The organism is Pseudomonas sp. P1_C12, from assembly GCF_056406435.1.
Genome location: NZ_JBFUAE010000004.1, coordinates 57,672 through 115,342 on the forward strand (window position 1 = coordinate 57,672; position 57,671 = coordinate 115,342).

General features: G+C 59.8%; 47 protein-coding genes and 1 tRNA gene (2 of these 48 cut by a window edge). 28 read left to right on the plus strand and 20 right to left on the minus strand.

Going from position 1 to position 57,671, the window contains the following annotated elements; translation table 11 throughout:
- The 3 genes from AC1D19_RS07595 to AC1D19_RS07605 all read left to right on the plus strand — a co-directional run.
- Positions 1–2,987: the 3' portion of a bifunctional diguanylate cyclase/phosphodiesterase gene (locus tag AC1D19_RS07595; RefSeq protein WP_477759785.1), read on the plus strand. Its footprint begins 760 nt before the window's first position; the window shows 2,987 of its 3,747 coding nt (coding positions 761–3,747); the start codon falls outside the window, past its left edge; it ends in the stop codon at positions 2,985–2,987.
- A gap of 15 nt (positions 2,988–3,002) precedes the next feature.
- A tRNA-Ile gene (locus AC1D19_RS07600) sits at positions 3,003–3,079 on the plus strand.
- A gap of 403 nt (positions 3,080–3,482) precedes the next feature.
- Complete coding sequence (locus AC1D19_RS07605; protein ID WP_477762847.1) at positions 3,483–3,791, plus strand: DUF3077 domain-containing protein; 309 nt, start codon at positions 3,483–3,485, stop codon at positions 3,789–3,791.
- A gap of 88 nt (positions 3,792–3,879) precedes the next feature.
- Here AC1D19_RS07605 and AC1D19_RS07610 read toward each other — a convergent pair whose 3' ends face one another.
- Complete coding sequence (locus AC1D19_RS07610) at positions 3,880–4,560, minus strand: zinc metalloprotease (RefSeq protein WP_477762848.1); 681 nt, start codon at positions 4,558–4,560, stop codon at positions 3,880–3,882.
- A gap of 128 nt (positions 4,561–4,688) precedes the next feature.
- On the opposite strand from AC1D19_RS07610, the gene AC1D19_RS07615 reads away from it, so the two are divergent.
- The 10 genes from AC1D19_RS07615 to AC1D19_RS07660 all read left to right on the plus strand — a co-directional run bounded on the left by AC1D19_RS07615 (position 4,689) and on the right by AC1D19_RS07660 (position 15,664).
- Positions 4,689–5,150: an Lrp/AsnC family transcriptional regulator gene (locus AC1D19_RS07615; RefSeq protein WP_007980298.1), complete on the plus strand. Its 462-nt coding sequence runs from the start codon at positions 4,689–4,691 to the stop codon at positions 5,148–5,150.
- A gap of 222 nt (positions 5,151–5,372) precedes the next feature.
- Positions 5,373–7,055: a flavin monoamine oxidase family protein gene (locus tag AC1D19_RS07620; RefSeq protein WP_477755089.1), complete on the plus strand. Its 1,683-nt coding sequence runs from the start codon at positions 5,373–5,375 to the stop codon at positions 7,053–7,055.
- A 12-nt stretch (positions 7,056–7,067) separates the two neighbouring features.
- Positions 7,068–7,862 carry a carbon-nitrogen hydrolase family protein gene (locus AC1D19_RS07625; protein ID WP_477762849.1) on the plus strand — a complete coding sequence of 265 codons (795 nt, stop codon included), beginning with the start codon at positions 7,068–7,070 and terminating at the stop codon, positions 7,860–7,862.
- Between the two features lie 48 nt (positions 7,863–7,910).
- Positions 7,911–10,340, plus strand: coding sequence for a pyrroloquinoline quinone biosynthesis protein PqqF (pqqF, locus tag AC1D19_RS07630; RefSeq protein WP_477762850.1), 2,430 nt, complete (start codon positions 7,911–7,913; stop codon positions 10,338–10,340).
- Positions 10,341–10,498: 158 nt separating this feature from the next.
- Positions 10,499–10,573, plus strand: coding sequence for a pyrroloquinoline quinone precursor peptide PqqA (gene pqqA / locus AC1D19_RS07635; protein WP_003444522.1), 75 nt, complete (start codon positions 10,499–10,501; stop codon positions 10,571–10,573).
- 78 nt (positions 10,574–10,651) lie between these two features.
- Positions 10,652–11,563 (plus strand): pyrroloquinoline quinone biosynthesis protein PqqB, encoded by a 912-nt coding sequence (gene pqqB, locus AC1D19_RS07640; protein ID WP_477762851.1) that lies wholly within the window; start codon positions 10,652–10,654, stop codon positions 11,561–11,563.
- Positions 11,564–11,703: 140 nt separating this feature from the next.
- A complete protein-coding gene (gene pqqC, locus AC1D19_RS07645) occupies positions 11,704–12,456 on the plus strand; it encodes a pyrroloquinoline-quinone synthase PqqC (RefSeq protein WP_007993179.1) in 753 nt (250 codons plus the stop codon).
- Positions 12,453–12,728: a pyrroloquinoline quinone biosynthesis peptide chaperone PqqD gene (gene pqqD, locus AC1D19_RS07650; RefSeq protein WP_008051583.1), complete on the plus strand. Its 276-nt coding sequence runs from the start codon at positions 12,453–12,455 to the stop codon at positions 12,726–12,728. Before pqqC ends, pqqD begins: the two co-directional genes overlap by 4 nt.
- Entirely contained in the window at positions 12,700–13,872 is a 1,173-nt protein-coding gene (pqqE, locus tag AC1D19_RS07655; protein ID WP_477762852.1) for a pyrroloquinoline quinone biosynthesis protein PqqE, read from the plus strand. Before pqqD ends, pqqE begins: the two co-directional genes overlap by 29 nt.
- On the plus strand, positions 13,838–15,664 hold the full coding sequence (locus tag AC1D19_RS07660) for a S9 family peptidase (protein WP_477762853.1): 1,827 nt from the start codon (positions 13,838–13,840) through the stop codon (positions 15,662–15,664). Before pqqE ends, AC1D19_RS07660 begins: the two co-directional genes overlap by 35 nt.
- 104 nt (positions 15,665–15,768) lie before the next feature.
- On the opposite strand, the gene AC1D19_RS07665 is transcribed toward AC1D19_RS07660, so the two are convergent.
- From AC1D19_RS07665 to AC1D19_RS07680, 4 genes are all read right to left on the minus strand, one after another.
- Positions 15,769–15,927: a YqaE/Pmp3 family membrane protein gene (locus tag AC1D19_RS07665; protein ID WP_003228885.1), complete on the minus strand. Its 159-nt coding sequence runs from the start codon at positions 15,925–15,927 to the stop codon at positions 15,769–15,771.
- Positions 15,928–16,010: 83 nt separating this feature from the next.
- On the minus strand, positions 16,011–16,331 hold the full coding sequence (locus AC1D19_RS07670; protein ID WP_477762854.1) for a helix-turn-helix domain-containing protein: 321 nt from the start codon (positions 16,329–16,331) through the stop codon (positions 16,011–16,013).
- On the minus strand, positions 16,324–16,680 hold the full coding sequence (locus AC1D19_RS07675; RefSeq protein WP_095944832.1) for a type II toxin-antitoxin system RelE/ParE family toxin: 357 nt from the start codon (positions 16,678–16,680) through the stop codon (positions 16,324–16,326). The genes AC1D19_RS07670 and AC1D19_RS07675 overlap by 8 nt, the downstream gene beginning before the upstream one ends.
- A gap of 251 nt (positions 16,681–16,931) precedes the next feature.
- Positions 16,932–18,215 carry an aspartate aminotransferase family protein gene (locus AC1D19_RS07680; protein ID WP_477762855.1) on the minus strand — a complete coding sequence of 428 codons (1,284 nt, stop codon included), beginning with the start codon at positions 18,213–18,215 and terminating at the stop codon, positions 16,932–16,934.
- A 169-nt stretch (positions 18,216–18,384) separates the two neighbouring features.
- On the opposite strand from AC1D19_RS07680, the gene AC1D19_RS07685 reads away from it, so the two are divergent.
- The gene (locus tag AC1D19_RS07685) at positions 18,385–19,314 is read left to right on the plus strand and encodes a LysR family transcriptional regulator (RefSeq protein WP_477762856.1); all 930 of its coding nucleotides are present in this window, start codon (positions 18,385–18,387) and stop codon (positions 19,312–19,314) included.
- Positions 19,315–19,541: 227 nt separating this feature from the next.
- Here AC1D19_RS07685 and AC1D19_RS07690 read toward each other — a convergent pair whose 3' ends face one another.
- The 4 genes from AC1D19_RS07690 to AC1D19_RS07705 form a co-directional block, all read right to left on the minus strand.
- Positions 19,542–21,320 (minus strand): acyl-CoA dehydrogenase C-terminal domain-containing protein, encoded by a 1,779-nt coding sequence (locus AC1D19_RS07690; protein WP_477762857.1) that lies wholly within the window; start codon positions 21,318–21,320, stop codon positions 19,542–19,544.
- A 175-nt stretch (positions 21,321–21,495) separates the two neighbouring features.
- Positions 21,496–23,292, minus strand: coding sequence for an acyl-CoA dehydrogenase C-terminal domain-containing protein (locus AC1D19_RS07695; protein ID WP_477762858.1), 1,797 nt, complete (start codon positions 23,290–23,292; stop codon positions 21,496–21,498).
- 85 nt (positions 23,293–23,377) lie between these two features.
- The gene (locus AC1D19_RS07700) at positions 23,378–24,652 is read right to left on the minus strand and encodes a GGDEF domain-containing protein (RefSeq protein WP_477763140.1); all 1,275 of its coding nucleotides are present in this window, start codon (positions 24,650–24,652) and stop codon (positions 23,378–23,380) included.
- Positions 24,653–24,822: 170 nt separating this feature from the next.
- Positions 24,823–26,949 carry a cytochrome-c peroxidase gene (locus AC1D19_RS07705; RefSeq protein ID WP_477762859.1) on the minus strand — a complete coding sequence of 709 codons (2,127 nt, stop codon included), beginning with the start codon at positions 26,947–26,949 and terminating at the stop codon, positions 24,823–24,825.
- Between the two features lie 1,108 nt (positions 26,950–28,057).
- Here AC1D19_RS07705 and AC1D19_RS07710 point away from each other — a divergent pair.
- Complete coding sequence (locus AC1D19_RS07710) at positions 28,058–29,845, plus strand: hypothetical protein (RefSeq protein WP_477753015.1); 1,788 nt, start codon at positions 28,058–28,060, stop codon at positions 29,843–29,845.
- A 79-nt stretch (positions 29,846–29,924) separates the two neighbouring features.
- On the opposite strand, the gene AC1D19_RS07715 is transcribed toward AC1D19_RS07710, so the two are convergent.
- The 7 genes from AC1D19_RS07715 to bioB all read right to left on the minus strand — a co-directional run bounded on the left by AC1D19_RS07715 (position 29,925) and on the right by bioB (position 37,044).
- Complete coding sequence (locus tag AC1D19_RS07715) at positions 29,925–31,730, minus strand: phenylacyl-CoA dehydrogenase (RefSeq protein ID WP_008051571.1); 1,806 nt, start codon at positions 31,728–31,730, stop codon at positions 29,925–29,927.
- 278 nt (positions 31,731–32,008) lie between these two features.
- Complete coding sequence (locus AC1D19_RS07720) at positions 32,009–32,305, minus strand: pyrroloquinoline quinone biosynthesis protein PqqE (RefSeq protein ID WP_477762860.1); 297 nt, start codon at positions 32,303–32,305, stop codon at positions 32,009–32,011.
- Positions 32,306–32,428: 123 nt separating this feature from the next.
- Complete coding sequence (gene bioD / locus AC1D19_RS07725) at positions 32,429–33,109, minus strand: dethiobiotin synthase (protein WP_007982063.1); 681 nt, start codon at positions 33,107–33,109, stop codon at positions 32,429–32,431.
- Complete coding sequence (bioC, locus tag AC1D19_RS07730) at positions 33,106–33,918, minus strand: malonyl-ACP O-methyltransferase BioC (RefSeq protein ID WP_477762861.1); 813 nt, start codon at positions 33,916–33,918, stop codon at positions 33,106–33,108. The genes bioD and bioC overlap by 4 nt, the downstream gene beginning before the upstream one ends.
- Positions 33,911–34,642: an alpha/beta fold hydrolase gene (locus tag AC1D19_RS07735; RefSeq protein ID WP_477762862.1), complete on the minus strand. Its 732-nt coding sequence runs from the start codon at positions 34,640–34,642 to the stop codon at positions 33,911–33,913. The genes bioC and AC1D19_RS07735 overlap by 8 nt, the downstream gene beginning before the upstream one ends.
- Positions 34,635–35,813, minus strand: a complete 1,179-nt coding sequence (bioF, locus tag AC1D19_RS07740; protein ID WP_477762863.1) for an 8-amino-7-oxononanoate synthase — start codon at positions 35,811–35,813, stop codon at positions 34,635–34,637. The genes AC1D19_RS07735 and bioF overlap by 8 nt, the downstream gene beginning before the upstream one ends.
- A 175-nt stretch (positions 35,814–35,988) precedes the next feature.
- Entirely contained in the window at positions 35,989–37,044 is a 1,056-nt protein-coding gene (gene bioB / locus AC1D19_RS07745) for a biotin synthase BioB (protein WP_007981424.1), read from the minus strand.
- Between the two features lie 93 nt (positions 37,045–37,137).
- Between bioB and AC1D19_RS07750 the strand changes: the two genes are divergently transcribed.
- The 5 genes from AC1D19_RS07750 to rarD all read left to right on the plus strand — a co-directional run bounded on the left by AC1D19_RS07750 (position 37,138) and on the right by rarD (position 42,962).
- The gene (locus tag AC1D19_RS07750; RefSeq protein WP_477762864.1) at positions 37,138–37,878 is read left to right on the plus strand and encodes a double zinc ribbon domain-containing protein; all 741 of its coding nucleotides are present in this window, start codon (positions 37,138–37,140) and stop codon (positions 37,876–37,878) included.
- A 63-nt stretch (positions 37,879–37,941) separates the two neighbouring features.
- A complete protein-coding gene (locus AC1D19_RS07755) occupies positions 37,942–38,706 on the plus strand; it encodes a TOBE domain-containing protein (protein ID WP_477762865.1) in 765 nt (254 codons plus the stop codon).
- A gap of 67 nt (positions 38,707–38,773) precedes the next feature.
- A complete protein-coding gene (locus AC1D19_RS07760) occupies positions 38,774–40,675 on the plus strand; it encodes a PhoX family protein (RefSeq protein ID WP_477762866.1) in 1,902 nt (633 codons plus the stop codon).
- A gap of 194 nt (positions 40,676–40,869) precedes the next feature.
- Entirely contained in the window at positions 40,870–41,844 is a 975-nt protein-coding gene (locus AC1D19_RS07765; RefSeq protein WP_095944920.1) for a serine/threonine protein kinase, read from the plus strand.
- A 230-nt stretch (positions 41,845–42,074) separates the two neighbouring features.
- Complete coding sequence (gene rarD / locus AC1D19_RS07770; RefSeq protein WP_477753024.1) at positions 42,075–42,962, plus strand: EamA family transporter RarD; 888 nt, start codon at positions 42,075–42,077, stop codon at positions 42,960–42,962.
- Between the two features lie 215 nt (positions 42,963–43,177).
- Here rarD and AC1D19_RS07775 read toward each other — a convergent pair whose 3' ends face one another.
- Positions 43,178–43,696: a glycine cleavage system transcriptional repressor gene (locus AC1D19_RS07775; protein WP_223460390.1), complete on the minus strand. Its 519-nt coding sequence runs from the start codon at positions 43,694–43,696 to the stop codon at positions 43,178–43,180.
- Positions 43,697–44,242: 546 nt separating this feature from the next.
- Between AC1D19_RS07775 and AC1D19_RS07780 the strand changes: the two genes are divergently transcribed.
- Entirely contained in the window at positions 44,243–46,432 is a 2,190-nt protein-coding gene (locus AC1D19_RS07780) for a malate synthase G (protein WP_477762867.1), read from the plus strand.
- A 74-nt stretch (positions 46,433–46,506) separates the two neighbouring features.
- On the opposite strand, the gene AC1D19_RS07785 is transcribed toward AC1D19_RS07780, so the two are convergent.
- A complete protein-coding gene (locus AC1D19_RS07785; RefSeq protein WP_477762868.1) occupies positions 46,507–47,418 on the minus strand; it encodes an EamA family transporter in 912 nt (303 codons plus the stop codon).
- A gap of 360 nt (positions 47,419–47,778) precedes the next feature.
- The gene (locus tag AC1D19_RS07790; protein ID WP_477753027.1) at positions 47,779–48,237 is read right to left on the minus strand and encodes a response regulator; all 459 of its coding nucleotides are present in this window, start codon (positions 48,235–48,237) and stop codon (positions 47,779–47,781) included.
- A 253-nt stretch (positions 48,238–48,490) separates the two neighbouring features.
- On the opposite strand from AC1D19_RS07790, the gene AC1D19_RS07795 reads away from it, so the two are divergent.
- From AC1D19_RS07795 to AC1D19_RS07825, 7 genes are all read left to right on the plus strand, one after another.
- The gene (locus AC1D19_RS07795; protein WP_477762869.1) at positions 48,491–50,431 is read left to right on the plus strand and encodes a putative nucleotidyltransferase substrate binding domain-containing protein; all 1,941 of its coding nucleotides are present in this window, start codon (positions 48,491–48,493) and stop codon (positions 50,429–50,431) included.
- Entirely contained in the window at positions 50,428–51,135 is a 708-nt protein-coding gene (locus AC1D19_RS07800) for a 3'-5' exonuclease (RefSeq protein WP_477753029.1), read from the plus strand. The genes AC1D19_RS07795 and AC1D19_RS07800 overlap by 4 nt, the downstream gene beginning before the upstream one ends.
- A 225-nt stretch (positions 51,136–51,360) precedes the next feature.
- A complete protein-coding gene (locus AC1D19_RS07805) occupies positions 51,361–51,879 on the plus strand; it encodes an RNA polymerase sigma factor (protein ID WP_477753030.1) in 519 nt (172 codons plus the stop codon).
- Positions 51,876–52,850: a FecR domain-containing protein gene (locus AC1D19_RS07810; protein ID WP_477762870.1), complete on the plus strand. Its 975-nt coding sequence runs from the start codon at positions 51,876–51,878 to the stop codon at positions 52,848–52,850. Before AC1D19_RS07805 ends, AC1D19_RS07810 begins: the two co-directional genes overlap by 4 nt.
- A 240-nt stretch (positions 52,851–53,090) precedes the next feature.
- Positions 53,091–55,535 (plus strand): TonB-dependent siderophore receptor, encoded by a 2,445-nt coding sequence (locus AC1D19_RS07815; RefSeq protein ID WP_477762871.1) that lies wholly within the window; start codon positions 53,091–53,093, stop codon positions 55,533–55,535.
- A 72-nt stretch (positions 55,536–55,607) separates the two neighbouring features.
- Positions 55,608–56,738 carry a PepSY-associated TM helix domain-containing protein gene (locus tag AC1D19_RS07820; protein ID WP_477759792.1) on the plus strand — a complete coding sequence of 377 codons (1,131 nt, stop codon included), beginning with the start codon at positions 55,608–55,610 and terminating at the stop codon, positions 56,736–56,738.
- Positions 56,739–56,992: 254 nt separating this feature from the next.
- A complete protein-coding gene (locus tag AC1D19_RS07825) occupies positions 56,993–57,622 on the plus strand; it encodes a glutathione S-transferase (RefSeq protein ID WP_477753035.1) in 630 nt (209 codons plus the stop codon).
- Positions 57,623–57,634: 12 nt separating this feature from the next.
- Here the strand turns inward: AC1D19_RS07825 and rloA2 are convergent, their stop codons facing one another.
- Positions 57,635–57,671, minus strand: the 3' end of a protein-coding gene (gene rloA2 / locus AC1D19_RS07830; RefSeq protein ID WP_477762872.1) for a retropepsin-like aspartic peptidase RloA2. The gene runs 470 nt beyond the window's last position; the window shows 37 of its 507 coding nt (coding positions 471–507); the start codon falls outside the window, past its right edge; its stop codon occupies positions 57,635–57,637.

Below are 57,671 nucleotides of genomic sequence, written 5' to 3' on the forward strand. Positions count from 1 at the left end.
GGGTCGGCAACGTCCTCGATCATCGAACGTTCTGGAATGACCTGCTGGTGTATGGCCTGCCCGGATTGCTGCTGCTGACTACCGTGCTGGCGGTGGTTATCCGCATCAACCGCCGCTTGAGCTCGGAAATCGCCCGCCGGGTCAACCTTGAACAGGAACTGCGCAGCAGCGAATACCACTACCGCGGCCTGGTGGAGAGCCTGTCGGCCATCGCCTGGGAAGCAAAAGTCACCGACTTCACCTACAGCTATGTATCGCCCCACGCCGAAGACCTTCTCGGTTATCCCCTGTCCCATTGGCTGATTCCGGGTTTCTGGCGCAACATCATTCACCCCGCCGACCTGACCCGCGCCCAGACCTTCTGCGATCACGAAGTGCTGGCCGGGCGCGATCACCGCCTCGATTACCGGGTGATCACCGCCGACGGCCGCTGCCTGTGGGTGCGCGATATCGTCAGCCTGATCGAACACGGGCATGAGCCGGTGCTGCGCGGGTTGATGATCGATATCACCGACGCCAAGCGCACCGAGGAAGCGCTACGCCTGTCGGAGCAGAAATTCGCTTCCGTGTTCCAGCAATGCCCGGACATGCTGGTGATCGCGCGCCTGAGCGACGGCTGCCTGCTGGAAGTCAACGAAGCGTTCGAAGAACAGATCGGCCTCAAGGCCGAGGACGTCATTGGCCAGACCGCCACCAACCTGAACATCTGGGGGATTCCCGGTGTTGGGCCAGGCCTGTTGCAACGCTTGCAGGCCGGCAGCATCCGCAACCTGGAGATGCCCTTTCGTCGCAGCAACGGCCAGGTGTTTACCGGCCTGATCTCCGCCGAACCGTTCAACCTCGACATGACACCGGCGCTGGTGGTCGTAGTGCGGGACATCACCCAGCTCAAGGAAACCCAGCAACAGCTGCAAACTTCCGAAGAAAAATTCGCCAAGGCCTTCCACGCCTCTCCCGACGGTTTGCTGCTGTCTCGGCAAAGTGATGGCTTGCTGCTGGAGGTCAACGATGGTTTTAGCCGCATCACCGGGTTCAACAGCGCCATGTCGGTGGATCGTTCGGCGCTGGACCTGGGAATCTGGGTCAACCTCAATGAACGCAAGCAAATGCTCGACCTGCTGCACCGCGACGGCTTTGTCCGCGACTTCAGCTGCCATATCCGCCGCAGCGACGGGCAGATCCGCCTCTGTGAAGTGTCCAGCCGTCCGCTGCCGATTGGCGATGAAGACTGCATGCTGACCATCGCCCGGGACATCACCGAGCGGCACCTGATGCAGGAAAAACTGCAACAGGCCGCCACCGTGTTCGAAAGCACTGCCGAAGGCGTGTTGATCACCGATACCCAACAGCACATCAGCGCGGTCAACCGTGCGTTCACCGAAATCACCGGTTACAGCGAAAACGAAGCCCTGGGCCACACGCCACGCCTGCTCGCCTCAGGCCTGCATGACAGCGCGTTCTACGCGGCCATGTGGCATCAATTGACCGCCGAAGGTCATTGGCAGGGCGAGATTTCCAATCGGCGCAAGAATGGCGAGCTGTACCCGAGCTGGCTGACCATCAGCGCCGTGCGCAACCGCGACAAGTTCATCACCCACTTTGTCGCGGTGTTCGCCGACATTTCCAGTCTCAAACATGCCCAGGCCAAACTCGACTACCAGGCGCACCACGACCCACTGACCGGCCTGCCGAACCGCACGCTGTTCGAAAGCCGCCTGCTGACGGCGCTCAACAACCAACAGGAAAACGGCGGCCAGGGCGCCGTGCTGTTCCTCGACCTTGACCGCTTCAAGCACATCAACGACAGCCTCGGCCACCCGGTCGGCGACCTGCTGCTCAAGGGCATTGCCGTACGTCTCAAGGAGCAGTTGCGTGACATCGACACCGTGGCGCGCCTGGGTGGTGACGAATTCATCATTCTATTACCGGGCCTGCAACAATCCAGCGATGCCGACCACATCGCCACCAAATTGCTCAATTGTTTCGCCGCGCCGTTCCAGGCCGGCGAACACGAGTTTTTCATCAGCGCCAGTATCGGCACCAGCCTCTATCCGAAGGATGGCTGCGACGTTGCCACACTGATCAAGAACGCCGACGCCGCGATGTACCGCTCCAAGGCCAAGGGCCGCAACCGCGTCGAAAGCTACACCCGCGACCTCACCGCCCAGGCCAGCGAACGCGTGGCGCTGGAACACGAACTGCGCCGCGCCATCGAACGCAACGAGTTGCACCTGTGCTACCAACCGAAAATCAGCCTCGCGGACTACAGCCTGGTCGGTGCCGAAGCCCTGATCCGTTGGCGCCATCCGACCTTTGGCGACGTGCCGCGGGAACACTTCATCCCGCTGGCGGAAGAAAACGGCATGATCCTGCAAATCGGCGACTGGGTCCTGGAAACCGCCTGCCGGCAGATGGCCGAATGGCACCGGCTGTACGACAGTCCCGGCCCGCTGTCGGTCAACCTTGCCGGCGCCCAATTGCGTCAACCCAATCTGCTGGGCCGTATCGAACAGTTGCTCAAGGACAACGGCCTCAACCCCGGTTTCCTGCAACTGGAAATCACCGAAAACTTCATCATGAGCCAGGCCGAAGAAGCGCTGGCGGTGCTGCATCAACTCAAAAAACTGGGCGTGCAACTGGCCATCGATGACTTCGGTACCGGTTACTCGTCCCTGAGCTACCTCAAGCGCCTGCCACTGGACATCCTCAAGATCGACCAGTCCTTCGTCCGCGGCCTGCCGGACGATCCCCACGATGCGGCGATCGTACGCGCCATCATCGCGCTCGGACGCAGCATGCCATTCACCGTGATTGCCGAAGGGGTCGAGACACTGGCGCAACAGCAATTCCTCGCTGCCGAGGGCTGTGAACAAATCCAGGGCTACATCGTCAGCCTACCCCTGCCCCCCGACGAATTTGCCGCGACATTTCTTCGTACAAACGTAATGGCTTTTTCAGATGGCACAGCCGCGAAACCGTCGTTATAATCCGCGGCCTACTGAGGGCCTATAGCTCAGTTGGTTAGAGCAGAGGACTCATAATCCTTTGGTCCACGGTTCAAGTCCGTGTGGGCCCACCAAACAAGAAAGCCGCGCAATGCGCGGTTTTTTCGTGTCTGACGTTTAGTTTTGTTTACTTATGGTCTCGCTTTATCGGATGACGCCCGCAGACCTTGTAGGCAAACTCCGAATCTTGCTTTTGGGCACTTTGATGCCTTGTTGCGCTTTTCTTCGACGGGATAGTCTCTGGACGTCGCTGACCATTCAGCGATCGGGCTTGGAAACCCGTCGGATCAAAGCGCAGCAGTATCTACCACTACTCCAGTCGTTTTTTACGACTGCGAAACTGTGTTATGGCAGCTGTGCGTGGGACGCTTTCGGGCGTGCCGGTTTCCTTGATCCCCGGTTTTCCAACCTGCGTACAGCTGCCACCCATTCGCTTGGAAACGAAAATGGCCGCTCCTTGGATTAAGGAGTTACATCATGAGCAAACCCATTTCGTCCGATCCTTCACAACTGAAAACCGTCGGCTTCGCCCCCTTCCTCTATTTCTCGGACCAACCCCTGTTCCACGTCTGCCGCAACGTCCCCATCGCCGACGCTCTGACCCAAGCCTCTGACCTGCTGTTCCTCGCCAAGTCCCTCACCGTGGACGCCGCCTACGCCCAAGACTCCGACCGCCACGCCAGGGCCGCGCACTATCTAACGACGATGAGCAAAGCGGTGATTGATGATGTGGTGAAGGTGCTGACGCGAAGGCCTGTTCAATCGAGAACGGATGCAGATCAATAGAACACTGTTCACAGGACCGGAAAATTCCCAAAAAAGGACCGAGAATTCCCTTTTGGGGACTGATAGAGCCAGCCTCTTCGGGCTTTCGTTATTTCCAGTGCTGAACGACATCACTGCAACTGTCAGTCCAAACACGCAGCGAAGGGATAGCCTGGACTGCCCGCAGCCGCTCCAGCATCTGCCCCGTCAACACGACCTCATACGTATCCGCCGCCCGCCCCCACTGCTCCACGATGACCATGCCGTCCACCAGCGCCCCCGCCAATTCGGCAATCGTCTCGGCCTGATCCTCTATGATTTTTTGCGTCCGATCCCACACCCGATCAGTCATCGCTTTGAGCTGCGCCGTTATGCGTTCAGACGACGCTGGATCGGTATCGGGACAGGCGATGTTGCGCAGCAGATGCTGAAGCTCCCTGATTTTTGCGTAATCCTGTTCCGCCCCCTGCTCGCCTTTGAGGATGGCGGCGGCTTTGGGCTTATCGACGCGTTTTGCGGCTGAAGGTTTTGATGGCAGGGTCTGCGCCATTGCGCCAGCCAGGAGCACCATCATCCGGGCTTCCAGATGTTCCTTCATGGCTTCCATCGACGAAATTGGGCGCACCAAGGTAATGGAGGCCCCTCCCTGGTGCCGCAAATCCTTGGTCACTGTCAGCGTCACGCTGCCCGTTTCAAATCCCAGGGCGCGGGCCACCACGTAGTGCCCCATTTCGTGATGGGCGATCTGCAATGCACGGTCCCGTACAGCAGCAGGTAGCTTTGTTGTCATGTCCTTGGCCTCTCGCCCTCGACTGCATCAATCTTAGTCGATTGCCCACTCTCTTTCGGCCACAAGCGTCGCGTCGAACGAGCCTGTAACATGCTGGACCATTGATTCACGCCTCTGGAGCCACGCCGTTGCCCGACACTCGCCCCCCTGTTCTCGATGAAATCGACCGCCAATTGATTGCCGCCCTACAGATCAACGCCCGCGAGAGCGTGGCCATGCTTGCCCGGCAACTGGGCATCGCCCGTACCACGGTCACTTCGCGCCTGGCGCGGCTGGAAAAGGCCAAAGTGATCACCGGCTACGGTGTGCGCCTCGGTCAGCGGGTGGTGGATGGCGGGTTGCAGGCGTATGTCGGGATCACTGTGCAACCGCGTTCCGGCAAGGAGGTGTTGCGACGCCTGAGCGCGATGGCGCAGGTGCAGCAGTTGTGTGCGGTGAGTGGTGAATTTGATTATGTGGCGTGGTTGCGCACCGATTCACCGGAGCAGCTGGATCAATTGCTGGATCAGATTGGCAGCGTGGATGGGGTGGAGAAGACCACGACCTCCATCATCTTGAGCAGCAAGATTGATCGGGGGCAGCCGGTTTGAGATTCCAATTCAGGTTTCATGGGTGTCTGAACTGACGTCATCGCGAGCAGGCTCGCTCCTACAGTGGTCAGTGTGTATATAAAGTTCGTCATATCGACCAATAAAATGGCAAAATGACGACACTTTGCGTCTTATTAACGTGTTCTGTGCTCTCTAGAATGGCTGGCATCTTTTCCTATACTCAGATGCGCATTCCGCGTCGGGTCGCCAGCAAGGTCAGCCATGAACAAGAACAATCGCCATCCTGCAGACGGTAAGAAACCAGTCACCATTTTCGGCCCGGATTTTCCTTTCGCCTTCGACGACTGGATCGAACACCCGGCCGGGCTGGGCAGCATTCCTGAGCATAGTCACGGTGCCGAAGTGGCGATTGTCGGCGGCGGGATCGCCGGCCTGGTAGCGGCGTATGAGCTGATGAAGCTGGGCCTGAAACCGGTCGTCTACGAAGCTTCGAAAATGGGCGGCCGCCTGCGTTCCCAGGCGTTCAATGGCGCCGAAGGCATCGTGGCCGAACTGGGCGGGATGCGCTTCCCGGTGTCGTCCACCGCGTTTTATCACTACGTCGACAAACTGGGTCTGGAAACCAAACCTTTCCCTAACCCGCTGACGCCCGCGTCGGGCAGCACGGTGATCGACCTCGAAGGTCAGACCCATTACGCACAGAAGCTGTCGGACCTTCCTGCGCTGTTCCAGGAAGTGGCTGACGCTTGGGCCGATGCCCTGGAAGCCGGTTCGCAGTTCTCCGATATCCAGCAAGCCATTCGTGATCGTGATGTTCCACGCCTGAAAGAGCTGTGGAACACCCTGGTGCCGCTGTGGGACGACCGCACCTTCTACGATTTCGTCGCCACCTCCAAGGCCTTCGCCAAGCTCTCGTTCCATCACCGCGAAGTGTTCGGCCAGGTCGGTTTCGGCACCGGCGGCTGGGACTCGGACTTCCCCAACTCGATGCTGGAAATTTTCCGCGTGGTGATGACCAACTGCGACGACCATCAGCATCTGGTGGTCGGCGGTGTGGAACAGGTGCCACAGGGCATCTGGCGCCATGTGCCGGAACGTTGCGCGCATTGGCCGGCCGGCACCAGCCTCAGTTCCCTGCACAACGGCGCACCACGTACCGGAGTGAAGAAAATTGCCCACGCACCGGGCGGCCGTTTCGCCGTCACCGACAACTGGGGCGACACACGCGAATACGCCGCAGTGCTAACCACTTGCCAGAGCTGGCTGCTGACCACCCAGATCGAATGCGACGAAACCCTGTTCTCGCAAAAAATGTGGATGGCCCTGGACCGCACCCGCTACATGCAGTCGTCGAAGACTTTCGTGATGGTCGACCGCCCGTTCTGGAAAGACAAAGATCCGGAAACCGGCCGCGACCTGATGAGCATGACTCTCACCGATCGTTTGACCCGCGGCACTTATTTGTTCGACAACGGCGACGACAAACCGGGAGTGATTTGCCTGTCGTACTCGTGGATGAGCGACGCCCTGAAGATGCTGCCGCAGCCGGTGGAAAAACGCGTGAAGCTGGCGCTGGATGCGTTGAAGAAGATCTACCCGAAAGTCGACATCGCCGCGCGGATCATCGGCGATCCGATCACCGTGTCCTGGGAAGCCGACCCACATTTCCTCGGTGCATTCAAAGGCGCCCTGCCCGGCCATTACCGCTACAACCAGCGTATGTACGCACACTTCATGCAGGACGACATGCCAGCCGAACAACGCGGGATTTTCATCGCCGGCGACGATGTTTCGTGGACGCCGGCCTGGGTCGAAGGCGCGGTGCAGACGTCGCTCAATGCGGTGTGGGGCATCATGAAACACTTCGGCGGTGCAACTCACGCCGAGAATCCGGGTCCAGGAGATGTGTTCAACGAGATCGGACCGATCGCCCTGCCCGAGTAAGAGGAATCCGAAATGCGCGTAGCCCTTTACCAATGTCCACCGCTGCCTCTGGATGTCGCCGGCAACCTGCAACGCTTGCAGCAGCTTGCGCTGGAGGCAAAAGGCGCCGACCTGCTGGTGCTGCCGGAGATGTTCCTGACCGGCTACAACATCGGCGTCGATGCCGTCAGCGTGTTGGCGGAGGTGTACAACGGTGAGTCGGCGCAGCAGATCGCGCACATTGCCAAGGCAGCCGGGATCGCCATCCTGTATGGCTACCCGGAGCGCACCGCCGACGGGCAGATCTACAACGCCGTGCAGTTGATCGATGCCAATGGCGAGCGCGTCTGCAACTACCGCAAAACTCACTTGTTCGGCGACCTCGATCACTCGATGTTCAGCGCCGGCTCAGACGAGTTTCCCATCGTTGAGCTCAACGGCTGGAAGCTCGGTTTCCTGATCTGCTACGACCTGGAATTTCCGGAAAATGCCCGACGCCTGGCCCTGGCCGGTGCCGAGCTGATCCTGGTGCCGACCGCCAACATGATTCCCTACGACTTCATCGCTGACGTCACCGTCCGCGCCCGGGCCTTTGAGAACCAGTGCTACGTGGCCTACGCCAACTACTGCGGCAGCGAAGGCGACATTCATTACTGCGGCCAGAGCAGCATCGCCGCACCGGATGGCAGCCGTATCGCCCAGGCGGGTCTGGATGAGGCGCTGATCGTCGGCGAGCTGGATCGCCAGTTGATGCTCGACTCCCGCGCCGCCAATCGCTATTTCCTCGATCGCCGCCCTGAGCTTTACGGCAACCTGAACAAGCGCTAGTCCACTGTAATCCGCTAGCATTGGCACTTCACTGTTCTGGAAGTGCCCATGCCCGCGCTGAATCAACCTCGCCCCCCTACGGAAACCCTGGCCAACGGCCTGCGGGTGACGCTGCGTCATGCCCCGAACCTGAAGCGTTGCGCGGCGGCGTTGCGCGTGGCTGCCGGCAGCCATGATGTGCCGCTGGCCTGGCCCGGTCTGGCGCATTTTCTTGAGCATTTGTTGTTTCTGGGGACTGAGCGTTTTCCTGCGGGCCAAGGGCTGATGGCCTACGTCCAGAGCCATGGCGGGCAAGTGAATGCGCGGACCAGCGAACGCACCACGAACTATTTTTTTGAACTGCCACCCCAAGCGTTTACCGGTGGGCTTGAGCGTCTGTCAGACATGCTCGCCCATCCACGTATGAATCCGGACGATCAACAGCGGGAACGGGAAGTGCTGCAGGCGGAATTTGTCGCCTGGTCGCAGGATCCGGTGGCGCAACAACAGCGGGCATTGTTCGATGGGCTTTCTGAGGCTCATCCGCTGCGAGGTTTCCATGCTGGCAATCGCGACAGCCTCCCAGTGTCGCAACCCGAATTTCAGCAGGTATTGCAGGATTTTTATCAGCGGTTTTACCAGACCGGGCAGATGACCTTGAGCCTGGCCGGGCCACAGAGCCTTGATGAACTAAGAGGTTTGGCCGAAACATTTGCCAGCGTCATTGCCGGCGGTGAAAAGGCCACGCAACAATCCCCGGCACCGCTGATGGCGACCTCAAACGCCAGTTATCAACAGGCTGGCGAGCGCCGACTGGATTTGCTGTTTGCCCTCGAAGCGCTACCCGACTCCGCCGCCGAAGCACTGGGTTTTCTGTGTCACTGGCTGAATGCCGAGAAACCGGGCGGTTTGCTGGCGGATTTGCGTGAGCGTGGATTGGCCGAAAAACTGAAGGCCGAGTCGCTGTATCAATTCGCCGGGCAAGCCTTGCTGCACTTGGCGTTTACATTGCCCGCCAACTCTTTGGCAACCGGGATTCGCGAGCGGCTGATGGATTGGCTGGGCTTCTTCGCCAGGCAAGACTGGAGCCGATTGCGCGAAGAATACGCAACCCTGCTCCAGCGCCAACAGCAAGTCAGCAGCGCCTTGCAACTGGCCCAACTGGACAGCGAACAACGCGAAGTCGGGTTATCTGACCAAGGCGTTACAGCCCTCAAGCAAGTCCTCAAACAAATCGGCGCTGTGGATAACTTCAGCGGCCGCTGGCAATTGCCAGCACCCAACCCGTTCTTGCCCTGCGAAGCACCGACAGCCAACGCCGGATTGATTCGCGGCCAGACCAGCGCCCACCGTGGACTGCGCACTTTTGCCCAGGATCGCTCGCGCAGCCGTCGTGAACGTTCGCCGATGCAATTCAGCCAGGCATGGCCGGACAACGGTGCTGAAGGTGCGATTTATCTGCGCTGGCGCCTAGGTTCGACTCCCGGCAGCCACCTTCAATCACAGCTGGAAAACCACCTGCAACCATTGCGCGAAGACGCGCGTCAGGCCGGCGTGGATGTTTCCTTCAGTGCGTCGGGCAACGAATGGCTGCTGAAACTGAGCGGGCTTCAGGAGCCGATGCCCGGCGTCCTGGAGCATGCGCTGAAAGAACTGACAAAACCTGATGCCGCTGTCTCACAAGCCGAATCGACCAGCGTTGCGTTGATACCGATTCGACAACTGCTCAAAACATTGCCCGATCACTGCCTCGAGCACAGCGCGAGCTCGGATGACCTGCAGCAACTCTGGTCGAGTGCGCGATGGGATGGGTTGTCCATCGGGTTATCGGCTCAGACTCAAGCGGCCATGGGCCTGGCCTTGAGCCGCATACCCGGCACGCCGGACAATCAACTGACGCAGCCCTCTTCGATCCTCGCACAGCATCTGTGGAGCACTGTCGATACCGCCTCCAGCGAGCACGCGTTACTGCTGTTCTGTCCGACAGCCACCCAGGAAATGGCCGACGAAGCCGCGTGGCGTTTGCTCGCTCACCTCTCACAGACGCCGTTCTACCAGCGCCTGCGGGTGGAGCTGCAACTCGGCTATGCGGTGTTCAGCGCCACGCGGCAGATTCACGGCCAAACCGGGCTGCTGTTCGGCGTGCAATCGCCAAGCGCTGCACCAACGGCGTTGCTGCAACACATCGAGCAACTCCTGAATCGATTGCCGGAGCTGATCCACGCGCTCGACGACACCACCTTCAATGCTCAACGCCAGGCTCTGGCGGATCAATTTTCCAGCGCCGCGCTCACCACGAGCCAAGCGGCCGAATTGCTTTGGCAGGGCAAGTTGGGCGGCCGCTCGTCGGATTATCTGACGCAATTACCCGAGGCAATCCTGCTGATCGACCGCGCCGAACTGCTGGCCGCCGCACAGCGATTGAATCAGGCCGAGGGCGGCTGGCTGAGCCTGGCCAACAGCCCTGCACCCGGCACTCCCTGGCGAGCGACAAAATGATCATTACCGGGGCTGTAAGGAGCTTTCTCAAAGTTTCACGGACAATCCCTTTGAAATTTTGAGTAACATTGCCACCTAACTATCTGGAACATCTCTGATTTGAGGTGGACTATACCTATAGATAGCGCTGTCCCACCCCACTTGAAGGAGTTCAATCTATGGCCTGGACCAAACCTGCCTACACCGACCTGCGTATCGGCTTTGAAGTCACCATGTACTTCGCCAGCCGCTAATCTGCCTTGGCGGACTGCAGCTAACGCCTCGGTTATCCCGAGGCGTTTTATTTTCAGCGTTGAAATGATGGAGCGTCCATGTTTGTCCAGATTCTAGGTTCCGCTGCCGGCGGCGGCTTCCCCCAGTGGAACTGCAACTGCGTGAACTGCGCAGGCTTTCGTGACGGCAGCCTGCGGGCCAAGGCGCGGACGCAATCGTCCATCGCGATTTCCGATGACGGCGTGAACTGGGTGCTGTGCAACACCTCCCCGGACATTCGCGCCCAACTCCAGAGCTTCGCCCCGATGCAGCCGGGCCGCGCCCTGCGCGATACCGGGATCGGCGCGATCATCCTGATGGACAGCCAGATCGACCACACCACCGGCCTGCTCATGCTGCGCGAGGGATGCCCGCATCAGGTCTGGTGTACCGACATGGTCCACGAGGACCTGAGCACTGGTTTCCCACTGTTCAACATGCTGACTCACTGGAACGGCGGGCTGAACTGGAACCGTATCGAACTCGATCAAAGCTTCACCATCCCCGCCTGTCCGAACCTGCGCTTCACCCCGCTGCCTTTGCGCAGTGCCGCGCCGCCGTACTCGCCGCACCGCTTCGACCCGCATCCGGGCGACAACATCGGCCTGATCGTCGAAGACCTCAACACAGGCGGCAAGCTGTTCTACGCACCGGGCCTGGGCAAGGTGGATGCAGAGCTTCTGGAAATCATGGCTGGCAGCGATTGCCTGCTGGTCGACGGCACGCTGTGGGATGACGATGAAATGCAGCGGCGTGGCGTAGGCACCCGCACCGGTCGCGAGATGGGCCACCTGGCGCAGAACGGCCCTGGCGGCATGCTCGAAGTGCTGGAACAACTGCCCGAGCAGCGCAAGGTGCTTATCCACATCAACAACACCAACCCGATTCTTGATGAGGACTCGCCGGAGCGCACGGAGCTGGATCGGCGCCAGGTTGAAGTGGCGTATGACGGCATGAGTATTGTGTTGTAAGCAATCGAGACCGCTGCGCGGTCTATCGCGAGCAGGCTCGCTCCCACAGGGGTATGCGTTTCAATTGTGGGAGCGAGCCTGCTCGCGATGAGGCCAGCTCAGGCACTGAAGAATCCACCGGTCCTACCCGGAGAACCGCAATGACCGACACCCCAATGTCCCCCGCCGAATTCGAAGCGGCCCTGCGCGCCAAGGGCGCCTATTACCACATCCATCACCCCTATCACGTGGCGATGTATGAAGGTCGGGCCACCCGCGAGCAAATCCAGGGCTGGGTCGCCAACCGTTTCTACTATCAGGTGAACATCCCCCTGAAGGACGCGGCTATCCTCGCCAACTGCCCTGACCGCGAGATCCGCCGCGAGTGGATTCAGCGCCTGCTCGACCACGACGGTGCGCCCGGTGAAGACGGCGGCATCGAAGCCTGGCTGCGCCTGGGCCAGGCCGTGGGTCTCGACCCCGACCAACTGCGTTCCCAGGAGCTGGTGCTGCCCGGCGTACGCTTCGCCGTGGACGCCTATGTCAATTTCGCCCGCCGCGCCAGTTGGCAGGAAGCCGCGAGCAGCTCGCTGACCGAACTGTTCGCCCCGCAGATCCACCAATCGCGCCTGGACAGTTGGCCCCAGCATTACCCATGGATCGACCCGGCCGGCTACGAGTATTTCCGCACGCGCCTGGGTCAGGCACGGCGTGATGTCGAGCATGGTCTGGCGATCACGTTGCAGCACTACACTACTCGTGAAGGCCAGGAGCGCATGCTGGAAATTCTCCAGTTCAAACTGGACATTCTTTGGAGCATGCTCGATGCCATGAGCATGGCCTACGAACTGAAACGCCCGCCGTATCACAGCGTGACCGGGGAACGGGTCTGGCACAAAGGAATCACCTTATGAGTTTCGATCGCAGCAAGACCCCGACCTGGCGCCCCGGCTACCGATTCCAGTACGAACCGGCGCAAAAAGGCCATGTGCTGCTGTACCCGGAAGGCATGATCAAGCTCAACGAAAGTGCCGCGCTGATCGGTGGTTTGATTGATGGTGAGCGAGACGTGGCAGCCATCATCGCCGAGCTCGACCAACAGTTCCCCGGCGTGCCCGAGCTTGGTGACGACATCGAGCAATTCATGGAGGTTGCCCGTGCGCAACACTGGATCGAACTTGCCTGATTCATCGGTGCAAGTGCCGCCCAAACCTGAAATCGGCTTGCCGCTGTGGCTGCTGGCCGAGCTGACGTACCGCTGCCCGCTGCAATGCCCGTACTGCTCCAATCCGCTGGATTTCGCCGAACAAGGCAAGGAGCTGAGCACCGAACAGTGGATCAAGGTGTTCCGCGAAGCGCGGGAAATGGGTGCCGCGCAACTGGGCTTTTCCGGTGGCGAGCCGCTGGTGCGCCAGGACCTTGCCGAGTTGATTGGTGAAGCCCGCAAACTGGGTTTCTACACCAACCTGATCACCTCCGGCATCGGCCTGACCGAGCAGAAAATCAGCGACTTCAAGAAGGCCGGTCTCGATCACATCCAGATCAGCTTCCAGGCCAGCGACGAACAGGTGAACAATCTGCTGGCCGGGTCGAAAAAGGCCTTTGCGCAGAAACTGGAAATGGCCCGGGCAGTGAAGGCCCACGGTTATCCGATGGTGCTGAATTTCGTGACCCATCGGCACAACATCGACCAGATCGACCGCATCATCGAGCTGTGCATCGCTCTGGAAGCGGACTTTGTCGAGCTCGCCACTTGCCAGTTCTACGGCTGGGCGCAACTCAATCGCGTTGGGCTATTGCCGACCAAAGAACAACTGGTGCGCGCCGAACGCATTACCAACGAATACCGCGCCAAACTGGAAGCCGAAGGGCATCCCTGCAAGCTGATTTTCGTCACCCCGGACTATTACGAGGAGCGCCCGAAAGCCTGCATGAATGGCTGGGGCAGTATTTTTCTGACGGTCACGCCAGACGGAACCGCCCTGCCCTGTCACGGCGCCCGACAGATGCCGGTGCAGTTTCCCAACGTGCGCGACCACAGCATGCAGCACATCTGGTACGACTCGTTCGGCTTCAACCGCTTTCGCGGTTATGACTGGATGCCCGAGCCGTGCCGCTCCTGTGACGAGAAAGAAAAAGACTTCGGCGGCTGTCGCTGCCAGGCGTTCATGCTCACAGGTGATGCAAGTAACGCCGACCCGGTGTGCAGCAAGTCGCCACAACACGGCGTGATCCTCAGGGCTCGCGAAGAAGCCGGGCACGCTACCCAGACCATCGACCAACTGGCCTTTCGCAATGAACGAAACTCACGCCTCATCGCCAAAAGCTGAACCTTTCAGCGCTGCCAAAGCCGTGGCCGCCGGTATCGACTTTGCCGAACTGCAGGTCGGTCGACAGGGCCTGTTCTGGAACGAGTACCGACCCGAAGACGCGGCGTGCCGGATCTGGCATTGGCGTGACGGTGCAGCGAAATGCCTGACGCCACTGGGGTTCAGCGTGCGCAGTCGGGTGTACGAATATGGCGGCGGCGCGTTTTGCCTGACGGACGACGGTATCGTTTTCGTCAACGAGGCAGACCAGCAACTGTATCGGCAATCACTGCAAGGCGAAGCGCCCGAAAGGCTGACGTCCAGTGCGTGCCGTTATGGTGATTTACAGTTCGCCAACGGGCAGGTGCTGGCGGTCGAGGAACTTCGCGATCAACACCGACTGGTGGCGATCGATCTGTTCGATGGCGCACGTCACCTGCTGGCCGAGGGTGCTGACTTCTACGCGGCACCGACGCTGAGCCCTGATGCCCGGCGCCTGGCCTGGATCGAATGGAGTCGTCCGGATCAGCCATGGACAACGACCCGCTTGATGGTTGCCGAACGCCTCGCCAATGGCGGGCTTGCCGAAGCTCGTTGTGTGGCGGGCGAAGGCGCGCAAGAGTCTGTGCAACAACCGCGGTTTGATGCCAACGGTCGCTTGTATTGCCTGACCGATCGCGCTGGTTTCTGGCAGCCATGGATGGAATCTGAAAAAGGCCTGAGCCCATTGCCAAGCGCCGCCGCCGACCATGGCCCCGCGCCCTGGCAACTCGGTGGCAGCACCTGGTTGCCGCTGGGCAACGACAGTTATCTGGCCAGTTGGACCGAAGGCGGGTTTGGCCGATTGGGCATAGGCGGCGATTCCAGCGCCGACTTCACCGGCGACTACAGCCGCTTCCGCCATCTCGCCGTGGATAAACAGTTCATCTATTGCATCGCGGCGTCGTCCGTCAGTTCAACCGCCGTCATCGCCATCGACCGCCAGAACCGGCAAGTGCAAGTGCTGGCCGGCGGCATCGCACCGCTTGCTCCCGAACAGATCAGCCGCCCGCAAACCTTGCGCTACCCAAGTGGCTCAGGCGAAGCACACGGCTTCTTCTACCCGGCGATGACCGGCGCGGCGAAACCGCCATTGGTGGTGTTCGTCCATGGTGGCCCGACTTCGGCGTGTTACCCGATGTTCGATCCGCGTATCCAGTATTGGGCACAGCGGGGCTTCGCTGTGGCCGACCTCAACTATCGCGGCAGCAGCGGTTATGGCAGGGACTATCGTCAGGCGCTGCATTTGAGCTGGGGTGATGTGGATGTCGAAGACGCTTGCGCGGTGGTCAGCCATCTCGCCGAACGTGGCTTGATCGATGGCGACAAAGCGTTCATCCGCGGCGGCAGTGCTGGCGGTTACACCACCCTTTGCGCCTTGGCATTTCACAACGTGTTCCGCGCCGGCGCCAGTCTGTATGGGGTCAGCGATCCGGTGGCGCTGGGGCGCACGACCCACAAATTCGAAAGTGATTATCTGGATTGGTTGATCGGCGATCCTCTGCGGGATGCCGAACGCTACGCGGCCCGCACGCCGCTGCTGCATACCGGCAACATCCGCGTGCCAGTGATCTTCTTTCAAGGAGAACTGGATGCCGTGGTCGTCCCGCAGCAGACCCGCGACATGGTCACGGCGCTGCAGGACAACGGCATCCTGGTCGAAGCGCATTACTATGCAGACGAACGCCACGGTTTTCGCAAGGCCGGTAACCAGGCCCATGCGCTGGAGCAGGAGTGGTTGTTTTATCGGCGGGTGATGGAGCACGCCAGCTGAAATCGGCGGTATTCCAATCGCTGGCAAACCAGCTCCTACAGAACCGTGATCTCCCGTAGGAGCTGGCTTGCCAGCGAAAGCGATCTATCTAACGCCGCAAAAATTCAGCGCTTGGCGATGATGTACACCGCATGCACGATCCCCGGAATGTAACCGCACAACGTCAGCAGAATATTCAGCCAGAACGCCCCGCCGAATCCTACTTGCAGAAACACACCCAGTGGCGGCAACAGGATGGCGATGATGATGCGAATAAAGTCCATGGGACAGCTCCTGATTGGGGTGGACTCGTTCGAGCCCTACAGCTAATCGACCTGTGCCGTTTGTCAGGGTTCAGCCCGATTCCTCAGGCCAGTATCTCCAGACCGTGTTTGCGCACGATACTCAGCAACTTCAACGCCATGCCACTGGGGTGCTTATTCCCTGCTTCCCATTGCTTGACCGTGGAAGCGCTGGTGTTCAGGTAGCGCGCAAACACCGGTTGGCTGACATTGTTGCGCTCGCGCAGTGCCTTGATCTCTTGTGCGGGAATTGCATCCGGTATCGTTGCAAGACAAGACTCATCGAACTCACGCATGGTCGCCTTGCTGATTGCACCGATGGCGTACAAGGCACTGGCCGATTCGTGGATCGATTCCGATAGCTCACTTTTGAATTTTTTACTCATTTGGTATCTCCACAAACTCCTTTGCATCCAGCAAGCGCTGAATTTCCATTTCGGTCAGTCCACCATATGTCTTGGCCAACTCTCGCAAGTCGAGCAAATGCCTGGGACTGATATTGCTCTGATCTTTCTTTGCGTACAGGAACTGATAGACCCAATGAGCACCGCCCTTCGCTAGGATAATCGAGCGATGGCGGTTGGCATTCAAACGCTTCTTCCAGACTCCGCCGCCCAGATTGTCAGCCTGACCATTGAGCATTTCGGTGAATGCCTCCCGCAGCTCGTCATCACCGATCCAGGCCTTGGCAGCCTGCATTGCGAAGCGCTTTGTCTTGAACAGCCTTGGTGACATCGGCATCCCGTCCATAAAACATACCACCTAGTGGTATAGAAATCAAAACCAACGCGACAGCAATACTGTTTCGCTGGCACCGGCACTCCCTGCCGATACACGCTAGAAAGCCATTGATGCGCCAACCGCTCAAGCCGAGATTGCCTTTGGAAAAACCCGGCCACAAAAAAACGCCCCACGCCAAAAATGTCGGGCGTGAGGCGTGCGTATTACCGCGAGACGGTTCTGGAATGTGCGCAGGGCGCGTCGGATCAGACGGCAATCCCTTTGCGGCATTGCAATTGCGCGGTGCGTACTCGGGAGAAGGCGCGCGCCAGGCGCAGGAGCATTTCATCGATGTTGGCGTTGCTGACATTCAGCGCAGGGGTAAAGCGCAGGCAGTCGGGTTGTGGGGCATTGAGCAGCAAGCCTTCGTAGAGCGCGGCCTTGACCACCGCGTCAGCGGAATCGTCCGACAGCGTCAGCCCCCAAAGCAGCCCTTGTCCGCGCAACTCGCCGTGATCGTAACGATGGGCCAACCGCTCCAAGCCTTCACGCAGGTGTTGACCGGCTTCTGCGACGTGCTTGAGGAACGCCTTGTCCTGCACCGTATCGAGCACCGCAAGTCCCGCAGCGGTCATCAAGGCATTTCCATGATGAGTACCTGCCACCTCGCCAATGTCGAAACAGCAAGCCTTGCCCCGCGCCAGCAGCGCAGCCAATGGCACGCCGCCGCCCAACCCTTTGCCGAGCACGACGATATCCGCTGTTACACCGCAGGACTGTTCCGCGAGCAAGGTGCCACAACGACCAATGCCGGTTTGCACTTCGTCGAAGATCAGCAAAATGCCGAGTTCACGGCACAAGCGTTCGACGCCCTTGAGGTAGTGCGCGGTGGGCGGGATCACGCCGGCTTCGCTCTGGATCGGCTCGAGCATGATCGCAACGGTCCGTTCATCCACGGCCGCATGCAACGCTGGCAGATCATTGAATGGAACACGACTGAAGCCTGGCAATTGCGGCTCGAATCGGTTGGTCAGTGTCGAACTGTCCGACGCAGAAATCGTCCCCAGGCTGCGGCCATGGCAACCGTTGTTGGCCACAATAATTCGCGACGCACCGCCGCGATGCTGTTGACCCCATTTTCGCGCCAGTTTGATCGCTGCCTCACAGGCTTCGCTGCCGGTATTGAGCAGGTAGGCCTGATCACTGCCGGTGCTGGCACACAGGTGTTCGGCGAGGCTGAGCATACCGCGGTTGTACAGGCCGAAACCCGGGTTGATCAGCGACTGGGCCTGGGCAGTGATTGCATTGACCAGTACCGAGGGGCTGTGACCAAGGCTGTTGGCCCCGCCGCCCTGGGAAAAATCCAGATACGCACGGTCATCGCTGTCCCACAACCATGAACCCTGGCCACGCACAAACACCTGTTTCGGCCGCTCGACACTGGGCATCAAGTACTCGCTGGAAAGGTTATTGCCTAGGGATGGCAGGGAGGCGTCCATGACCAGATCATCAAGACTGGGAGGACTGCGGCGCAGACTGAACAGATTCATCTGACAAAACCTCTGATGAGGTTTTTTGCCTTACCTATGTAAACACCATCGAAGCAAAGGGTATTCATCGCGCTCTGTGGCCCTGTAAGCCCTGTGAGTGCGGTTAGACTAGGCTCAGGCGAGGCATTCAGCCATTTCGATTTCCCAGCATTTTCGATAAGTATTACTTATGGATTTCAAGCAACTGCGTTATTTCGTCGCGGTCTATGAAGAAGGCCACGTGGGCCGTGCCGCCGAGCGCCTGTCCATCTCCCAGCCGGCGCTGTCCCAGCAAATCCGCCACCTCGAACAAACCCTCGAGGTGAGCCTGTTCGAGCGCAGCAGCAAGCGCCTGTTGCCGACCCTCGCGGCCCACACGCTGTACAACCACGCATTGCCTTTGCTCGATGGCCTGCAACGGGCACGGGAAGCGCTCGGCAACTTCAAAGGTCAGGCGCTACGCACCCTGGCCATCGGCGTATTGCAGACCGTGCATACCAGCCTCGTTCCGCAGATGCTCGAGCGGGTGCGCAAGGCGCAGCCGCATCTGGTGGTGCAGATCTATGAACTGACCGGCCTGGAAATCGAGCGACGACTGCTCAACGGTTCTCTGGATATCGGCATCGGCTACCTGCCGCCCCGCCAGCCTGGCTTGCATGGCGTGATGCTGTACGAAGATGAACTGACCCTGGTCATCCCGGCAGAGCATCCGCTGCGTGAATTCAAGAAAGTGTCCATGAGTCAGGCCGCCGAACTGCCGATGTTGCTGCTGGGCGAGGAATTTCAGATCAGGCAGATCTGGCAGGCACAGCTGACAAGCCTCGGACGTCGCCCACAGGTGCAAGCCGAACTGAACAACATGGCCGGCATCCTCGACAGCCTGCCGCACACGCGCCTGGCGACGGTGCTGCCCGGACGCTCGCAAAAGACTCATGGCAACCACGAACTGCTGTGGAAACCCCTGAGCGAACCACGAGTGCCGCTGAAAGTCGGTTTGGTGTGCCGGGATGTGCAACGGCAGCAGGCCTCGCTGGCCTTGCTGCGGACATTGCTGGAAGAGGTGATAAACGGCCCGGATGGGCGCTTGAACAGCGCGCAGGCTCTGGATGGGCTGGGCTAGAAACTTTTCTTTGGGCAAAAGAAAACCCCGCCGAAGCGGGGCTTTGCAGACTGTTTCCCTGACATCCATTTCACTCCGCCGTCCTGGCAGAATCCTACGTGTCCCTGTTGTTGCTTTGCGCTTCCTGCGCTACGTCCATGAGAAGTAGATTAGCTGTGGATCCAATTTGTATCTATGGGAGAACAGCAGCACGTTATGTAAGAGAATGCTTACATAACGTTACTTCTTCAGAATTGTCCTGCATCCAGCAGGAACAACGATTCGCTACCGGCCTTCACCGACGCGCTCAACGAGTGAATGCGCGGCAGCAGTCGGGCAAAATAGAACCGCGCCGTGCCCAGTTTGCTGGCATAGAAATCGTCTTGCGCTTCCTTGCCGAAAGCCGCCTTGGCCATCAGAGCCCACATGTAGGCGTACGCCACGTAACCGAAAACCTGCAGATACTCGACCGACGCCGCGCCGATTTCGTTCGGATTGCTCTTCGCACGGTCAAGCAACCACGCGGTCAGTTCATCGAGGGTGGTCACTGCGTCGTTCAGCGGCTTGGTGAACTCGGCGAGGTCCGCGCTGGCGGTCGCCGTGAAGTGGCGAATCTCGTCGGCGAACAGGTTGTAGAACGCCCCGCCGCTACCCACGATCTTGCGCCCGACCAGGTCCAGCGCCTGAATGCCGTTGGTGCCTTCGTAGATCTGGGTGATGCGCACGTCACGCACCAGTTGCTCCTGGCCCCACTCACGGATGTAGCCGTGGCCGCCGAAAATCTGCTGACCGTGAACAGTGGTTTCCAGGCCGAGGTCGGTCAGGAACGCCTTGGCCACCGGGGTCAGCAACGCCACCAGGTCTTCCGCACGCTTGCGGGTGGTTGCATCTTCGCTGAACTTGGCGGTGTCCAGTTGCATCGCCACGTAGGTGGAGAACGCACGGCCCCCTTCGTTCGAGGCTTTCATGGTCAGCAGCATGCGACGCACGTCCGGGTGGACGATGATCGGGTCAGCCACTTTGTCCTTGTTCTGCGCGCCAGTTGGCGCACGGCTTTGCAGACGGTCACGGGCGTATTCCACGGCGTTCTGGTACGAACGCTCGCCAGTGGCCAGGCCCTGGATACCGACGCCCAGTCGCTCGTAGTTCATCATGGTGAACATCGCCGCCAGGCCTTTGTTTGGCTCGCCGACCAGGTAACCCACGGCTTCATCGAAGTTCATCACGCAGGTCGCGGACGCCTGGATGCCCATCTTGTGCTCGATCGAACCGCAATTCGCCGGGTTGCGCGCGCCCAGGCTGCCATCGGCATGGACCATGAACTTCGGCACCAGGAACAGTGAAATACCTTTCGGCCCCGCCGGTGCATCCGGCAGCTTGGCCAGTACCAGGTGGATGATGTTTTCGGTCAGGTCGTGTTCGCCACCGGTGATGAAGATCTTGGTGCCGCTGACCTTGTAGGAACCGTCGGCCTGAGGCTCGGCCTTGGTACGGATGATCCCAAGGTCTGTACCGGCGTGTGGCTCGGTCAGGCACATGGAACCGGCCCAGATACCGGCGTACATGTTCGGCAGGTACGCGGCTTTCAGCGCTTCGCTGGCGTGGGCATTGATCGACAGGCAAGCGCCGGCGGTCAGCATCGGGTACAGACCGAATGACAGGCTGGCGGAGTTGACCATTTCTTCGACCTGGGCCGAAACGGCTTTGGGCATGCCCATGCCGCCGTAGGACGGATCGCCACCGACACCGACCCAGCCGCCTTCAGCATAGGTCTGATAGGCCTGTGGGAAACCTGCTGGCGTGGTGACGGCACCGTCCGCCCAATGGCAACCTTCTTCGTCAGCGGCACGGCTCAGCGGTGCGATGCTTTTGCTGGTGACTTTGCCGGCTTCTTCCAGGATGGCTTCGACCGTTTCTGCATCGACGGTCTCAGCCAGTGCAGGCAGTTCGGCCCAGAGTTTGGCGACCTCGAAAACTTCATTGAGGACGAAGCGCATATCGCGCAGGGGCGCTTTGTAGTCAGCCATGGCAAACCTCGCAAGATCTATACAGGTGATTCACAGGAAGAGTGTTTTCGTTGGGTCGGAGTGTAACCCAACAACTTTTGCGACACATAGAGTCAACTCATGACCGTTTTGTTATTTTTAGTCACCAACAAAAAAGCCCGCGCAAGGCGAGCTTCTTTGTAACGGATTTATATGACTAAAGCGCAAACAACTCCGCCGGCAGTTGCATCAGGCAATCGCTACCCGCCTCTATGGCCGCCCGATGAGCGGCCGTGCGTGGCAACAGACGCTTGAAGTAAAACTCGCTGGTCGCCAGTTTGCCCCGGGAGAAGTCGCCATCGCCGCTGCCCGCATCGAGCTGCGCCTGAGCCACCAGCGCCATTCTCAACCACAGATAGCCGAGGATGATGTAACCGCTGTACATCAGGTAATCCACCGACGCGGCACCGACTTCGTCAGGGTTTTTCATCGCCGCCATGCCGACCCTGGTGGTCAATTCACCCCACTGCTGGTTCAGTTGATTGAGTTGCGCCACATACCCGGCCAGTTGTGGATGCTCGGCGTTCGCCGCGCAGAACTTATGGACGATTTTGGTGAAGCCGCGCAGCAGCTTGCCCTGGCTGCCGAGTACCTTGCGCCCGAGCAAGTCCAGCGCCTGAATGCCGTTGGTGCCCTCATAGATCGGCGCGATCCGGCAGTCGCGTACCAGTTGCTCCATGCCCCATTCGCGAATGAACCCGTGGCCGCCAAACACCTGCATGCCATGGTTGGTCACCTCCAGCCCGGTGTCGGTCATGAAGGCTTTGCAGATTGGTGTGAGAAAGGCCAGCAAGTCTTCGGCATCCTGACGCGCCGTTTCATCCGGGCTCAGGTGTGCAACGTCGAGCAACTGCGCGGTGAAGTAGGTCAGCGCGCGGTTGCCTTCGTTGAAGGCTTTCATGGTCAGTAACATCCGCCGCACATCAGGGTGCACGATGATCGGGTCGGCGGCTTTTCCCGGGGCTTTCGGGCCGGTCAGCGCGCGCATCTGCAAACGGTCGTTGGCGTATTTGATCGCGCCCTGGAAGCTCGCCTCCCCCAGACACAGCCCTTGCATGCCGGTACCCAGCCGCGCGTGGTTCATCATGGTGAACATGCAGTTGAGGCCCTTGTTCGGCTCGCCGATCAAGAAGCCCTTGGCCTCGTCGAAGTTCAGCACGCAGGTGGCCGAGGCCTTGATGCCCATTTTGTGTTCGATCGAGCCGCAGGATACGCCGTTGCGCTCGCCCGCTTCACCCGTCGCATCGGGCAGAAACTTGGGCACGATGAACAGTGAAATGCCCTTGGTACCGGCCGGGGCGTCCGGCAATTTGGCCAACACCAGGTGAATGATGTTGGCGCTCATGTCGTGCTCGCCGGCGGAGATGAAGATCTTGCTGCCGGAGATCGCATAACTGCCATCGGCCGCAGGCACGGCGCGGGTCTTGATGATGCCCAGGTCGGTGCCGCAATGGGCTTCGGTCAGGCACATGGTGCCGGTCCATTGGCCAGCGGTGAGCTTTTTCAAATAGGTCTGCTTTTGCGCCTCGGTGCCATGGGCGTGGATCGCCGACATCGCACCGTGGGTCAGGCCGGGGTACATGCCCCATGAGGTGTTGCTGGAACCCACCATCTCGCTGATCACCAGGCCCAGAGAGATCGGCAACCCTTGACCGCCGTAAAGCGGATCCGCCGCCAGGCCATGCCAGCCAGCTTCGACATATTGGGTGAAGGCCTGCTTGAAGCCCGCGGGGGTGGTGACCACGCCATTGTCGAAATGGCAGCCTTCTTCATCGCCACTGCGGTTGAGCGGCGACAGCACGTTTTCGCAGAACTTCGCCCCTTCTTCGAGGATCGCATTGACCATGTCCGGGCTGGCATCGGTGGCCCCCAGCGCGGCGTAGTTGCTGTGAAAGTCGAACACGTGGTCGATCAGAAAGCGCATGTCGCGCAAAGGAGCTTTGTACTCGGGCATGGTCATTCTCCGTCGGCAGATTTCTCCAACCTACTGCTGCCGACCCCGCCTCACAATCACCTTCCGCTCGCTGAATGCGCCATCATCACTCAACCGTAGCGGCGTCCATGCGCACCGCGCCACGGCGGTTCTGCCCGAACGCCATCACACAGTTGCGCCCGGCGCCCTTGGCGCTGTAGAGCGCCTGGTCAGCGGACTTGAGCACCTCTTCGGGGCTGCGTTGATCGATCCGTTCGGCAACGCCGATACTGACCGTCACCGACACACTCGACGCACCGGAACCGGCACGCCGCTGGCGCCCCTGATGATCGTCCTGCGGGCGACTTTCCTGATTGCGCAGCTGAATGTTGTAAGTGGCGATGGACTCGCGGATCACTTCCAGGTGCGGCATGCACTCTTCGAGGGTCTTGCCTGCAAACACCAGGGCAAATTCCTCGCCGCCATAGCGATACGCCTTGCCGCCACCGCCGATTTTCGACAGTTTGCTGGCCACCAGCCGTAGCACCTGGTCACCGACGTCGTGGCCGTGGGTGTCGTTGAATTTCTTGAAGTGGTCGACGTCGCTCATGGCCAACACGTAATTGCGCCCCAACCGTTGCATGCGTTCATTCAGCGCACGACGGCCCGGCAGTCCGGTCAGTTCGTCGCGGAAGGCCATTTGATAGGCTTCGTGGGCAACGGCGGCGGCGATCATCAGCATCACCTGGCTGCACATGATGTTCAGCGTGAACGGCAGGATGAAGGTTTTCGGCAACATCCAGAACAACCCGAGCAGCCCCACCAATTGCGCGGCATGCAGCGGTCGCGGGTTGCGCCAGTATTGCCAGGCCAGCAGCAGGAACGCAGCCATGAACACCGGATAGGACAACTGGATCAGGCTCATCCAGGCGCCATGCAAGGCAGGCCAGCGAATCTCCGACAGCCAGATCAGCAGCGCGTGTGGATAACTTTGCTCAAGCCCCAGCGCCACGCAGCCGACCGCCAGCAATACCGCGAAACGCGCAATCATGTCCTGGAACAGATGGGTACGTTCCTGCCACGCCGCGAACACGCCAAACAGCAGCGGCAGCAGCAGGCAACACAAATGAAAGACCACCGCGGCATCGTCACGCACCTTGCCGTTGTCGCGGTAATAGTCGGTCTGGGTGTCGAGCAGGAAGTAGGCGATGTACACCGTGACCATCAGAAACAGTTCACGCTGGCGTCGGTACACCGCGCAATAGGCCCCACCGAGCAACAACACCAGGGTGGGAAGCACGTTGAACAGCGAGGTGAAGAAGACGTTCAGATCCTTGATGTATGCAGCCGCAAGCCCCGCCAGCAACAGCAGTAATGACGGCAGGAAATGGCTGAAACGCATAGCGGAAGAACGCAGCAAGGGTAAAGCTCCGACCCGTCAGATCAATAGATGGCAATGTGCCCACCCCCTTTAACGGCAGAAAACCCGATTTGCTGAGTGAAATACTGAGGTATTTGTAAAAGGTCGTCACTGGCGTCCATCGGCCGCCAGTGACGCAAGGGGCAATACGGTTACAGGTCGTTGTTGAACGGTTGCAGCGGCCCTTCCAGCGCTGTGCGACCTTCCGCACCGATCGGTCTGAGCTCGATTTCGGCATCCTTCGCTTGCCGGGTAGTAATCTTCGGACTCGCCGGTTTTTGCCCGACGGAATTTTCATCACCCTTTTCACCCTGTGCCAGCACCAGCGACGGATGGTCAAACGGCGCCCGTTCCCACGCGACCCGTGGATCGGTCAGCCCGACTTCCATGAACTTGACCAGTGCATCCACTTCATCCGGGGCCAGGCTCAGACGGGTGATGTCCGGATCAAGATTGGAGCCGTTGTGCTGATTGACCGCCGGATGCTCAAAGCCGCTGGTGTTGCTGGCATCTTCGCCACGCCGGTCGCCGCCGCGGTTGTAGAACTCCATCACCTGTTGCAGCGTTGCGCGACTGCCGTTGTGGAAATACGGCCCGGTCAACGCGATATTGCGCAAGGTCGGTGTCTTGAAGGCGCCATCGACCGCATCGCGGAAACCGACATTGGGCTTGAGCGTCGCGTCACAAGGGATGGCCGGGCTCAAAGGCGCTTCGAAGGTGCACACATCGACTTCCAGTGGGTCAGGGATCTGGCCGCCCTGGAGTACGGTGTTGTACTCACGGGTGAAAGACAACGGATTGCCCCACGCATCCGAGCCACCGAGCGCCAGGTCCTCCGACGTTGGACGCACCCCGGTGTTGTAGAAGCCGTTGTCATACAGCGTGATCAGGTTGTCGGCCATGACCATGCGTTCGATCCGTTCCTGAGGATGGAACAGCAAACGGCTGCCGGCGTTGGTCAATTCCGCGCCGCCGTGGCAACTGATGCACTTACCCTTGCCCAGGAAAAGTTCCATGCCTTGGACCTGCTGGTTATTCATGGCTGTGTGATCGCCCTGTAAATAGGCATCCAGCGGCGCCTGGTCCGAGATCAGCGTGGATTCATACATCTGGATCGCCAGCCCGAAGAACAGCGGGAAGTTCGCCTCCATCTGGGTGTATGGCGCACCGCCCAGCGAGACCTGCTGCGTGGCATTCCACAGGCGCGGCTGGAACGCGTTCTTGATCAGTTCACGGTAGGTCGGCCGATGACCACCGGATATCGGCCCGAGTACCGAATCGGTGGACGAGATCCGTTGCTGCTTGAGCATCAAGGTGTCGAGCATGCGCCGGCCGATGTCGGCGAAGGTACGCCCGCCACAGGACATTTCCACCGGGCTGCCGGGAGGCCCTACCGCTTGCGAGGCGGCGGAAGCATCCTTGAGCGCCAGCCTGACTTTGGTCGCCACGCCACTGCGATCGCTGGTCACGAAAATCCCGGCGTCAGGGTCGCGATTGCCGAACGGTGAGAAACCGTTGAATACGTTGTTGGCCCGGCCATCCCAGAAGTTGCGCACGTTGAACGCAGCGTTGATCACCGTCGGTGCGTTACGCCCGGTGCTACGGCGAACATTGATACCGCCCACCTGGAAGATACCGTCTGGTTGCTGAATGCACTTGTCGAACCGCGACTGATTGGGCTTGACGAAGTTGGCGTCGAACACGCCTTGGGAGCCGATCACATCATCGCTTGAATAGACAATCGCCGAGTTGCGATCCAGCGGATCGGTCAGCACGTGGGTCGGGAAGTCGCTTTTCTTCAGCAGGTAGTTCGGGCCGCCCTTGCCACCGGACCTGGTGGTGTAGCTCGGCACGTCGCCCGGAATATCCGACGCGGTAAACGGCTTGTTGAAGATCGACGAGACGTTCGCGTTGGTATTCGCCTGGCCCGGGTTGATCTGGTTGGTGGTGCGATGATCGACACCCGCGTGGAAGTGGCAGGATGCGCAAGCGGTGGAGCCGTCACTGCCGATCTCCATGTCCCAGAACAATGCCTTGCCCAGGAGCACTGCCGCCGAGCGATTGAGCACGTAGTCGGTCATCAGGTCGACCTTGCGCCCGCCTTCGGTTCCTGAAGGGTCGGGAGGCATCATGCCGCGCAGTGACTGCAGACTGGGCACGTCCGGCACGACCGGGTCTGCGGCCCAGACGCTCATGACGGGCAGGCCAATGGCGAAGAGTGTCATCACCATTGCACGGGGCAAGCCGGTGGTTCGAAAGATGCTCAAATACTTAAACATGACGACGTTCCCGATTCAGTACGGAGTAGTCAGGCTCCGCGGTTGCCCTGTTGCGAGATGAGCTCATCGCCATGAATCTTGCTGCTCGCTCGAGTATCCACATCAACTTTAAGCTGCATGGAAAATGCGAGACCTAACTGGCAAAGCACTCTCGTGGCTCAGGCCTTTTTAAAGAATGATATTTGGCACTACTGGGTAGCGCTTGATGCAACTCTAGCCGCAACAAAATATTTCAACATGAAATTTTCAATACTTTTCATTTAAGTCAAATCAAGAAGCCCTACTATCAACAGCAATTGCGCACTATTCCTCAGTTCTGGTTAAACTTCACCCCATTATTGGGTGCCTTTCCCCAAACAGCCCGCATCAGGTGATCACCAACGATCTCTAAAAGCCAGCATTTAAAGGGCATCACGCCACCAGACTGCGTTTCTTGAAGATGGCAGAGTATTTGCTAATCCAAACACCCCGGTGTAAGCGGCACTTTAAAAAACACCTGTAAACCGCATCGCCAGCCAATAGAAACATCCATCAAACCTATAAAATCCATTCGTGCGCAAGTTGCACTGCGCCAGCTATTGCCTTTTTTATTTATACCTCTCACACAAGAATATTTTCTCGCCACCCTCTTCAACATCCCTCTTGCACACCTACGACCTTAGTAGTATTTAATAGATAACACTTCTCAACTACCACTAACAGAGACACACCCACTAAAACTTTTCACAGCACTCCAAACTTGGGTACATATCCCCACCTACTTCGGCGTTAACCACATAACATATAACTATGTGTATACCACCGACATCAGCGCAGCCCGCATTTTAGCTGGCTAACAAGCGACTGAACCAATCAGGCACGACTACTGCTATGTACCCCTCAGGCTCAAGGAAATGTCTCTCGCGTTTGCGTTCGTAACCGGCCAACGCAACGCAGGTGAAAGCATCCGAACGGCAAGTGACGACAGTACACAGGCACTTATCCCGCCGGATCGAGCCCCAATTCGACACTCACGGCTTTACGTTTTTCTTGCGCAGGATTCAGCGCATCAGCAGATCCGCGATCTCGATCGGCCGGCAATTGGTCCTGCAAGATTCTGGAGTGAGCCATGAGCTTATCTTTGTTCGAAAAAACGCTCGCCATACCGCTGCTGCCTCACAAGCGATTCAACGGCATCTTCAGTCGCCATGCTCTGCTCGCCAGTGCCGTCGCTGTCGCACTGGCCATTGGTGGTGGTGGAGATGCATTTGCCAAAAACGGAGCTGGCGGTGGCGGTGGCGGTGGTGGCGGCGGCGGGACTGCCAAGCCCCCGGGTTTGCCCTCGCCGTTCACGACACCCACACTGCCCGATCCGATTTTTACAAACCCGACTGCGATTCATGGGTTTGACGTTACCGGTTTTATCCAAAACATGACCCTGGACACCACCAATGCGAATTGCCCCAATACCAGCGACCCGGGCCGCTTTGGGGGGACCGTCCAGTTGAACGGCGTCACGATTGTTGTCCCTTGCAACACCGTTATGCAGATGCCGGCCAATACCCTGACCTGGGCCGACTTTGTCAGGGGTGGAACGCTGGCGCTCGGAAAATCACCGGCAGCCTACCCCTCGTTCGAGATCCATGTGGTGGGTAATACTGTCTCCAACAAGCAAATTGCCGGGCTGATCTTTGTCTCCCAGCAATCAGTCAATGCGGGCAGCGGTGTCATCACCCGGATCGACTACACCAACGGCAACCTCGAAGTTGACAGCGGGAACCCGACGCAACCCACGATCATTCAGATCAACGATCCGACTGGACGTTTTGGCCGTGCCCAAAGCCCCGACCCACGCTTCTCCGTCGATGATGCCAACCCGACCATCCATGCCGCCACCGGCTACCCGATGTGCGTGCCGCGCACGATTTCCGGGGACGATGCGCTCTGCCCACAGAAAAACCGACCACAAGTGGTTACCCCGACCACGACCAACAACTGCCGCAACTTCAGCCAGGCCGGCGTCACGCCTCCGGCCAGTGGAGAGCTCTCGGGTCCAGCGGTGGGGCAGGTCTATTGCAGCCAGTACGTCATGAAGAGATTCAGCGATGCTACACGCACGGCGACGGACCCCGACCCGACACAACAGGCCCCCTTCGAAGTCGGCGACTTCATCAGCTGGTCCGGTACTCTGTTCAAGTCAGCAACAACGGGCCTCCCGGACTTCATCTCTGCACACACGATCGAGGCGAATGTCGGGATCTACACTCAGCCTGGTTCGCAGCCCAGCTACCTGGCTATCGGGGAATTTGGCATTGGTACGGCCGACCCGGCCGCAACGGCCATCAGCGGAGTAGCCCAGGAGACGCAGGACCGGATTTTCCTTGAAGCCTCGACCACCGACATCAAGACCCCGGTTGACATCTATCTGATAGATGTCAATCCATCGACGGGTGTGCAAACCAATCGCTGGATTACACCCTATGAGATGACGGGTGAATGCAACTCTGGGCTGGGCCTTGCGGCCAGTTGCCTGGGAGCCTCGGGCGGTATTACCACACAGAACACGGGCCCTCAGCCACAACGCGCCAGATTACGCGCGACCAAAGCGCCCACCGGGCTACTTAGCCAGCCGACACGTACCTTGCGCGTCGTTGCGCGGTCACTTTGCGTTCCACAGCTAAGCTTGTCCCAGCCCGGCGTGGACAGTTGCATCCAGAACGCGGGCAGGCTGACCGTCGCCAATGGACTGATTGCCGGACAGTATGTGGCGCCGGTGTTCGAGTTCATCTTTCCGGAAGGCGTCAAGCCTGGCGATCCCGTCGTCCCGAACGACTTCTGGCACCTGCCGTTCATACGTAACGGAGAAGGCGTGGGCACCCCGACTGGCGTCGGCCCTCTGGACCCGACGCCATGGTGAGCAAGGCCTGACCACAGCGCAAAAAAAAACCGCCGCTCCCGGAGGAAACGGCGGTTTTTTTGAAGGACTGCGGTTGGACTTAGTAGCCCAGGTCGAAGTTCTCTTCTTTCATGTCCATCAGGTTGTTGGCGCCCGACAGCATGGTTGCGACGTGAGTGCGGGTACGCGGCAGGATGCGCTGGAAGTAGAAGCGCGCTGTCTGCAGCTTGGCGGTGTAGAACGCCTCTTCGGAAGTGCCGGCAGCCAGTTTCTCGGCAGCCAGGCGCGCCATGTCAGCCCAGAAGTAGGCCAGGCAGGCGTAACCGGAGTACATCAGGTAGTCCACGGAGGCCGCGCCGACTTCTTCACGATCTTTCATGGCGGCCATGCCGACCTTCATGGTCAGTTCGCCCCATTCCTTGTTCAGTGCAGCCAGCGGAGCGACGAACTCTTGAACCGCTTCGTTGCCTTCGTTGGTCTGGCAGAACTTGTGGACGATCTTGGTGAAGCCCTTCAGAGCCTCTCCTTGGGTCATCAGCACTTTTCGGCCCAGCAGGTCGAGAGCCTGGATACCAGTGGTGCCTTCGTACAGCATCGAGATGCGGCTGTCGCGGACGTTCTGCTCCATGCCCCACTCGGCGATGAAGCCGTGGCCGCCGTAGATCTGCACGCCGTGGTTGGCCGATTCGAAACCGACTTCGGTCATGAAGGCTTTGGCGATTGGCGTCATGAAAGCCAGCAGTGCGTCGGCTTTCTTCTTCTCTTCCTCGTCCACACCGTACTTGACGATGTCGACTTGCTTGGCGGTGAAGTAAACCATCGCACGGTTGCCTTCGGCGAATGCCTTCATGGTCAACAGCATGCGGCGCACGTCAGGGTGGACGATGATCGGGTCAGCGGCTTTGTCCGGTGCTTTCGGGCCAGTCAGCGAGCGCATTTGCAGACGGTCGCGAGCGTATTTCAGGCCGCCCTGGAAACCCACTTCAGCGTGGGCCAGACCTTGCAGTGCGGTACCCAGACGTGCGGTGTTCATGAAGGTGAACATGCAGTTCAGGCCTTTGTTCGCCGGGCCGATCAGAAAACCGGTGGCACCGTCGAAGTTCATCACGCAGGTGGCGTTGCCGTGAATGCCCATCTTGTGTTCCAGGGAACCGCAAGACACAGCATTACGCGCGCCAACCGAGCCATCGGCGTTCGGCATGAACTTCGGCACGATAAACAGGGAGATGCCTTTGGTCCCGGCCGGTGCATCCGGCAGGCGGGCCAGTACGATGTGGACGATGTTATCGGCCATGTCGTGTTCACCGGCTGAGATGAAGATCTTGGTGCCGGAGACTTTGTAGGAACCGTCGGCCTGAGGCTCGGCCTTGGTGCGCAGCATGCCAAGGTCGGTGCCGCAGTGCGGCTCGGTCAGGCACATCGTGCCGGTCCACTCGCCGGAAACCAGCTTGGTCAGGTAAGCCTCTTGCTGCTCAGGGGTACCGTGCTCGGAGATGGTGTTCATCGCACCGTGCGACAGGCCTGGGTACATGCCCCACGACCAGTTGGACTCGCCAACCATTTCGCTGATCGCCAGACCCAGGGACTCCGGCAGGCCTTGGCCGCCGTGCTCTACGTCATGAGCCAGGCTCGGCCAGCCACCTTCGACGAATTGCTTGTAGGCTTCCTTGAAGCCAGTCGGGGTCTTGACGCCGGACTCGCTCCAGGTGCAACCCTCGATGTCGCCCACACGGTTCAGCGGAGCCAGTACCTGCTCACAAAACTTGGCGCCTTCCTCGAGAATGGCGTCAACCATGTCCGGAGTTGCGTCGGCACAAGCCGGAAGGCTCTGATAGTGCGCTTCGTAGCCGAGCAGCTCGTCACGAACGAAGCGAATATCACGCAAGGGGGCCTTGTAGTCAGGCATAGCGATAAACCTCTGCTGATGTAACCGGGAATGAACGACCGCATTGATTTGTTGTTGCGATCAAACAGTTGTTTGAAACATACGTTTACGCCCAAATCTTGTCAAGCGTCGATCTTTTGCCGTTCGTCATCGCAGGTTTGGACACACAGGCACACGACAACGCAGCCGCGCTTTCGAAGCAGCCCGCCACACTGAAAAGATTAGTTGAGCAAGAAAGACTTACGCAGAAAAACGCCGCGAACAGGCGCGGCGCTGGAGGGTGCGGACTCTTTAAAGAATCAAGCGTAGGTATCGATCAACGTCCCGAGCACTTCGTCGGCTGCCTTGGCGACTTTCACGCCCAGCTCTGCCTGAATCTTGCCTTGGGCCATTTCGACCACGTTGCTGCTCAGGTCCGATTGCTGGCTGCGATCAACCGATCGCAGACGATCGACCTGCGCCTCGGAGGACTGGCTGGTGACCGATCGCTCGATCGTCATGTTGGCGATCTGCCCGGCGGCTTGATCGACACGGTTCTGCCCTGCCTGAAGGGTGCTCAGACCGGCATAAAAAGCGGTGTTTCCTGAGATTTCCATGGGAAAACTCGTCCTGTCAAAGGATCAACAGCGGCCATTGAAGCAGAGTGGCCGGCAAAACACCCGACAAAAACACTAATGGCACAGTGCCTTATCATAGGCAAAAGCCGCATTGCAAAAACGTCAGTCCAACAGGTCCAGTTGCAAGTGCTCGGCCACTGCTTCGGCCGTGACGGCTTTGAGTTTAGGTACACGTCCCAGGCACGGTGCCGGGAGGCGCTCGGCAAGGGTGGCCAGGTTTTCTTCCAGCCGCGAGGTTTTCGGGTCGATGATGTTGGCCACCCATCCCGCCAGTTGCAAACCGTCCCGGGCAATCGCTTCGGCGGTCAGCAAGGCATGGCTGATACACCCCAGTCGCACGCCGACCACCAGAATCACCGGCAACTGCAACGCGATGGCGAGATCCGACAGATTGTCCTGATCCGCCAACGGCACGCGCCAGCCGCCGGCGCCTTCGATCAGGGTGAAGTCCGCCTGCATGCCCAGAATCTGCCGCATCGGCGCCAGCAACGACTGCACCGTCAGCGCCACGCCCGCCTCTCGAGCCGCCAGATGCGGTGCAATCGCAGGTTCAAAGGCCACCGGGTTGACCTGTGCATACGTCAGCGGCAGCGAACACTCCGCCAGCAAGGCCAGCGCATCGGCGTTGCGCAGGCCCTTGGGTGTCACATCGCAACCGGACGCGACCGGTTTGCCCGCCGCCGTGCTCAAACCTGCCGAACGCGCCGCATGCAGCAGCCCCGCAGCGACCGTGGTTTTACCGACATCGGTATCCGTGCCGGCGATGAAATAGGCTGCGCTCATAAGGGTTTCTCCAATACGGCGTACACCACTTGATAAGTCGCCGGCAGTCCCCGGGCCTGACGAAACTGCTCATAAGCCTCAATCAGACCCAAAATCCGCGCCCGGCCGGTCAAGCCACCCGGTCGACCGGGATTGAGGTTGTGCGCGCCCAGCGCCTTGAGCTCATGGGTCAAGCTGCGCACATCCGGGTAATGCAGCACGTGCGGTTCGTTTTGCAGACTGACGACATGTAACCCACTGGCTGAACACAGCTGTTGATACACACCAAACTCCCGGAAGCGATTGACGTGCACCATACCGTCGACCTGCCGCCAGCTGTCGCGCAATTCAAACAATGTCCCTGCACACAGACTAGCAAACGCGAAAATGCCACCCGGTTTCAGCACCCGAAAGGCTTCACCGAGCACCGAGGCGAAGTCCGCGCACCACTGCACCGCCAGGCTGGAGAAGATCAGGTCGCAGGTCGAATCCTGCAGTGGCAATCGCTCGGCATCGCCGGCCACGAAGTGCGTGGCACCGCCCAATGGCCGGGCGTGGTCGAGCATGCCTTCGGCAATGTCCAGCGCCACACCGTGACTTCCCGCAAATTGCTCATCCAGCGCACGACTGAAATGCCCGGTGCCACAGCCCAGATCCAGCCAACGCTGCGGTACGAAGCCCTGCGGCAGGCGCCTGAGCAATTGGCTACCGACATCACGCTGCAACTCGGCCACGCTGTCGTAGCTTGTCGCCGCACGGGAGAAAGAGGCTGCTACCTGGCGCTTGTCAGGCAAGCCGCCGGGCAGTTTGGGAAGAGATAAATCAGTCATCGCCGGACTCATGCAAAAAGGCCTGGATCGCCCCCGCTACCCCGTGGGGATCCTCCAGAAGAAACGCGTGACCGGCCTGTTCAATCAGACCGACTTCGACATCCGGCAGCAATGCCAACAACTCGCCCGCCGCTTCCACCGGCACCAACCCGTCGAGGCCGGCGAACAAATGCAGTTGCGGACCGCGGAACGATTGCAAAGCCTGTCGTGTATCCAGTTGCGCGAGCACTTGAAGACCACTGAGCAGCACCGGCGCGACGGTGTTCGGTGCGCCACCAAGCAACAACCGCGACAATCCGCGCGGGTCTTCGGCGCCTTGGGCGCAGAGCAATGAAAAGCGTCTCAATGTCGCACGAGGATCGGCTGCACATCCCGCCAGAAACGCATCGAAGGTTTCCCCGGACATGGCGCTTGACCATTGTTCATGAGCGACAAAAGAAACATTGCTGGCCAGGGTGAATACACCACAACAGCGATCGCCACGCCGGGCCGCCAACTCGCAGGCGAGCATGCCGCCCAACGACCAACCGCCAAGCCAGACGTCTTGCGGCAAGGTCGAATCAAGCTCATCGAGCCACTCTTCAAGATCGCTCGACTCCAGCTCCGGCAATGGCTCGATCTCGACGCGCAGATGTTCATCCAGACCGCGCAAGGCCGCCGCCAAAGGCTCCAGCGGTGAAACGCCAAGGCCCCAGCCGGGCAGCAGAATCAGACGATCACGCATGGCTTGGCTCCGGCTTCAGTTGTTGAAAACAATCGGCCAGTCCGTTTAACAATAGCTGTACCTGGGCCTCACTGTGGGCAGCCGTCAGCGTGACCCGCAGTCGGGCGCTGCCGGCGGGTACGGTCGGCGGGCGAATTGCGGTCACCATCAACCCGCGTTCGCGCAGCATTTGCGAAAGGCGCACCGCGCGCCCGGCGTCGCCGATCATGATCGGCTGGATCGGCGTGAAGCTGTCCATGAGTTCCAGGCCAATCTGTTCGGCGCCGTCGCGGAACTGGCGGATCAGCGCCTGCAAATGCTCGCGGCGCCAGTGTTCACTGCGCAGCAGTTCCAGGCTTTTCAACGTGGCGCAAGCCAGCGCAGGTGGCTGGCTGGTGGTGTAGATGTAGGGCCGGGCGAACTGGATCAGACTTTCGATCAGCTCTTCGCTGCCAGCCACAAAGGCACCCGCCGTACCGAACGCTTTGCCGAGGGTGCCGACCAGCACCGGAACGTCATCCTGGCTCAAACCGAAATGTTCGACGATTCCGCCACCGTTGGCGCCCAGCGGTCCAAAACCATGGGCATCGTCGACCATCAACCAGGCGCCTTTGGCTTTGGCCTCTCGGGCAAGCGCTGGCAAGTCGGCGATATCGCCGTCCATGCTGAACACGCCGTCGGTGACCACCAGCGTATTGCCGGTGGCTTTTTCCAGGCGCTTGGCCAGGCTCACCGGGTCGTTGTGCAGATAACGATTGAACCGCGCGCCGGACAGCAGCCCCGCGTCGAGCAGCGACGCATGATTGAGCCGGTCTTCGAGCACCGTATCGCCCTGCCCCACCAGCGCCGTGACCGCGCCGAGGTTGGCCATGTAGCCGGTGGTGAACAGCAACGCGCGAGGGCGACCGGTCAAGTCGGCCAATGCTTCTTCCAGGGCATGGTGCGGGGCGCTATGGCCGATGACCAGATGTGACGCCCCTCCGCCCACACCCCACTTCAAAGCGCCGGCGCGCCAGGCTTCGATCACTTGCGGGTGATTGGCCAGGCCCAGGTAGTCGTTGCTACAGAACGCCAGCAACGGCTGGCCATCGACCACCACTTGCGGCCCCTGCGGGCTTTCGAGCAGCGGACGCTGGCGATAGAGGTTTTCGGCACGACGGGCAGCAAGGCGTGCGGCGAGATCGAAAGACATGCAGGCCTCGGGGTCAATTCACAGGTTGGCGAACACTACGCAGTCCCCTGTGGGAGCGAGCCTGCTCGCGATGCGGACTGACATTCGACATGGATGTCGACAGACATGACGCCATCGCGAGCAGGCTCGCTCCTACAGGGGGTTTTGCATTCCTTCAGAGGAATAAAAGTTGGATTCAAACCGCGGCGTTATAGAACTGCTCGCTGCTCTTCTGCTCCACCAGAGCCTGTTCGATAGCCGCCTGATGCACTTCGTCGGCGTGCTCTTCGCGAGCTTCCGGCAGGATGCCCAGACGCGAGAACAGTTGCATGTCCTTGTCGGCCTGCGGGTTCGCGGTGGTCAGCAGTTTTTCGCCGTAGAAAATCGAGTTTGCACCGGCGAAGAACGCCAGGGCCTGCATCTGTTCGTTCATGGCTTCGCGGCCGGCGGACAGGCGCACGTGGGATTGCGGCATCAGGATGCGCGCGACGGCGAGCATGCGGATGAAGTCGAACGGGTCGACGTCGTCGGCATTTTCCAGCGGCGTGCCAGCGACTTTCACCAGCATGTTGATCGGCACCGACTCCGGGTGCTCCGGCAGGTTGGCCAACTGGATCAGCAGATTGGCGCGGTCGTCCAGCGACTCGCCCATGCCGAGAATGCCGCCGGAGCAGATCTTCATCCCCGAATCACGCACATACGCCAGGGTTTGCAGACGCTCGCTGTAGGTGCGGGTGGTGATGATGCTGCCGTAGAACTCCGGCGACGTATCGAGGTTGTGGTTGTAGTAGTCGAGGCCGGCCTTGGCCAGCGCTTCGGTCTGCTCCTGATCCAGGCGACCGAGGGTCATGCAGGTTTCCAGGCCCAGGGCTTTCACGCCTTCGACCATCTTCAGCACGTACGGCATGTCCTTGGCCGACGGGTGCTTCCACGCCGCGCCCATGCAGAAACGGGTCGAACCGATAGCCTTGGCGCGCGCGGCCTCTTCGAGGACCTTCTGCACTTCCATCAGCTTTTCTTTTTCCAGGCCGGTGTTGTAGTGACCGGACTGCGGACAATATTTGCAATCTTCCGGGCAAGCGCCGGTTTTGATCGACAACAGGGTCGACACCTGGACGCGGTTGGCGTCGAAATGCGCACGGTGCACCGTCTGCGCCTGGAACAACAGGTCGTTGAATGGCTGAACGAAGAGTGCTTTGACTTCGGCCAAAGTCCAGTCATGACGCAGGGTTGCAGTGGTGCTGGCGCTCATGGGCGTTTCCTTTGAATTATGCTTTGGCATGCGGCTGGGTAATGGAATGTCACAGCCGCTTCACAGATGTTTCGGCATATTTAAGGAAGAGCGATGCGCTGTCAACCGCGATACAAAGGCCAGGTTTACATCTGGTCAAAAAACAATCAAACATGTCTTTTGTGCGATGAGACGGCCGACGGCATCTCCCCTGTCTGCACGGCCTGCGAAACCGAGTTGCCCTGGCTCGGTGATCACTGCCAGACCTGCGCCCTGCCGCTCCCGGCGGCGGGACTGACCTGCGGCCATTGCTTGAAGCAGCCACCGGCATTCGAACAAGTGATTGCCCCCTGGACCTACAGCTTCCCGGTAGACGGCCTGATCACCCGCTTCAAACACAACGCGAAGTGGCCGTTTGGCCGCCTGCTCGCCGAACTTCTCGCTCAATACCTGCAACATCGCTTCGATGACGATCTGCAGCGACCCGATGTACTGATCCCGGTGCCGCTGGCCAACCGACGCCTGCGCCAGCGAGGGTTCAATCAGGCGGCGATGCTGGCTCAGTGGCTGGGTACGAGTCTCGATATCCCTTGCGACGAACGACTGCTGCTACGAACCCAGGACACCGATGCCCAACAGGCCTTGAACGCCGAAGCCCGCCGAAAGAACCTGCGTAACGCTTTTGCCCTGGCGTCCGGCGTCGTCGTCAAAGGCCAACACCTGGCCCTGATCGACGACGTCCTTACCACCGGCGCCACGGCCCAGGCCCTGGCTCGCCTGCTGATGGACGCCGGTGCGGCGAGGGTCGACGTCTATTGCCTGGCCCGCACACCAAAACCCGGTGAGACCCCCTGACTTGACTCGCGCGACCCAAGCGGCCAACGTCCTCACCATCGTCACCACCCAAAGCGACTTGTCATGTCCTTGCCTACCTTGTTGTCCCAGCACATTGTCCGCCGTCCGCAGCGCATCGCCCTGCTGCAGCACATCGCCGAACAAGGCTCGATCACCCGCGCGGCAAAAAGCGCAGGCCTGAGCTACAAGGCCGCCTGGGATGCGATCGATGAACTGAACAACCTGGCGCAGAAGCCGCTGGTGGAGCGGATCGTCGGCGGCAAGGGCGGCGGCGGTGCGCGCCTGTCCAACGAAGGCGAGCGCGTATTGCGCCTGTACCAGAAGTTGCAAGCCTTGCAGGCCCAGGTGCTGGAAGCCGCTGAAGACGCGAGCGACCTCGACCTGCTCGGGCGCCTGATGCTGCGCACCAGCGCGCGCAATCAGTTGCACGGCAAGGTGATCGCAATCGAACCTCAGGGACGCAACGACCTGATTCGCCTCGCAGTCGCCAAAGGCTTGATCGTCGACGCGCAAATCACCCACGACAGCACCGAGCGCCTGGAACTGCAAATCGGCACCGAAGTCGTGGCATTGATCAAGGCCGGTTGGCTCGACGTGCTGCAAATAGACTCTGTCGAAACGCCTGGAAACAATTGCCTCAGCGGCATCATCGAAAAAATTCTCGACGCCGACGACGGCCCCAGCGAAGTGCGCATCACCCTGCCCAACGGTCTGACCCTATGCGCCTTGGCCGAACCGAGTCATCTGCAAGCATCGCGGTTGACCTGCGGCAAACCGGTGCGCGTGGAGTTTTCGCCGTCCAGGGTTCTGCTGGGCACACCGCTATAAGCAAAACTGCAACAAAAGGTTCATTACTCACCATTAAGGTGTCTGCAAAATCCGCAGGGAGCCTGAAATGAGCCTATTAGAAGAAAACCAGTCCACCGACCTCGAAACCATGGTCGGCCTCAGTCGTCGCGGCTTCATCAGCGCAGGTGCCCTGTGCGGCGCCGCGATGTTCCTCGGCGGCAACCTGCTGAGCCGCAGTGTGATGGCTGCCAGCGTCAGCGCCGGTAACAGCCAGCTGCTGGGCTTTGACAGCATTGCCGCCGCCGCCACTGACACCATCACCCTGCCGCCGGGCTACAAGTCCTCGGTGCTGATCAGCTGGGGCCAGCCTTTGCACAAGGACGGCCCGGCGTTCGACCCGAGCGGCAACGGCAGCGCCGAACATCAGGAAGCCCAGTTCGGCGACAACAACGACGGCATGAGCCTGTTCGAATTTCCGGGCGAAAAAGACCGGGCGCTGATGGCGATCAACAACGAATACACCAACTACCGCTACCTCTACGCTCACGGCGGCATGCCGCAATCGGCACAAGAAGTGCGCAAGGCGCTGGCCTGCGAAGGTGTGTCAGTGATTGAAGTGCAGCGCAAGAACGGCCAATGGCAGTTCGTCCAGGGTTCGCGCTACAACCGCCGCATTCACGGCAACGCACCCATCACCCTGAGCGGCCCGGCCGCCGGACATGCCCTGCTGAAAACCAGCGCCGATCCGCACGGCAAGAACGTTCTGGGCACGTTCCAGAACTGCGCCAACGGCAAGACACCGTGGGGCACCTATCTGACCTGTGAAGAGAACTTCACCGACTGCTTCGGCAGCAGCAACGCCGAGCAGAAATTCGACCCGGCGCAAAAACGCTACGGTGTGGTGGCCACCAGCAAAGAGATCAACTGGCACCCGCACGACGAACGCTTCGACATGGCGAAGAACCCCAACGAACTCAACCGTCACGGCTGGGTGGTGGAGATCGATCCGTTCGATCCGAAATCGACACCGGTCAAACGCACGGCCCTGGGGCGCTTCAAACACGAAAACGCCGCCCTGGCCGAAACCGGCGACGGTCATGCCGTGGTGTACATGGGCGACGATGAACGCGGCGAGTTCATCTACAAATTTGTCAGCCGCGACAAGATCGACCACAAAAACCCCAAGGCCAACCGCGACATTCTCGATCACGGCACCCTGTACGTGGCGCGTTTCGATGCGGGGGACGGCAACGCCGATCACCCGAAAGGCCAGGGTGAATGGATCGAGCTGACCCACGGTAAAAACGGCATCGACGCCAGCAGCGGTTTTGCCGATCAGGCTCAAGTACTGATCCACGCCCGTCTCGCCGCCAGCGTGGTGAAAGCCACGCGCATGGACCGCCCGGAATGGATCGTGGTCAGCCCCAAGGATGGCCAGGTTTACTGCACGCTGACCAACAACGCCAAACGCGGCGAAGACGGGCAACCGGTGGGCGGGCCGAACCCGCGCGAGAAGAACGTCTACGGCCAGATCCTGCGCTGGCGCACCGAGCGCGACGATCACGGCTCGAAAACTTTTGCCTGGGACCTGTTCGTCGTCGCCGGTAATCCGGGTGTTCACGCCGGCACACCAAAAGGCGGATCGTCGAACATCACGCCGCAGAACATGTTCAACAGCCCGGACGGGCTGGGCTTCGACAGGGCCGGACGCTTGTGGATTCTCACCGACGGCGATTCGAGCAACGCCGGAGACTTTGCCGGCATGGGCAACAACCAGATGCTCTGTGCCGACCCGGTAACCGGCGAGATTCGCCGCTTCATGGTTGGCCCGGTAGGTTGTGAAGTGACGGGGATCAGCTTCTCGCCGGATCAGAAAACCCTGTTTGTCGGGATCCAGCACCCGGGTGAAAACGGTGGTTCGACCTTCCCCGAGCACCTGCCCAATGGCAAGCCGCGGTCTTCGGTGATGGCAATTTCGCGGGAAGATGGCGGGATCGTCGGCGCCTGATCCGGCCTCTTCGCGGGCAAGCCCGCTCCCACAGGGATTCATGTAGTCCTTGTGGGAGCGGGCTTGCTCCGGGCGGCGTTCCGACGAAGGCGTCAGCCCAGACACCACACATCTCAAGCCCAACCACTAAAACCGCGCCGTCTGCGCTACCATGCCTGGCCGGACGCAGCAGCCTGCTGCGCGCAGGAGTCAGCATGGCCCACCCGTTTGAAACCCTCACACCAGACCTCGTGCTCGATGCTGTAGAAAGCATCGGCTTTCTCAGCGACGCGCGCATCCTGGCGCTCAACAGCTACGAAAACCGCGTCTATCAGGTCGGTATCGAAGACGCCGAGCCGCTGATCGCCAAGTTCTACCGGCCGCAACGCTGGAGCAACGAAGCGATTCTGGAAGAGCACCAGTTCACCGCCGAACTCGCCGACTGCGAGGTACCGGTCGTGGCGCCGTTGATCCACAACGGTGAAACCCTGCACGAACACAACGGTTTCCGTTTCACCCTGTTCCCCCGCCGTGGCGGCCGCGCACCGGAGCCGGGCAACCTCGACCAGCTGTATCGCCTGGGCCAGTTGCTCGGCCGCCTGCATGCGGTCGGCTCGACCCGACCATTCGAGCACCGTGAAGCACTGGCGGTGAAAAACTTCGGCCATGACTCGCTGGCCACGTTGCTCGACGGCAACTTCATCCCCCGCAGCCTGCTGCCGGCCTACGAGTCGGTGGCCCGCGATCTGCTCAAGCGTGTGGAAGATGCCTACAGCAACACGCCACACCAGAACATTCGCATGCACGGTGACTGCCACCCCGGCAACATGATGTGCCGCGACGAGATGTTCCATATCGTCGACCTCGACGACTGTCGTATGGGTCCGGCAGTACAGGACATCTGGATGATGCTCGCCGGCGATCGCCAGGATTGCCTGAGCCAGTTGTCGGAACTGATGGATGGCTACAACGAATTCCACGACTTCGACCCGCGTGAACTGGCCTTGATCGAACCGTTGCGCGCCTTGCGCCTGATGCACTACAGCGCCTGGCTCGCCCGCCGCTGGGAAGACCCGGCCTTCCCCCGCAGTTTTCCGTGGTTCGGCACCGAGCGTTATTGGGGTGATCAGGTTTTGGCGTTGCGTGAGCAGTTGGCGGCGCTCAATGAAGAGCCACTAAAGCTTTTCTGACTACACAAATCCCCCTGTAGGAGCGAGCTTGCTCCGGGCGGCGTTCCGACGATAAACGCAAGGGCAATGCGTTTATCCAGACAGCACGCGTTATCGTTGGCGTCCATCGCGAGCAAGCTCGCTCCTACAGATACCGATGTTCACAAATGACCTACCTATTCAGTCAGGACATTCGCAGATAAATCTCCTTACAATCCCCTCTTTGTTAGCTGCCTAAGCAAGGATTCTGCATGCAAGCCGCCAACCCGCGTCGCGGGTACATTCTAGGCCTGAGTGCCTACATCATCTGGGGACTTTTCCCCCTCTATTTCAAAGCCATCGCCAGCGTGCCCGCCGTGGAAATCATCATCCACCGGGTACTGTGGTCGGCGCTGTTCGGCGCCTTGTTGCTGATGGTCTGGAAGCATCCCGGCTGGTGGCGCGAACTGCGGGAGAACCCGCGAAGGATGGCGACCCTGGCCCTGAGCGGTGCACTGATTGCGGCCAACTGGCTGACCTACGTCTGGTCGGTGAACAACGGCCGCATGCTGGAGGCCAGCCTTGGTTACTACATTAACCCGTTGGTGAACGTGTTGCTGGGCATGCTGATCCTCGGCGAACGGCTGCGGCGCATGCAATGGATTGCCGTCGGTCTGGCGGCTGTGGGTGTGGCGCAGCAGGTCTGGCAAGTGGGCAGCCTGCCGTGGGTGTCGCTGGTGCTGGCACTGACCTTCGGTTTCTATGGCCTGATTCGCAAGCAGGCACCGGTCAAGGCGCTGCCGGGGCTGGTGGTGGAAACCTGGATGCTGGTACCGATTGCCCTCGGCTGGTTGCTGCTCAATCCGACGGCCAGCAGCGCCCAGGCCGAATTCTGGACCACCTCCCAGGCCTGGTGGCTGGTGGCCGCCGGCCCGATCACGCTGGTGCCGCTGGTCTGTTTCAACGCGGCTGCCCGGCATTTGCCCTACACGACACTGGGCTTTCTCCAGTATCTGGCACCGACACTGGTGCTGCTGCAAGCGGTCCTGCTGTTTGGCGAACACCTGTCGTCCAGCACCCTGGTAGCGTTCATGTTCATCTGGGCCGGTCTGGCGGTTTACAGCGTCGACGCGTGGATAAGTTTGCGCCGCCGCAGCTGATCAAAAAACACACAAAACCCTACAGGCCACGTCTCCCGTGGCCTGTATCATTCCTTCCCAAGGTTATCCACAGCGTGATCCCCGCCGATTGTGCGCAAGTGGTTGAAACTGCTGGTTTTTTGATCAGATCTTGGAGAACCCCGGCCGGTGTGGTCTGGCGGGGTGTCTCTACAGGTTATCCACAGGCGGGTGCACGTTTAACTTGGATAACCTAATCAGGGTTCACTGCGCAGCACCAATTCGACCATCAGGTCGTCAGCCAGGGTTTCCAGGCGCGATTGCAGTACGTCCAGCGACAGCGTCAGCGGGACGGCAAGAATCGCTTCGGCATGGAACAACGGTTCGCTGCTCATCGGTGCCGGGCGCACTTCGGTGACCAGCCGCTCCAGGTTCACCCCCTGCTCGCTCAACAAGCGTGTGATGTCACGCACGATCCCCGGACGATCATTGCCCACCAGTTCCATGGCGATCGGCTTCCAGGTGCAGGATTGTTCGATGCCACTTTCGGCGATTAACACGCGAATGCCCTGGGTGGACAAGCCCTGTAGGGCATCGACCAATTCGTCGTAGGCCTCGGCCGGCACACCCACTCGAAGAATCCCGGCGAATTGTCCCGCCATGCGCGACATGCGGCTTTCCAGCCAGTTACCGCCGTGTTCGGCGATGCATTGGGCAATGCGCTCGACTTGCCCTGGCTTGTCCGGTGCGAATACGGTGAGTACGAGGTGGTCCATGGCGCAGCCCTCTGGTCATGACTTTTGTTATAGAGAACCAAGTATAGGCAAGGGTTGAACCTGTGCTGACAGGTCCGGCGCCTTCGCGAGCAGGCTCGCTCCCACAAGGGTTGCGCGGGCCATTGTGGGAGCGAGCCTGCTCGCGAATAAAGGCACCGCCGATCTGACTGACCCAACAAATCGTGTACAACTTTAGATATTTAACTGGAACAATCCACTGGTTTTTTGAGAACATCTTGCTCCGCGCCGTGACCGCAATGCGTCATGGGGTCGCAGAACGACGTAATTAGTCTGATTTTCACAACCGCAATTCATCATGTAGTATGCCGCAGCGCGCACTACATAACGTTGGATCGATGTCTGCCTCAGGCACGTTCGCAACCCTGAAAGCCCTGTCAGCAAGGCCCCAAGCCGTTGATTGGTCCCAACCCAGCCGCCTGTCATGGGCATGTACTGGTAGAGGGGTTTGTGGTTTAAATGGCCAAAGGCTTCATTGTTAAATTGAAGAGCTGAAAAGCGAAATAGCTGAGCAGAGTGAGGCAAGCAATGACTGAACACGTTCAAGTCGGTGGCCTGCAGGTCGCCAAAGTCCTGTTCGACTTCGTGAACAACGAAGCCATTCCCGGTACCGGCCTCACCGCCGATAAGTTCTGGGCCGGTGCCGACAAGGTCATCCATGACCTGGCGCCGAAGAACAAAGCCCTACTCGCCAAACGCGATGATTTCCAGGCTCGTATCGATGGCTGGCACCAGGCGCGTCGAGCTCTTGGGACAGCCCAGGTGCACGACCCGAAAGCCTATAAAGCCTTCCTGCAAGAGATCGGTTATCTGCTGCCAGAAGCGGCCGATTTCCAGGCAACGACGCAAAACGTCGACGAAGAAATCGCCCGCATGGCCGGTCCGCAGCTTGTAGTGCCGGTCATGAATGCCCGCTTCGCGCTCAATGCCTCGAACGCCCGCTGGGGCTCGCTGTACGACGCGCTCTACGGCACCGATGCCATCAGCGAAGCCGACGGCGCGGAAAAAGGCAAAGGCTACAACAAGGTGCGCGGTGACAAGGTCATCGCTTTCGCCCGTGCCTTCCTCGACGAAGCGGTGCCTTTGGCGGCCGGCTCCCACGTCGACTCCACCGGCTACAAGATCGTCGACGGCAAACTGGTGATCGCCCTTAAAGGCGGCAGCAACACCGGCCTGCGCAACGATGCGCAACTGATCGGCTTCCAGGGTGATGCTTCGGCACCGACCGCGATCCTGCTGAAAAACAACGGCCTGCATTTCGAAATCCAGGTCGACGCCAGCGCCCCGGTCGGCCAGACCGACGCGGCCGGCGTCAAAGACATCCTGATGGAAGCCGCACTGACCACCATCATGGATTGCGAAGACTCGGTTGCCGCCGTCGACGCTGATGACAAAGTGGTGATCTACCGCAACTGGCTCGGCCTGATGAAGGGCGATCTGTCGGAAGACGTCGCCAAGGGCGGTCAGACCTTTACCCGCACCATGAACGCCGACCGCACCTACACCGCTGTCGACGGCAGTGATCTGAGCCTGCACGGCCGCTCGCTGTTGTTCGTGCGTAACGTTGGTCACCTGATGACCATCGACGCAATCCTCGACAAAGACGGTAACGAAGTGCCGGAAGGCATTCTCGATGGCCTGGTGACTTGCCTGGCATCGATGCACAACCTGAACGGCAACACCTCGCGCAAAAACACCCGCACCGGCTCGATCTACATCGTGAAGCCGAAGATGCACGGCCCTGAAGAAGCAGCGTTCACCAACGAGCTGTTCGGTCGCATCGAAGACGTGCTGGGCCTGCCACGCAACACCCTCAAAGTCGGGATCATGGACGAGGAGCGTCGTACCACGATCAACCTCAAGGCCTGCATCAAGGCGGCGAGCGAGCGCGTGGTGTTCATCAACACCGGTTTCCTCGACCGCACGGGCGACGAAATCCACACCTCCATGGAAGCCGGCCCGATGGTGCGCAAGGCGGACATGAAGGCGGAAAAATGGATCGGCGCCTACGAGAACTCCAACGTCGATATCGGTCTGAGCACCGGCCTGCAAGGTCGCGCGCAGATCGGTAAAGGCATGTGGGCCATGCCTGACCTGATGGCGGCGATGCTCGAGCAGAAAATCGCTCACCCGATGGCCGGTGCCAACACCGCCTGGGTACCATCACCGACCGCTGCTGCCCTGCACGCGCTGCACTACCACAAGGTTGACGTGTTCGCCCGTCAGGCCGAACTGGCCAAGCGTGCCCATGCTTCGGTGGACGACATCCTGACCATCCCGCTGACGGTGAACCCGCAGTGGACCGCCGAACAGATCAAGAACGAACTGGACAACAACAGCCAGGGCATTCTCGGTTATGTGGTGCGCTGGATCGACCAGGGCGTCGGCTGTTCGAAAGTGCCGGACATCAACGACGTCGGCCTGATGGAAGACCGTGCAACGCTGCGTATTTCCAGCCAGCACATCGCTAACTGGCTGCGCCATGGCATCGTCACCAAAGACCAGGTCATGGAAAGTCTCAAGCGCATGGCGCCAGTGGTTGACCGCCAGAACGCCGGCGACGCGCTGTACCGTCCGCTGGCCCCGAACTTCGACAGCAACATTGCCTTCCAGGCAGCCGTCGAACTGGTGATTGAAGGCACCAGGCAGCCGAACGGCTACACCGAGCCGGTCCTGCACCGTCGTCGTCGCGAGTTCAAGGCGAAGAACGGGTTGTAAACCAGCTCACTCCACAGCAATCCCCCGATTGAAAAACCGGGGGATTTTTGTTTCTGCGTCCTGCAAATGCAGAACTATCTCCTGAAACGCAACGCGTTTGCAGCGATGTGGCGGCCTATTCTCGATGCATTCATGAACAAGGCAATTCCAAGGACCGTGATGATGAGAGCAAACAGTTTTTCACCACCAATGGGTTCGTCGAGTACATACCACGAGGTCAAGATACCCGATATCGGAACAATCACTGACAAGGGTGCAACCTGGCTCGCCGGATACTTCTCAATCATTCGGTTCCACACCCAATACCCGAATACCGTCGCCACATAGGCCTGGAACAGGACCGATGCCAGCACTGGAGCAGTTATGTCCGTTAGCAACGACTGGAAAGGGGCTGCTCCCTTGACCCAGTAAGTCATCAGATATAGAGGAGGTGTTGCATACAGACTCGACCAAACGACAAAGGAAAATATATCAACCACTTTGCTTCTCTTGACCAGCACATTGCAAAGACTCCAGAACAATGCGCCGAGCAGTACCAGAAAAAGTCCAAAGCTTTCGGCATCACCGTGCGTTACATGAATAATGAACATCAGCCCCACCAACGCCATGAGAATGCCGGCCACTTGTATTGCCGTCATTTTCTCGCCAAACAGCAGCACTCCCCAGATGACCGTAAAAAAAGCACTGAATTGCAAGAGCAAAGATGTCACGCCGGCACTGACACCAAGAAACATGCCGTAGTTCATCAGCCAGCACATTCCGATACCAAACAACAAACCGTAGACGATAGTTACAAAAGTACTGACACCTTTCGGTTTCGGGATGAAGAACACCAGTGGCAATGCACAGAAAGTAAAGCGCATTGCTGTCAATATGAATGGATCGATGCCATCGAGACTGATATCAATTACCGTAAAATTGCTGCCCCACATGATTGTGACACCGACAATAAGTACAAGATCGCGAAATTCCATTTTCTTTATCATATCGTCCTCAATGCGATACACAGCCACACAACCCAGGAAAAGTAATGACCTTTGTCGGTATTTTATCCGCAGGAACTAGCCGCAGACTGAATACACGACAACTATCGGCATACTCAAGCCACTAAAAAGCGGAGTGCCAAACTGGTAACCTGGATAGTGCTACGACAGATTTCATTAAACCAAGTACAACATCAAATAGATGTCCACATTGGCTTTCAAGAACCGAACGATAGCTGAATAATCGAAAGAAGAAACAAGCTATGTGTGAGTAGCTTTTTCGCAGACCAATTAGATAAATTTAATTACAAGCCAAGCTCACAAAAACAACTCAAGCCTGTAATTAACAATTACAGGCTTGAGTTATTTAATGCCCAATTCGCGTTTTACCAGTGTCCGCAGATGACTGGCATCAATCGGCTTGAGCAGAAAGTCCACCACGCTCAAATGCATTGCGGCGATCGCATCCTTCACGTCGGCGTCACCCGAGACAATGATGATCGGCAATGCCGCCCTTACCGATTCGCGTACATGGCGGATCAGATCCAGCCCGTCAACGTGGCCCATTCGCAGGTCGGTGATCATTAAACCAATCGAGAGCTTTTTGATTTCTGCCTTGGTCAGCAGGATCTTGAGTGCCGCTTCGCCACTGGACGCCATTACACAGTGAATGCTGTCTATCGCCAGAATCTCTGACAGCAGCTCCCGGGCGTCTTCATCGTCATCGACGATCAGCACCCGTTGCTGCGGCAGGTCAGGTTCCAGCATGACGGCGCTCAGCGCTTCGCGCTCGGCGTCACTCAAAATGTCGTGGTCGGACATGGCTTTCCCTATATGTTCAATACAATTCCCTGACACAGCGGTGTGACATCGCTCAGCGAACCATCAATGTGCACCCCGTCGGATATTTTTCCAATAGCAGAATAGAGAGGTTTTTCTCACAGTTGCGTAAGGTTTTTCCGACATTCCATCACCCTGATCGCCTACCTAGACTTACGTCCAATGGGCACCCCGGCCACAGGGGTCGACCATGTCCGGGTCATCCGACTAAAACAATTCAAAAAAGACTGCGGTAATGGTTATGAGTAAAGCGGACGCCTTCACACAGGCAGGGAAAACCGCGGTGTTGCAGAACATCCAGGGCACGTTGCAATTCCTTCAGCGCTTCCCGCCCTTCAACCAGATGGAACACGCTCATCTGGCGTATCTGGTCGAGCAATGTCAGCTGCGTTTTTACGCCCCCGGCGAGAGCATCATCAAACCCGCCGACGGCCCGGTCGAGCACTTCTATATCGTCAAGCAAGGCCGGGTCGTGGGCGAGCGTCCGCACACGGCCAAGGGTGGCACCGAAACGGTTTTCGAGATCACCACTGGCGAATGTTTCCCTCTCGCGGCGTTGCTGGGTGAACGGGCGACCCGCACCGAGCACCTGGCCGGCGAGGACACCTTCTGCCTGCAACTGAACAAACCGGCATTCATCCGCCTGTTTTCGCTATCGGACACCTTCCGCAACTTCGCCCTGCGCTGCGTCAGCAGCCTGCTGGATCAGGTCAACCAGCAAGTGCAGCAAAAAGCCGTGGAAACCCTCGGCACCCAATATTCACTCAATACCCGACTGGGCGAATTGGCCATGCGCCACCCGGTGACATGCGCCCCACAGACGCCATTGCGCGAAGCCGTGACGTTGATGCACGAACAACAGGTCGGCAGCATCGTGGTGGTTGATGAACTCAAGGCGCCACTGGGGATTTTCACCCTGCGCGACCTGCGTCAAACCGTGGCCAACGGCAGCAGTGATTTCAACGAAGCCATCGAAGGGCACATGACCCGGGCACCGTTTTTCCTGTCGCCGGATCACAGTGCATTCGATGCGGCGATTGCCATGACCGAGCGGCACATCGCCCATGTCTGTCTGGTCAAGGACCGACGCTTGTGCGGCGTGGTTTCCGAGCGCGATCTGTTTTCCCTGCAGCGGGTCGACCTGGTGCACCTGGCGCGCACTATCCGCAATGCCCACAAGGTGGAAAACCTGGTGGCGCTACGGGGCGAAATCGGTCAACTGGTCGAGCGCATGCTGGCCCACGGCGCGTCTTCGACGCAGATCACCCACATCATCACCTTGCTCAACGACCACACCGTGTGCCGGGTGATCGAACTGACCCTCGCCGAAAAAGGCGACCCCGGTGTGCCATTCAGCTGGCTGTGTTTCGGCAGTGAAGGCCGTCGCGAGCAGACCCTGCACACCGATCAGGACAACGGCATTCTGTTCGAAGCCAGGGATGCGGCCCATGCCGCCGAGATTCGCGGCAAGTTGTTGCCCATCGCCCAGCAGATCAACCAGAGCCTGGCGCTGTGCGGCTTCACCTTGTGCAAGGGCAATATCATGGCCGGTAACCCCGAGCTGTGCCTGTCCCGGGCCGAATGGGCGCGGCGCTTTGCAGTGTTTATCCGCGAGGCCACCCCGGAGAACCTGCTGGGTTCGAGCATCTATTTCGATTTGCGCGTGGTCTGGGGCAGCGAGCAAGGCTGTGAGCAGTTGCGTCGGGGCATTCTCGATCAGGTCGGCGACAACCGTTTGTTCCAGCTCATGATGGCCGAGAATGCGCTGCGTAATCGCCCGCCTGTTGGGCGTTTCCGCGAATTCGTGCTGGCGCGCAAAAATGGCGAGAAGGCCACCTTGGACCTGAAGATTCAGGGCTTGGCACCGTTCGTCGACGGCGCCCGGTTGCTGGCCCTCGCCCACGGTATCGAAGCGAACAACACGCTGGAGCGTTTTCGCCAGCTGGTCGCCAAAGAGGTCATCGAACCCCTGGACGGCGCCGCGTACGAAGAGGCCTATCACTTCATCCAGCAAACCCGCATGCAGCAACATCAACTACAGACCCGGGAGAATTTTCCTTACTCAAATCGGGTCGATCCCGACAGTCTCAATCATCTGGACCGGCGCATCCTGCGTGAGTCCCTGCGCCAGGCACAACGCCTGCAAAGCAGCCTGACCTTGCGGTATCAGTTATGAGCCTGTTTTCATGGCTGCGCCCGGCGAGTCCCACCCTCCCAGCTCATCTGCAACATCGGCTGGACCAATTACCGACGGCTGCCGACCTGTCTGAGTGCAGCCTGCGCGAGCAACGCTGGGTGGTGCTCGATCTGGAAACCACCGGCTTGAACCTGAACAAGGACCAGGTGTTGTCCATCGGCGCGGTGGTGATCGAGGACGGGGCCATCGATTTTCGCCAGCAGTTCGAACGCACCCTGCAATATCCGCAAGTGAAACTCGGCCCCAGTGTGCTGATCCACGGTATTGGCCCCAGCGCCATTGCGGCAGGCAGCGACCCGGCAGAAGCACTGCTCGACCTGATGGAGTACATCGGGGACAGTCCGGTGCTGGCCTTCCACGCGCCGTTTGACCAACACATGCTCGGCCGTGCGCTGAAAGATCATCTGGGCTTGAAGTTGCAGCATCCGTTTCTGGACGTGGCGGACATTGCGCCGCTGCTATGCCCCCAGGCGCACATTCGCGAGGCCGGGCTGGACGACTGGATCGACTGGTTCAAGCTCGAAGTCTTCGAGCGCCACCACGCCAGCGCCGACGCCCTGGCCACCGCTGAGCTGGCGCTGATTCTGTTCAGCCGCGCGCGGCAGCAGCAGATTCATAGCCCGTTGAATCTGCAACAGCGCTTGAGTCAGTGGAAACGTCGGCAGCAGGCGCCTTCCTTCTGACCTATACGCAATCCCTGTAGGAGCGAGCCTGCTCGCGAAAATCGTCAACGGTGACACGTTTTTCTGGCAAGACCGAGGTGTCAGATGATTTTTCGCGAGCAAGCTCGCTCCTACAGGGGCTGTCACCAAATTCCCACCCGACCAACGCCAATTGCTTACCTCCCTCGCTTCTGACACAATCGCGAACAATTCTCGTTAGTTAATATTTCCCAATCGGTGTGCGGCGTGTCGTCAGTCCCAAGCCCTCAAAGTGAGCTCGTCGGTGCGTTATATCGCGACCATCGCGGTTGGCTTTTGGCCTGGCTTCGACGCAACGTCGCCTGCCCGCAGCGGGCCGAGGACCTGAGCCAGGACACGTTCGTGCGCTTGCTGGGCCGCGAGGAACTGAAGGTCCCGGGCGAACCCCGGGCATTCCTGGTGGCGATCGCCAAGGGCCTGCTGTTCGATTATTTCCGCCGCGCCGCGCTGGAACAGGCTTACCTCACCGAGTTGATGCTGGTTCCCGAAGCCGAACAACCGTCGGCGCAAGAACAGCAAATGATCCTCGAAGACCTGAAAAACATCGACCGATTGCTCGGCAAGCTTTCCAGCAAGGCCCGGGCAGCGTTCCTCTACAACCGTCTCGACGGCCTCGGCCACGCAGAAATCGCCGAGCGCCTGGGGGTGTCGGTGCCGCGGGTGCGCCAGTACCTGGCCCAAGGCATTCGCCAGTGTTACATCGCGCTATATGGTGAGCCGACGTGAATCCGCTCAGTTCCAAACCGGTATCGGCCAACGTGCTGGACGCGGCGATTGCCTGGCAGTTGTCCATGGATTGTGCCAACCCGGTAGAACGCGAAGAGTTCGCCAAGTGGCACGCGGCCCACGAAGAGCACGCCCGCGCCTGGCGCCAGTTGGGCATGCTCGACCAGCGTTTCGGCGTGGCCAGCGGCCCGGCCCGCACTGCCTTGCTGCAATCACGCGAAGGCATTCGCCGGCGAGTGCGCAAGCTTGGCAACAGTGTCGCCAGTATCGTTGCAGTGATCGGCCTGGCCCTGTTCGCCGGGGATCGTTACCTGCCGATCGACTATTGGCTGGCCGACCAGCGCACCGCCGTTGGCGAGCAGCGCACCCTGCGTCTGGCTGACGGCACGCTGATCAATCTCAATACCCACAGCGCACTGGATCTGCGTTTCGATGAAAAGCAGCGGCGCATCGTGCTTCAGGAGGGCGAAATCCTGGTGGAAACCGGCCATGGCGATCCGCGGCCGTTCATCGTCGAAACCCGTGAAGGCAGCATGCGCGCGCTGGGTACGCGGTTTCTGGTCAAGCGCGAAGAACAAGGCACGCGCCTGAGTGTGTTGCAGTCGGCGGTGGCGGTTCACCCTGAGTCCAACCCGGCCGAACAGATTCTGCACGAAGGCCAGCAGGTACTGATCCGCAACAACGGTCTGGGTCCGGTGCTGGCCGTCAACCTCGGCGCGGATGCCTGGACCCGCGGCATGCTGGTGGTGGACAACACGCGACTGGAAGATCTGGTGCATGAAATCGGTCGCTATCGAACCGGTTACGTCGGCGTCGCGCCGGAAGTGGCCGACCTGCGCATCACCGGCAGCTTCCCGCTGCGCGACACCGACCTGGCGCTCAATGCCCTGCTGCCGACCCTGCCGGTGCAGATCGAACAGCACACGCAATGGTGGGTGAAGGTCGTGGCCAAGGCTGATCCCAAGCCCTGAGCGAGCATAGGCACCCTCGTCTGTAGGAGCTGGCTTGTCGGGTCGCCGCATCGCAGCGAATGTCGTCAACGATAACGCGTATCTACTGGATCGCCGCGGTGCCTTTGAGTGCATCGCTGGCAAGCCAGCTCCTACAAAAGCGAATACTGAATCGAAATTATTTTCATCCAGCCCTATCACTTTTTGATTTTCGTTCGGCACACAGGCAATTGAGAAATATTTCCATTCAGGAGCCGCTGTATGCCTCGTTCGCTAGACTCCCTGTTGCGCCGCAGTTTGCTGGCGGTCGCCATTGCCCTTTGCACCCCTTTGGCCGGCAGCCAACTGGTCGCCGCTGAACAGGTGTCCAGCGTCCGCACCTACAACCTGCCAACCGCACCGTTGGCCAGCACCCTGAACCAGATCGCCAGCCAGGCCGGGTTGGCCCTGTCGTTGACCCCATCCCTGGCGGCGGGCAAGACCTCGGCGCCGGTCAAAGGCCAGTTCGACGCAGCCGGCGCGTTGCGCGAAGCCCTGCGTGGCACTGGCCTGCAACTGGAGCTGAGCAGTGCGGGCACCTACAGCCTGGTGGCCGTGCCCGAGGGCGTGATGGACCTGCCGGCAACCAGCGTGATCGGTGTGCAAGACACTGAAAGCGCCTGGGGCCCGGCACAGGGCTACCTGGCCAAGCGCACCGCCGCCGGCACCAAGACCGACACCGCGCTGGTCGAAGCACCGCGTTCGATTTCGGTCGTCACTCGTGAGCAGATGGACGACCGCAACGTGCACACCCTCGATGATGCCGTGCGCTACTTGCCGGGCATCACCGCCAGCAGCTTCGGCAGCGACACCCGCTCCGACTGGTTGCGCGTGCGTGGTTTCGAACCGACTCAATTCCTCGACGGCCTGCCACTGCCAAAAGGTGTGTACGCCAACCCGAAACAGGAAACCTGGAACCTCGACCGCCTGGCGCTGCTGCGTGGCCCGGCCTCGTCCGTATACGGCCAGACCCCGCCGGGCGGCCTGCTGGACATGGTCAGCCGTCGCCCAAGCGCTGAAGCCAGCAGCGAGATCCAGTTGCAGTACGGCAGCGACAACCATCGCCAGATCAACTTCGCCAGCACCGGCAAGATCGACGACGAAGGCCAGCTCCTGTACAGCCTCAGCGGCGTGCTGCGCGACGGCGGCACGCCTATCGACCACATCGATGACAAGCGCTACAACATTGCGCCGAGCCTGACCTGGAACATCGACGAAGACACCAGGTTCACCCTGCTCACGCAGTTCACCCGTGACGATACCGGTATCACCAGTCAGTTCTATCCGATCCAGGGCACCAAGATCGACATGCCATTCGGCGAGATCTCCCACCACAAGAACCTGGGTGATCCGAACTACGACTTCTACGACCGCACCTACTACGCACTGGGTTATGCCTTCGAACATCGCCTGAACGATGTCTGGCAGTTCCGGCAGAACCTGCGCCACACCAGGTCGGAGCTGTCGTTCCAGGCCGTGACCGTCAACAGCTACAACCCTGACTTTGCCAACCTCGGCTTTGTCGTCGACGATCAAGGCAACACCGGACGTGGCACCACCAACGTCGACGAAGACATCGCCCAATTCGCCGTGGACAACAACTTCCAGGGCGACTTCGTCACCGGCGACGTCAGTCACACCTTGCTGATCGGTCTGGACCACCAGCGCAACACTACCAACTACCTCTCGATCTTCGGCACCGCGCCGGGCATCAACGTCAACGACCCGGTCTATGGCTTGCCAATCACCCGTCCGCCACGCTCCACGGCGTTCTACGACTACGAGCAGAAGACCCAGCAGACCGGCCTGTACATCCAGGACCAGATGGCCCTCGACCAATGGCGCCTGACCCTCGGCGGCCGTGAAGACTGGGTCCACACCGGTACCAAATTCTTCAACAAGGGCAATGTCACCAACACCGAGCGCGACAAGAACTTCAGCGGCAATGCGGCAATCAGCTACGTGTTCGACTCGGGCTTCGTGCCATACCTGTCCTACGCCGAGTCGTTCCAGCCGACCAGCAATGCCGTCGCCTCACCGACCGAGTCGTTCATGCCGACCGAAGGCAAGCAATGGGAACTGGGGATCAAGTACCAGCCACCGGGCAGCAACACCCTGCTGACCGCTGCTGTGTATGACCTGACCCAGAAAAACGTTTCCGTCACCAACAACGTGGGCAACGTGACGGTCACCAGCCAGACCGGCGAAGTGAAAGTCAAAGGCCTGGAGCTGGAAGCCGTTTCCGACGTGACCGAAAACCTCAAGGTCACGGCTGCTTACACCCTGGCCAAATCCGAAGTGCAAGAGGGCATTTACAAGGGCAACCGCCTGCAACTGATGCCTAACCAGCAAGCATCGGTGTGGGGCGACTACACCTGGCACAACGGCGTGCTGGATGGCTTCGGCATCGGCGCTGGCGCGCGCTATACCGGCAATACCTATGGCGATCAGGCCAACACCTGGCTGGGCAAAGCCGGTGCTTACACGGTGTTCGACGCGGTGGTTCACTACGACCTCGGTCGCCTGGACAACAGCCTCAAAGGCGCTTCGCTGGCCGTTAACGCAACCAACCTGTTCGACAAGGACTACATCTCGACTTGCGACAGCTTCTACTGCTACTACGGCGACCAGCGCAGTGTCGTCGCCAGTGCAACCTACAAGTGGTAACGCGTTGAGCTGACACGCCCAATGATCAGGCCGTCCTTCGTGGACGGCTTTGGTTTTTCTGAAGGCCAAGAAATGAAAAGTAAAACAATTCGCCGCTGGTCCGCTGTTCATACCTGGACCAGCCTGATTTGTACGGTGTTCCTCTTGCTGCTGGCACTGACCGGCCTGCCGTTGATCTTTCACCACGAGATTGACCACTTGTTGGGCGATGCGCCTGAAGTGAAGGAAATGCCGGCGGACACTCCGCACCTGAATTTGCAGCAGTTGGTGCAGGCCGCCGAGCAACATCGCCCCTACGAAGTCCTGCAGTATTTTGGCTTCGAAGATGATGAGCCCAACACCGTGCTGACCATCATGGCCGCGACCGCGGGCACCGAGCCGAACTCGTCCCACACCTTCATGCTCGACGCCCGTACCGGCGAAGCGCTGGAGACGCCATCGGCCAACGGCGGCTTCATGCTGACCATGCTGCGCCTGCACGTGGACATGTTCGCCGGTTTGCCGGGCAAATTGCTGCTGGCGTTCATGGGGATTCTGTTCGTGGTGGCGATCGTTTCCGGCACGGTGTTGTATTTGCCGTTCATGCGCCGCTTGAAATTCGCCACCGTGCGCCAGGACAAATCCACGCGCCTGCGCTGGCTCGACCTGCATAACCTGATCGGCGTGGTGACGTTGACCTGGGCCCTGGTGGTCGGCGTGACGGGCGTGATCAGTGCCTGCGCCGACCTGATCATTGCCGCCTGGCGCAACGACAGCCTGAGCGCGATGGTCGCGCCGTACCGCGATGCGCCACCGCTGACGCAACGGGCGCCGGCCACCCATCTGCTCGACATCGCCAGGGACGTTGCGCCGGGCATGCAGCCGGACTTCATCGCCTTTCCCGGCACGCGATTCTCCAGCGAGCACCATTACGCGGTGTTCATGAAAGGCAGCACGCACCTGACCTCGCACCTGCTGACGCCGGTACTGATCGACGCCAGCACCCTGCAAGTCACTGCCGTGGCCGAACGACCGTGGTACATGGACGCCATGGGCATGTCGCAGCCACTGCACTTCGGCGACTACGGAGGCATGCCGATGAAGATCCTCTGGGCGACCCTGGATGTGCTGACCATCATCGTGCTCGGCAGCGGTGTTTATCTGTGGGTGGTGCGGCGCAAGGCTGTAAAACCCGTGGCGGAAAAAGCGGAGAGCGTGGCATGAAGCCCCGGCAGTCGAACTTCTGGAAAGTGTTTGCCATTCCGACCGTCATCGCAGTGCTCAGCGCGGCAGGGTTGTTTGCCGCGCTGCTCGGGGATGGTGTTTGGGATTCGTTGAGCTGGTTGGGTTTGGGCATCCCCGCAGCACTTGCCCTGCGCGGCCTCCTGCAACGCCGCTCCTACAAGGGTGTTTGCCATCTTGAGCTATCGCTCCAACGCGCTATGCTGCCCGACACTGCCACCGATCGAGACGCTGCCATGTCCGCCCCGAGCATGACCCTGTACCACAACCCGCTCTCTCCCTTCGTTCGAAAAGTCATGGTGCTGCTGCACGAAACCGGTCAACAGGACCGCGTGGCGTTGCAGACCAGCGTACTCACCCCGGTCAACCCGGACCTCACGCTGATCGAAGATAATCCCCTGGGTAAGATCCCGGCGCTGCGCCTGGCCGATGGCAACATCATCCATGACAGCCGGGTCATCCTCGATTACCTCGATCAGCAGCACGTCGGCAACCCGCTGATCCCCCGCGAAGGCTCGGCCCGCTGGCGGCGCCTGACCCTCGCGTCCCTTGCCGACGGGATCATGGACGCGGCCGTGCTGGTGCGCTACGAAGTCGCCCTGCGCGCCCCGGAGAAACACTGGGACGAATGGCTCGACGGCCAGCGCGACAAAATCCGCCGCGCCCTGGCATTGCTGGAAAAGGACGCGATTGCCGAGCTGACCTGCCACTTCGACGTGGCCGCGATCAGCGTGGCCTGTGCACTGGGTTACCTGGATTTGCGCCATCCGGATCTGGACTGGCGCACGGCGAATCCGCAACTGGCGGCGTGGTATTTCGAGGTGAGCCAGCGGCCTTCGATGATTGCGACGATGCCGAAGGTTTAAGCCTGCAAAAGATCAGCAATCCGGCTTGTCGGCCGTAAACCGCCGAGCC

What these genes read in the sequence shown, in the direction of transcription:
- AC1D19_RS07610 (WP_477762848.1), bottom strand. Translation starts at nt 4,560, where the DNA reads ATGACAACAAAGCTACCTGCTGCTGTACGGGACCGTGCATTGCAGATC.
- AC1D19_RS07720 (WP_477762860.1), bottom strand. Translation starts at nt 32,305, where the DNA reads ATGGAAATCTCAGGAAACACCGCTTTTTATGCCGGTCTGAGCACCCTT.
- AC1D19_RS07695 (WP_477762858.1), bottom strand. Translation starts at nt 23,292, where the DNA reads ATGCCCGAGTACAAAGCTCCTTTGCGCGACATGCGCTTTCTGATCGAC.
- AC1D19_RS07605 (WP_477762847.1), top strand. Translation starts at nt 3,483, where the DNA reads ATGAGCAAACCCATTTCGTCCGATCCTTCACAACTGAAAACCGTCGGC.
- AC1D19_RS07705 (WP_477762859.1), bottom strand. Translation starts at nt 26,949, where the DNA reads ATGTTTAAGTATTTGAGCATCTTTCGAACCACCGGCTTGCCCCGTGCA.
- AC1D19_RS07780 (WP_477762867.1), top strand. Translation starts at nt 44,243, where the DNA reads ATGACTGAACACGTTCAAGTCGGTGGCCTGCAGGTCGCCAAAGTCCTG.
- bioF (WP_477762863.1), bottom strand. Translation starts at nt 35,813, where the DNA reads ATGTCTTTCGATCTCGCCGCACGCCTTGCTGCCCGTCGTGCCGAAAAC.
- pqqC (WP_007993179.1), top strand. Translation starts at nt 11,704, where the DNA reads ATGACCGACACCCCAATGTCCCCCGCCGAATTCGAAGCGGCCCTGCGC.
- AC1D19_RS07670 (WP_477762854.1), bottom strand. Translation starts at nt 16,331, where the DNA reads ATGAGTAAAAAATTCAAAAGTGAGCTATCGGAATCGATCCACGAATCG.
- AC1D19_RS07825 (WP_477753035.1), top strand. Translation starts at nt 56,993, where the DNA reads ATGTCCGCCCCGAGCATGACCCTGTACCACAACCCGCTCTCTCCCTTC.
- AC1D19_RS07750 (WP_477762864.1), top strand. Translation starts at nt 37,138, where the DNA reads ATGCGCTGTCAACCGCGATACAAAGGCCAGGTTTACATCTGGTCAAAA.
- AC1D19_RS07690 (WP_477762857.1), bottom strand. Translation starts at nt 21,320, where the DNA reads ATGGCTGACTACAAAGCGCCCCTGCGCGATATGCGCTTCGTCCTCAAT.
- AC1D19_RS07680 (WP_477762855.1), bottom strand. Translation starts at nt 18,215, where the DNA reads ATGAATCTGTTCAGTCTGCGCCGCAGTCCTCCCAGTCTTGATGATCTG.
- AC1D19_RS07755 (WP_477762865.1), top strand. Translation starts at nt 37,942, where the DNA reads ATGTCCTTGCCTACCTTGTTGTCCCAGCACATTGTCCGCCGTCCGCAG.
- AC1D19_RS07685 (WP_477762856.1), top strand. Translation starts at nt 18,385, where the DNA reads ATGGATTTCAAGCAACTGCGTTATTTCGTCGCGGTCTATGAAGAAGGC.
- AC1D19_RS07675 (WP_095944832.1), bottom strand. Translation starts at nt 16,680, where the DNA reads ATGTCACCAAGGCTGTTCAAGACAAAGCGCTTCGCAATGCAGGCTGCC.
- AC1D19_RS07790 (WP_477753027.1), bottom strand. Translation starts at nt 48,237, where the DNA reads ATGTCCGACCACGACATTTTGAGTGACGCCGAGCGCGAAGCGCTGAGC.
- AC1D19_RS07795 (WP_477762869.1), top strand. Translation starts at nt 48,491, where the DNA reads ATGGTTATGAGTAAAGCGGACGCCTTCACACAGGCAGGGAAAACCGCG.
- AC1D19_RS07800 (WP_477753029.1), top strand. Translation starts at nt 50,428, where the DNA reads ATGAGCCTGTTTTCATGGCTGCGCCCGGCGAGTCCCACCCTCCCAGCT.
- AC1D19_RS07660 (WP_477762853.1), top strand. Translation starts at nt 13,838, where the DNA reads ATGAACGAAACTCACGCCTCATCGCCAAAAGCTGAACCTTTCAGCGCT.
- AC1D19_RS07785 (WP_477762868.1), bottom strand. Translation starts at nt 47,418, where the DNA reads ATGATAAAGAAAATGGAATTTCGCGATCTTGTACTTATTGTCGGTGTC.
- AC1D19_RS07625 (WP_477762849.1), top strand. Translation starts at nt 7,068, where the DNA reads ATGCGCGTAGCCCTTTACCAATGTCCACCGCTGCCTCTGGATGTCGCC.
- rarD (WP_477753024.1), top strand. Translation starts at nt 42,075, where the DNA reads ATGCAAGCCGCCAACCCGCGTCGCGGGTACATTCTAGGCCTGAGTGCC.
- AC1D19_RS07820 (WP_477759792.1), top strand. Translation starts at nt 55,608, where the DNA reads ATGAAAAGTAAAACAATTCGCCGCTGGTCCGCTGTTCATACCTGGACC.
- AC1D19_RS07700 (WP_477763140.1), bottom strand. Translation starts at nt 24,652, where the DNA reads ATGCGTTTCAGCCATTTCCTGCCGTCATTACTGCTGTTGCTGGCGGGG.
- pqqB (WP_477762851.1), top strand. Translation starts at nt 10,652, where the DNA reads ATGTTTGTCCAGATTCTAGGTTCCGCTGCCGGCGGCGGCTTCCCCCAG.
- AC1D19_RS07765 (WP_095944920.1), top strand. Translation starts at nt 40,870, where the DNA reads ATGGCCCACCCGTTTGAAACCCTCACACCAGACCTCGTGCTCGATGCT.
- AC1D19_RS07665 (WP_003228885.1), bottom strand. Translation starts at nt 15,927, where the DNA reads ATGGACTTTATTCGCATCATCATCGCCATCCTGTTGCCGCCACTGGGT.
- AC1D19_RS07715 (WP_008051571.1), bottom strand. Translation starts at nt 31,730, where the DNA reads ATGCCTGACTACAAGGCCCCCTTGCGTGATATTCGCTTCGTTCGTGAC.
- pqqF (WP_477762850.1), top strand. Translation starts at nt 7,911, where the DNA reads ATGCCCGCGCTGAATCAACCTCGCCCCCCTACGGAAACCCTGGCCAAC.
- AC1D19_RS07760 (WP_477762866.1), top strand. Translation starts at nt 38,774, where the DNA reads ATGAGCCTATTAGAAGAAAACCAGTCCACCGACCTCGAAACCATGGTC.
- bioC (WP_477762861.1), bottom strand. Translation starts at nt 33,918, where the DNA reads ATGACTGATTTATCTCTTCCCAAACTGCCCGGCGGCTTGCCTGACAAG.
- AC1D19_RS07815 (WP_477762871.1), top strand. Translation starts at nt 53,091, where the DNA reads ATGCCTCGTTCGCTAGACTCCCTGTTGCGCCGCAGTTTGCTGGCGGTC.
- bioB (WP_007981424.1), bottom strand. Translation starts at nt 37,044, where the DNA reads ATGAGCGCCAGCACCACTGCAACCCTGCGTCATGACTGGACTTTGGCC.
- AC1D19_RS07775 (WP_223460390.1), bottom strand. Translation starts at nt 43,696, where the DNA reads ATGGACCACCTCGTACTCACCGTATTCGCACCGGACAAGCCAGGGCAA.
- pqqD (WP_008051583.1), top strand. Translation starts at nt 12,453, where the DNA reads ATGAGTTTCGATCGCAGCAAGACCCCGACCTGGCGCCCCGGCTACCGA.
- AC1D19_RS07710 (WP_477753015.1), top strand. Translation starts at nt 28,058, where the DNA reads ATGAGCTTATCTTTGTTCGAAAAAACGCTCGCCATACCGCTGCTGCCT.
- AC1D19_RS07735 (WP_477762862.1), bottom strand. Translation starts at nt 34,642, where the DNA reads ATGCGTGATCGTCTGATTCTGCTGCCCGGCTGGGGCCTTGGCGTTTCA.
- AC1D19_RS07620 (WP_477755089.1), top strand. Translation starts at nt 5,373, where the DNA reads ATGAACAAGAACAATCGCCATCCTGCAGACGGTAAGAAACCAGTCACC.
- bioD (WP_007982063.1), bottom strand. Translation starts at nt 33,109, where the DNA reads ATGAGCGCAGCCTATTTCATCGCCGGCACGGATACCGATGTCGGTAAA.